This window comes from Lacinutrix sp. MEBiC02595, assembly GCF_053601555.1.
Window position 1 is genome coordinate 692,057 of sequence record NZ_JBSHNU010000243.1, and the last position, 57,671, is coordinate 749,727.

At 33.4% G+C, this 57,671-nt stretch carries 40 protein-coding genes and 1 tRNA gene (2 of these 41 running past the window's edge); 17 read left to right on the forward strand and 24 right to left on the reverse strand.

The window, feature by feature from the left end:
* The 4 genes from serS to ACVCZW_RS16755 form a co-directional block, all read right to left on the reverse strand.
* A protein-coding gene (serS, locus tag ACVCZW_RS16740) for a serine--tRNA ligase (RefSeq protein WP_452232966.1) crosses the window boundary here: on the reverse strand, positions 1-847 show its 5' portion. Its footprint begins 425 nt before the window's first position; 847 of the gene's 1,272 nt are visible here — the first part of the coding sequence; it begins with the start codon at positions 845-847; the stop codon falls past the left edge of the window.
* A 77-nt stretch (positions 848-924) separates the two neighbouring features.
* The gene (locus ACVCZW_RS16745; RefSeq protein WP_452231169.1) at positions 925-2,250 is read right to left on the reverse strand and encodes an HTTM domain-containing protein; all 1,326 of its coding nucleotides are present in this window, start codon (positions 2,248-2,250) and stop codon (positions 925-927) included.
* Positions 2,240-3,178, reverse strand: a complete 939-nt coding sequence (locus ACVCZW_RS16750; RefSeq protein ID WP_452232967.1) for a bifunctional riboflavin kinase/FAD synthetase — start codon at positions 3,176-3,178, stop codon at positions 2,240-2,242. Before ACVCZW_RS16750 ends, ACVCZW_RS16745 begins: the two co-directional genes overlap by 11 nt.
* An 82-nt stretch (positions 3,179-3,260) precedes the next feature.
* Positions 3,261-6,152, reverse strand: a complete 2,892-nt coding sequence (locus tag ACVCZW_RS16755) for a choice-of-anchor J domain-containing protein (RefSeq protein WP_452232968.1) — start codon at positions 6,150-6,152, stop codon at positions 3,261-3,263.
* Positions 6,153-6,472: 320 nt separating this feature from the next.
* Here ACVCZW_RS16755 and ACVCZW_RS16760 point away from each other — a divergent pair, with 320 nt between their 5' ends.
* Positions 6,473-9,187: a T9SS type A sorting domain-containing protein gene (locus ACVCZW_RS16760; protein WP_452232969.1), complete on the forward strand. Its 2,715-nt coding sequence runs from the start codon at positions 6,473-6,475 to the stop codon at positions 9,185-9,187.
* Between the two features lie 48 nt (positions 9,188-9,235).
* Here the strand turns inward: ACVCZW_RS16760 and pth are convergent, their stop codons facing one another.
* From pth to ACVCZW_RS16775, 3 genes are all read right to left on the reverse strand, one after another.
* Positions 9,236-9,871, reverse strand: a complete 636-nt coding sequence (pth, locus tag ACVCZW_RS16765; protein WP_452232970.1) for an aminoacyl-tRNA hydrolase — start codon at positions 9,869-9,871, stop codon at positions 9,236-9,238.
* 81 nt (positions 9,872-9,952) lie between these two features.
* Positions 9,953-10,570, reverse strand: a complete 618-nt coding sequence (locus ACVCZW_RS16770) for a 50S ribosomal protein L25/general stress protein Ctc (RefSeq protein ID WP_452230842.1) — start codon at positions 10,568-10,570, stop codon at positions 9,953-9,955.
* 26 nt (positions 10,571-10,596) lie between these two features.
* The gene (locus ACVCZW_RS16775) at positions 10,597-11,538 is read right to left on the reverse strand and encodes a ribose-phosphate pyrophosphokinase (protein WP_452230843.1); all 942 of its coding nucleotides are present in this window, start codon (positions 11,536-11,538) and stop codon (positions 10,597-10,599) included.
* A gap of 144 nt (positions 11,539-11,682) precedes the next feature.
* Here ACVCZW_RS16775 and ACVCZW_RS16780 point away from each other — a divergent pair.
* The 4 genes from ACVCZW_RS16780 (at position 11,683) to ACVCZW_RS16795 (ending at position 14,572) form a co-directional block, all read left to right on the forward strand.
* Positions 11,683-11,762 (forward strand) — tRNA-Leu (locus tag ACVCZW_RS16780).
* Positions 11,763-11,835: 73 nt separating this feature from the next.
* Positions 11,836-12,423: a HupE/UreJ family protein gene (locus ACVCZW_RS16785; RefSeq protein ID WP_452230844.1), complete on the forward strand. Its 588-nt coding sequence runs from the start codon at positions 11,836-11,838 to the stop codon at positions 12,421-12,423.
* Between the two features lie 128 nt (positions 12,424-12,551).
* Positions 12,552-12,983 carry a deoxycytidylate deaminase gene (locus ACVCZW_RS16790; protein ID WP_452230845.1) on the forward strand — a complete coding sequence of 144 codons (432 nt, stop codon included), beginning with the start codon at positions 12,552-12,554 and terminating at the stop codon, positions 12,981-12,983.
* Positions 12,983-14,572 (forward strand): S41 family peptidase, encoded by a 1,590-nt coding sequence (locus ACVCZW_RS16795; RefSeq protein WP_452232971.1) that lies wholly within the window; start codon positions 12,983-12,985, stop codon positions 14,570-14,572. Before ACVCZW_RS16790 ends, ACVCZW_RS16795 begins: the two co-directional genes overlap by 1 nt.
* Here ACVCZW_RS16795 and ACVCZW_RS16800 read toward each other — a convergent pair whose 3' ends face one another.
* The 3 genes from ACVCZW_RS16800 to ACVCZW_RS16810 all read right to left on the reverse strand — a co-directional run bounded on the left by ACVCZW_RS16800 (position 14,573) and on the right by ACVCZW_RS16810 (position 16,046).
* Positions 14,573-15,175 (reverse strand): FAD-dependent oxidoreductase, encoded by a 603-nt coding sequence (locus ACVCZW_RS16800; protein WP_452232972.1) that lies wholly within the window; start codon positions 15,173-15,175, stop codon positions 14,573-14,575.
* Positions 15,175-15,378 (reverse strand): hypothetical protein, encoded by a 204-nt coding sequence (locus tag ACVCZW_RS16805; protein ID WP_452230848.1) that lies wholly within the window; start codon positions 15,376-15,378, stop codon positions 15,175-15,177. Before ACVCZW_RS16805 ends, ACVCZW_RS16800 begins: the two co-directional genes overlap by 1 nt.
* Positions 15,379-15,464: 86 nt before the next feature.
* Positions 15,465-16,046, reverse strand: a complete 582-nt coding sequence (locus ACVCZW_RS16810) for a MarC family protein (protein ID WP_452232973.1) — start codon at positions 16,044-16,046, stop codon at positions 15,465-15,467.
* Between the two features lie 287 nt (positions 16,047-16,333).
* On the opposite strand from ACVCZW_RS16810, the gene ACVCZW_RS16815 reads away from it, so the two are divergent.
* Positions 16,334-16,903: a DUF3109 family protein gene (locus ACVCZW_RS16815; protein ID WP_452230850.1), complete on the forward strand. Its 570-nt coding sequence runs from the start codon at positions 16,334-16,336 to the stop codon at positions 16,901-16,903.
* A gap of 12 nt (positions 16,904-16,915) precedes the next feature.
* On the opposite strand, the gene ACVCZW_RS16820 is transcribed toward ACVCZW_RS16815, so the two are convergent.
* The gene (locus ACVCZW_RS16820) at positions 16,916-18,883 is read right to left on the reverse strand and encodes a tetratricopeptide repeat protein (protein WP_452232974.1); all 1,968 of its coding nucleotides are present in this window, start codon (positions 18,881-18,883) and stop codon (positions 16,916-16,918) included.
* Between the two features lie 3 nt (positions 18,884-18,886).
* Positions 18,887-19,627 (reverse strand): LytR/AlgR family response regulator transcription factor, encoded by a 741-nt coding sequence (locus tag ACVCZW_RS16825; RefSeq protein WP_452232975.1) that lies wholly within the window; start codon positions 19,625-19,627, stop codon positions 18,887-18,889.
* A 710-nt stretch (positions 19,628-20,337) separates the two neighbouring features.
* Between ACVCZW_RS16825 and ACVCZW_RS16830 the strand changes: the two genes are divergently transcribed.
* Complete coding sequence (locus ACVCZW_RS16830; RefSeq protein ID WP_452230853.1) at positions 20,338-21,612, forward strand: ribonucleotide-diphosphate reductase subunit beta; 1,275 nt, start codon at positions 20,338-20,340, stop codon at positions 21,610-21,612.
* A gap of 1 nt (position 21,613) precedes the next feature.
* On the forward strand, positions 21,614-23,407 hold the full coding sequence (locus ACVCZW_RS16835; protein WP_452230854.1) for a ribonucleoside-diphosphate reductase subunit alpha: 1,794 nt from the start codon (positions 21,614-21,616) through the stop codon (positions 23,405-23,407).
* A gap of 294 nt (positions 23,408-23,701) precedes the next feature.
* Here ACVCZW_RS16835 and ACVCZW_RS16840 read toward each other — a convergent pair whose 3' ends face one another.
* Positions 23,702-26,011 (reverse strand): anion permease, encoded by a 2,310-nt coding sequence (locus tag ACVCZW_RS16840; protein ID WP_452230855.1) that lies wholly within the window; start codon positions 26,009-26,011, stop codon positions 23,702-23,704.
* Positions 26,012-26,080: 69 nt separating this feature from the next.
* Positions 26,081-27,265 carry a porin gene (locus tag ACVCZW_RS16845; protein WP_452232976.1) on the reverse strand — a complete coding sequence of 395 codons (1,185 nt, stop codon included), beginning with the start codon at positions 27,263-27,265 and terminating at the stop codon, positions 26,081-26,083.
* A gap of 376 nt (positions 27,266-27,641) precedes the next feature.
* Between ACVCZW_RS16845 and ACVCZW_RS16850 the strand changes: the two genes are divergently transcribed.
* Complete coding sequence (locus ACVCZW_RS16850) at positions 27,642-28,001, forward strand: toxin-antitoxin system YwqK family antitoxin (RefSeq protein ID WP_452230857.1); 360 nt, start codon at positions 27,642-27,644, stop codon at positions 27,999-28,001.
* Between the two features lie 71 nt (positions 28,002-28,072).
* Here ACVCZW_RS16850 and ACVCZW_RS16855 read toward each other — a convergent pair whose 3' ends face one another.
* Positions 28,073-29,254: a multidrug transporter gene (locus tag ACVCZW_RS16855; RefSeq protein ID WP_452230858.1), complete on the reverse strand. Its 1,182-nt coding sequence runs from the start codon at positions 29,252-29,254 to the stop codon at positions 28,073-28,075.
* A 44-nt stretch (positions 29,255-29,298) separates the two neighbouring features.
* A complete protein-coding gene (locus ACVCZW_RS16860) occupies positions 29,299-32,112 on the reverse strand; it encodes a TonB-dependent receptor domain-containing protein (protein ID WP_452230859.1) in 2,814 nt (937 codons plus the stop codon).
* 178 nt (positions 32,113-32,290) lie between these two features.
* On the opposite strand from ACVCZW_RS16860, the gene ACVCZW_RS16865 reads away from it, so the two are divergent.
* From ACVCZW_RS16865 to ACVCZW_RS16875, 3 genes are all read left to right on the forward strand, one after another.
* Positions 32,291-33,637 carry a deoxyguanosinetriphosphate triphosphohydrolase gene (locus tag ACVCZW_RS16865; protein WP_452230860.1) on the forward strand — a complete coding sequence of 449 codons (1,347 nt, stop codon included), beginning with the start codon at positions 32,291-32,293 and terminating at the stop codon, positions 33,635-33,637.
* A gap of 59 nt (positions 33,638-33,696) precedes the next feature.
* On the forward strand, positions 33,697-36,927 hold the full coding sequence (locus ACVCZW_RS16870) for a PA domain-containing protein (RefSeq protein WP_452232977.1): 3,231 nt from the start codon (positions 33,697-33,699) through the stop codon (positions 36,925-36,927).
* A 227-nt stretch (positions 36,928-37,154) separates the two neighbouring features.
* Complete coding sequence (locus ACVCZW_RS16875; protein WP_452230862.1) at positions 37,155-37,283, forward strand: hypothetical protein; 129 nt, start codon at positions 37,155-37,157, stop codon at positions 37,281-37,283.
* On the opposite strand, the gene dxs is transcribed toward ACVCZW_RS16875, so the two are convergent.
* A complete protein-coding gene (dxs, locus tag ACVCZW_RS16880; RefSeq protein ID WP_452230863.1) occupies positions 37,280-39,046 on the reverse strand; it encodes a 1-deoxy-D-xylulose-5-phosphate synthase in 1,767 nt (588 codons plus the stop codon). The genes ACVCZW_RS16875 and dxs overlap by 4 nt on opposite strands.
* A 93-nt stretch (positions 39,047-39,139) precedes the next feature.
* On the opposite strand from dxs, the gene ACVCZW_RS16885 reads away from it, so the two are divergent.
* Entirely contained in the window at positions 39,140-39,589 is a 450-nt protein-coding gene (locus ACVCZW_RS16885) for a nucleoside deaminase (protein ID WP_452231170.1), read from the forward strand.
* A gap of 220 nt (positions 39,590-39,809) precedes the next feature.
* On the opposite strand, the gene ACVCZW_RS16890 is transcribed toward ACVCZW_RS16885, so the two are convergent.
* From ACVCZW_RS16890 to aspS, 3 genes are read right to left on the reverse strand one after another with little or no spacing between them, the layout of a single operon-like run.
* Positions 39,810-40,049, reverse strand: coding sequence for a hypothetical protein (locus tag ACVCZW_RS16890; protein ID WP_452230864.1), 240 nt, complete (start codon positions 40,047-40,049; stop codon positions 39,810-39,812).
* Positions 40,050-40,101: 52 nt separating this feature from the next.
* The gene (locus tag ACVCZW_RS16895) at positions 40,102-41,892 is read right to left on the reverse strand and encodes a chloride channel protein (RefSeq protein WP_452230865.1); all 1,791 of its coding nucleotides are present in this window, start codon (positions 41,890-41,892) and stop codon (positions 40,102-40,104) included.
* 45 nt (positions 41,893-41,937) lie between these two features.
* Positions 41,938-43,692 carry an aspartate--tRNA ligase gene (gene aspS / locus ACVCZW_RS16900; RefSeq protein WP_452232978.1) on the reverse strand — a complete coding sequence of 585 codons (1,755 nt, stop codon included), beginning with the start codon at positions 43,690-43,692 and terminating at the stop codon, positions 41,938-41,940.
* Between the two features lie 190 nt (positions 43,693-43,882).
* Here aspS and ACVCZW_RS16905 point away from each other — a divergent pair, with 190 nt between their 5' ends.
* From ACVCZW_RS16905 to ACVCZW_RS16915, 3 genes are all read left to right on the forward strand, one after another.
* Positions 43,883-46,507, forward strand: coding sequence for a TonB-dependent receptor (locus ACVCZW_RS16905; RefSeq protein ID WP_452232979.1), 2,625 nt, complete (start codon positions 43,883-43,885; stop codon positions 46,505-46,507).
* Between the two features lie 265 nt (positions 46,508-46,772).
* On the forward strand, positions 46,773-49,679 hold the full coding sequence (locus tag ACVCZW_RS16910; RefSeq protein ID WP_452232980.1) for a TonB-dependent receptor: 2,907 nt from the start codon (positions 46,773-46,775) through the stop codon (positions 49,677-49,679).
* A 6-nt stretch (positions 49,680-49,685) separates the two neighbouring features.
* Positions 49,686-50,522, forward strand: a complete 837-nt coding sequence (locus ACVCZW_RS16915; RefSeq protein ID WP_452232981.1) for a hypothetical protein — start codon at positions 49,686-49,688, stop codon at positions 50,520-50,522.
* 79 nt (positions 50,523-50,601) lie between these two features.
* Here ACVCZW_RS16915 and ACVCZW_RS16920 read toward each other — a convergent pair whose 3' ends face one another.
* Genes ACVCZW_RS16920 through ACVCZW_RS16935 form a run of 4 tightly spaced genes read right to left on the reverse strand, consistent with a single transcriptional unit; the run spans position 50,602 to position 57,252 of the window.
* Entirely contained in the window at positions 50,602-54,090 is a 3,489-nt protein-coding gene (locus tag ACVCZW_RS16920; RefSeq protein ID WP_452232982.1) for an efflux RND transporter permease subunit, read from the reverse strand.
* Between the two features lie 10 nt (positions 54,091-54,100).
* The gene (locus ACVCZW_RS16925) at positions 54,101-55,273 is read right to left on the reverse strand and encodes an efflux RND transporter periplasmic adaptor subunit (protein WP_452232983.1); all 1,173 of its coding nucleotides are present in this window, start codon (positions 55,271-55,273) and stop codon (positions 54,101-54,103) included.
* Between the two features lie 22 nt (positions 55,274-55,295).
* Positions 55,296-56,639, reverse strand: a complete 1,344-nt coding sequence (locus tag ACVCZW_RS16930) for a TolC family protein (RefSeq protein WP_452232984.1) — start codon at positions 56,637-56,639, stop codon at positions 55,296-55,298.
* A gap of 7 nt (positions 56,640-56,646) precedes the next feature.
* Positions 56,647-57,252, reverse strand: coding sequence for a TetR/AcrR family transcriptional regulator (locus ACVCZW_RS16935; protein WP_452230873.1), 606 nt, complete (start codon positions 57,250-57,252; stop codon positions 56,647-56,649).
* A gap of 123 nt (positions 57,253-57,375) precedes the next feature.
* On the opposite strand from ACVCZW_RS16935, the gene ACVCZW_RS16940 reads away from it, so the two are divergent.
* Positions 57,376-57,671, forward strand: the start of a protein-coding gene (locus ACVCZW_RS16940; RefSeq protein ID WP_452230874.1) for a polyprenyl synthetase family protein. The gene runs 679 nt beyond the window's last position; only the first 296 of its 975 coding nucleotides appear in the window; the start codon lies at positions 57,376-57,378; its stop codon lies beyond the right edge, outside the window.

Here is a 57,671-nt window from a genome sequence, read left to right on the forward strand (position 1 = left end):
ATTGATGTAATCTATTTAATCCTCTCACGTGTGCACCATAACTGCCTGCTTCTCTACGAAAACAAGGTGTGTAACCTGTGATACCAATAGGTAATTCGTTTTCGTTTAAAATAACATCTCTAAAGATGTTTGTTCCAGGAACTTCGGCTGTAGGAATTAAGTATAAATCGTCGCGAGAATCATGATACATTTGTCCTTCTTTATCCGGTAATTGCCCAGTACCATAACAAGATGCTTCGTTTACTAAAAGCGGTAATTGATATTCTGTATAGCCAGCTTCAATATTTTTATCTAAAAAATAAGCGATTAAAGCACGTTGTAATCTTGCCCCTTTGCCTTTGTACACAGGAAATCCAGCACCAGCAATTTTATTACCAAGCTCAAAATCTATAATGTCGTATTTTTTTGCAAGTTCCCAATGTGGCATTGCGCCATCATATAAAGTAGGGATTTCTCCTTCTTTAAAAATTTCTTCGTTGTCGTCTTCTGAGTTTCCTTTTGGAACAGATTCGTGAGGTACATTAGGAATTTTATACAACAGGTTGGTTAAAGCCTCCACTTTAGCGTTTAGTTTTTCACTTAGCTCTTTGGAAGCTTCTTTTAAATCTACAGTTTTAGCCTTTAAAATAGTTGCTTTTGCTGCTTGACCAGATTTATACAGTTCACCAATTTCTTTAGAAATAGCATTGGATTCTGCAAGAGTACCATCTAATTCTGTTTGAATCTGTTTACGTTCTTCATCAAAAGTAATTACTTCTTCAATTATTTGTGTAGCATCAAAATTTCTTTTTGCTAAACGTGTAATTACTAAATCTTTGTTTTCTCTAATAAATGGTACTTGTAACATGCTTTATTTTTTTGTTCTGAAATATATTCCAATAGGAAAGCGTAAAAATAAGAAATACTTTAGATTGCGCGTTATGTTTATTTGGTATTATCTAGTTTTGAAGGTAAAATCCATTCACTATGTTTAAAAGCACTCCAGGAAACAGATGCAAGATCCACTTCTGAATCTATATATGGACTATAAGGCCTTCTATTTACACTTACTTTACAGTTAACCAAAACGGCAATATCTTGACCTTTTTCTGCATATTCTTTTTTCAACCTTTGCGCAAACTGCCACATAACGTCTGGATGCGTACTTATTAATCGCTTTTGTTTTTTGCTTAAATATTGGTCGAGTTCAATAAATATTGTTTTGTTTGCATTTTTGTCTTTTACTTGAAAGTTAATATGAGCAGATTTAGATCTAAGCATCATACGCCATGACATTTTGTGTCCTTCTTCTGTCCAAAGTACATTGTCCTGTATAAAGTGATGTCGTAATGGTAATGCCATTTGGATGATAAAGTAAATACTGAATAAAGCTACTAATGGTTTTTTGAATTTTGGTTCTATTATTTCTGCATCGGTATAAAATTCTTTTTTCTTGAAAAAGATGTTTTTAATGGTTTGCGGATTAAAAAAGAACAGACTAAAACCTAAAGCTAAGTATGGAAAAATACCAACTTGAAATACAATAGAGTTAAACAGGTGAAAAAATATAGAGCCAAAAAAGGCATATTTTCGAGTTGGTTTGTAAAGTAAAAACGGAACGACTAAACCATCATATAAAATACCGCCATAGGCAAGAAAATAGTGTAGCCATTTTTGTTGTAAAAACTCACCTATAAGCATATAGTTCTTTTTACTAGACATAAAGATTTCCATAACCGATCCGTTTAACCAATCTGGATATATTTTTGCAATGGAACCATAGGTGTACACAATAAACATTTGTAATATAAAAACCCAACTACACCATTGTGGCATAGAGTTACTTTTTATTTTAGGGTTTAGTTTAGCATCGACAGAATGGTATTTATTCGCTGGTAGAAATGCCATAATAGCACTTAATAAAATCAATAAATAGTAGTGATTATTATAGGATGCTTTTTGCATTAAGTAGGTGGTTGTCCACATTAATGTAAACATAATAGTACTAAGTCTGTATTTGTAGCCAATCATGATTAGGAATCCAAAAATCCCCATGACTAGATAATAGATATACATGCCGTTTCCTGGAAGTGGTTGCAGCCACTCAAAACCAATAAATGTAAAGGTGAATTGTGGTTCTATAAATGCTCTAGAAACCCAGCCAGTAAAAATGGCACCTACAGATTCGAGAAAGCATAGTAAACCAAAAAGGATTCTAAAAACGATTAGCGGACTGTTGTCTATATGTTTAAATAAAAATTTATTCAATATTACTTTGAGTTATATATTGCAGTGCAATTATTTTGTCTTGTTCTATTTGTTTTTTCAATGCTTCAAGCGATTCAAATTTTTGTTCGTCTCTAATTCTGGTTAAAATTTCTACGGTTATATTTTCGTCGTAAATATTTTCATTAAATTTAAAGAAGTGAACTTCTATGGTTTGTTTGGTATTATCGCTAATGGTTGGATTGGTGCCAATATTCATCATACCAAAAAGTTTTTGATTTTTGTAAGTAGAACGAACCACATAAACGCCTTGTTTTGGTATTAGTTTATAAGCTTCATCGATAGCTATATTTGCCGTTGGAAAGTTAATAGTTTTCCCTAAGCCTTTGCCTTTGGTTACTTTTCCGTTGAACATAAAATTAGTACCTAAAAAGGAATTTGCGGTTTCTATATCTCCTTCTTCTAAAGCGGTTCTAATTTTTGTAGAACTTACGGAGACGTCATTTATATCTTGCGCAGAAATTTCTTCGACTTCAAAATTATATGCTTTTCCAAACCTTTTTAAATCCTCAATATTAGCAGATCTATTTCTGCCAAAGTGATGATCATATCCAATGATGATTTTTTTAATATTCAGTTGTTTTACTAGAATGTCTGCCACAAATTCTTCCGCAGATAATCTAGAAAATTCCTTAGTAAACTTTTTTATACATAAGTAGTCAATACCTAATTGGTTTAAAATTTGGGATCTTTCTTCAATGGTGTTTATCAGTTTGATATTAGCGTCTTTTTGCAATACCATTCTAGGGTGCGGAAAAAAGGTTAATACTACCGATTTTAAATGTTCCTGTTTTGCAGTATTAACTAAGCGTTCAATTATTTTTCGATGGCCAATATGCACGCCATCAAAAGTACCAATAGTAACAATGGTCTTATGAGAATTTAGGTTTTGAAAAGATTCAATTATTTTCAACTGTATTTATGTTTTGTACAAAAATAAAAAAAGAGGATTGATATAGTATCAATCCTCTTTCTTTAATTAGAGTATTACTGTATTATTTTTTTACAAAAGGTAAAGAAACCGTGTTTCCTTCTTTAGATATTTTAATAAAGTACATACCGTTACTTAAAGCTGAAGTATTTATAGATAAATCAGCGTTGTTAGAAATCGTACGATTCATAATAACTTGACCTAGCATATTGTAAACTACATATGCGTCTGGTAAGTTCTTATCGCTTGTCTTAATGTTTAATACATTACTTGAAGGATTAGGGAATATAGAAACTCCTGAATCTATCATTACTGAATTAGTAGATAACGCCGTTTGAATTCCAAATACATAAGTGCCTGTTAAACCAGTTGTAAAGCTAGCCGATAATTCAAGATCTGCACCAAATGCAGCAACACTAACTGGCGCTACTTCATTGGTTCCTTCTTTTTTAACAAATAGGTTGTTTCTAGAATTACCTGTTTCATTTTCCCAACCTGCTAATTCTGCTTCTGTAAAGTAAAACTTTAAGGTAGAAGAATCCGATGTGTTAGCTATAGCTGTTGTAATATCGTACGTTTTAGCACTAACAAAACTAGTAGGATCTGCATTTGTACCATACATAGTTGTAGCTGCACCAACAGTTGCCACATCTCTGGAAACGGAAACATCTGTACATCCATAATTAAATCCTCCAGTATTATCAATAGATAATATTAGGTTTTGAGAAGTAGTATCAAAAGCAAAAGCTTCACCAGAACCAGTTAGGTTTAATTGGTCTGCAGTTGCCGTGTTTATTGTTTCTTGGATGATAGTTGTAACATCTGCAGTAACAGAGATATCATCTAACATAAATGCAAAAGCATCTGCGGATTCTACATATATTGTTATGTAGATGTCTTCTCCTTGATAAGCAGATAGGTCATACGTGTACTCTGTCCAATCTATAGGAGCTTGTTCATAAGGAGATGTTGAAAGATAAGTAAAGCTAGTAGGATTTGTATCTGTTGTAGAAACACCTACTTTAAAACGTTCTAAACCGTATTGATCTGTTAACGATTTAACCCATAGTTTTAACTCTCCATTTGCTCCTAAATTTAACATTTGAGGAGTGAAAATGTAATCATCATTAAGAGCAGTACCATTAGGGGTATTAGTAGCATTAAAACAATAGTATCCTTTAGATCCAGTGTGCGGATCCCAAATAGTTCCTGCTAAAGAAGGAGTTGTTTGGCTAGGATTAAATACCATGAATGTTCCAGTGTATCCGGTGTTTGTCCAAGTGGTTGTTTCTGATCCGTAAGTTGAATTTCCATCCCCATCTAACATCGTCCAATCTCCAATTGGTGCAGTATCGAAATCTGTATACGTTTCAAAGCTATCTTCAAATAATACGACATTACCAGAAGCTGATGCAGCCATATCATCATTAATAATTGTAATAGATTTCGTTGAAGTCGTAGCTATTGCATCCCCAGTTGTAGAAAGATTTATAGAAAGTTCTAAAGTCTCATCTGTTTCTACAAAACTATCTTGATGTATTCTTAAAGTAACAGCATTACTTGCAGTAGTAGAACCTGAAGCAAAAGTTACGGAGTTGTTAAGTAATACAAAATCTTCATTCTCTGTAGCAGTTCCAGATGCTACAACAGATACGGTTGCACTAGCAGAACCTCCGTCTGTAAGGTTAAAACCAATTACATAGTCAGTGTAACCACAATCACTTCCTTCGTCTAAATCTCCTGAAGGGGATGATTCAAAATAAATAGTTGGTGATGTAGAACATGCAGTAGATGCATTTAATTCCATTCTACGAGGAGAATTAGTCATTACCGTTTGTATTCTGTCTTTTTGATCTTGCGTGAATGTATCCATACAGTAATCAAAAGAATAGTCCATATAGTTTTGGTATTGATCGGCAGAACCACAACTAGTAATTTCGACACAGTTGTAATTTGGAGCACCTGCATTTGGTGTGTCATCACAATAATCATCAACACCACAACTATTATCAATTAGAGGGTCAGGATCACTATCCCCCCAAATATGACGTAGTCCTAACCAGTGTCCAACCTCGTGTGTCATTGTTCTTCCTAGTTCGTATTGATCGTTTAAAATAAAAGTTCCGTCGTCTAGGTCTATAGTACCCATAGCATTATATGCAGCAACAACACCATCGGTATTATCTGCACCACCAGCAGGAGCTCCAGCTAATCCTGAACTACTAGGAAATTGTGCATAACCTAAAAGACCCTCGTATCCACCTTGGTTTATTGGTAGACCTCCAGGACGAATTACCCACATGTTTAAGTATCTTGTAGGATCCCATTGGGTTGTAGTTTTCATTTGTTGTACATCTGCATTTGTTTCCCAATCTGGTCCACCAGCTCCGTCTGTTACATCATTAGAATAAGGTGTAATAACATGTCTTACAATACCAGTTGTAGCGACACCATTTTCATCTGTGAGTGCTAAACAAAAGTTAATTTCAGTATCTACTGCTGCTCCTGTAGTGTCAGCACCACCGTTAGTACCAGATAGTTTTCTGTAATCTTCATTCATTACTGTGATTTGAGAAATTGCTTGCGCATCTGTAATGTTTTCTCCAGTTCCTATTGCATCTCCATTATGAATAATATGTATAACTACTGGTATATTAAAAATAGATCTGTTCGCTGCTCCTCTGTTCGCTTTTACAGCTAAAACTTTTGGGGCTAACCATGATTCAAATTCCTCAGAAGATAAGCGTTCTGGATATTTTTGTTGTAATAATGCTTCGTTTTCTACAGTTAAACATCTTGCAAAACCTGTTTGGTTTATAGACTCTAAGGTTGCTGAAGTAGGTTCAAACACCTGTGAAGACGCATTGGATCCTATGCTTTTTGATTGTTCTTGAGCACGCACAGAAATCTGAGATGCTAGCAGAAAAATTAAAAGACTAAAAGTAATTTTTTTCATTTTTATTAGTTTAAAATAATTCGATTATAGCCATAAAAGTACGGAATATATGTTTATGTGAAGTGTTTGAAATGAATAAACAGCAAACTTTAACACTTGCTTTTGTAGGTGTTTACTCCTTATTTAAGGTTTGTAATAAAAGCTTATAATACATTATTTATTGGTAAAATAATATGTATTCTTCTATAAGAATACTGTAAAAAGGTGTGTTCTGAGATGAAGTCGTGAAAAGGCAAGTATATATTTAATAAAAAAAACAATAGCATCATTATTTTATTTGTATATTTAATAGGAATTTTAACTATTTAAAAACCAGAATTATGCAAAAAATTACGCAATATAAATTTGCTTTTTTTACATGTATAGCAATTATGTTTTCCTTAAACATATTCGCGCAAAAGCCTGTAGAAAAACGATCTTTTGAAATCCGCTTAGAAAAAGAAGAGGCTATTCAGACTGTAATTAAAAACAACCAGAGAGTTAATATAGAAACAGGATTACCTGTTGCTCTTTATGGTTTAAATTACGAAGTTCCTCAAGGTTCGCCTGAAAGTATGGCCCTGTATTATTTAGAGCATGAATCTAAAACACTAGGGTTTTCTAAAGAGGAAATTAAGAACCTACGTCATCACGCAACAAGAACTACCAATGCAGGATCTGTTGTTCGTTTTAGGCAATACTTAAATGGTTATCCCGTAAATAAAGCAGAGATAACTATTACTATTTCTCCAGAAAACAAAGTGGTTTATGTTATGAATAGTTATCAGTCGATTAAATCTTTTAATGGTACACCAAGTATTTCTGAAACAAAAGCTTATGATTTGGCTTATGCTTATTTAAATGTGTCTAGTGCTGTTTTATATAAAGCCAATAGATGGATGGTGTATAATAATACTAAGATGACTCGTTTAGCAAATGAAGTAACCATTCTTACTAATAATCCAGCAGGAGAATGGCATGTTTTTGTAGATGCACAAACAGAAGAAATATTTAAGGTTGTTGATTTAAATCAATATTATAAAGATGAAGAACATAAACATAATGAAGATTGTTTGCATTCTTCAGCTAAAAAATCGGAAGAACGAAGAAGAGTAAGCGGAACAGGTATGGTGTTTGATCCAGATCCATTGTCTTCAAATATGGTTGCTTATGGAGGTGGTTATGTAGATAATAATGATGCGGATTCTCCAGAACTAGATGCGGCAAGAGTTAGTGTGACTTTAAATGATATTACATTAACAGGTGGTACCTATTCCCTTGTTGGGCCAAGAGCAGAAATAGTAGATTTTGATTCGCCTTTTAATGGCTTGTTTACACAAAATTCTTCCGATTTTAATTTTACAAGAGAACAAGATGGTTTTGAAGCAGTAAATGTATATTACCATATCGATTTTATGATGAATTATATAAATAATACATTAGGATGTGATGTGATGCCTTATCAATATACGGGAGGAGTTCAGTTTGATCCTTCTGGTTGGGGAGGCCAAGATCAATCTTCATATAATGGGGTAACAGGCCAATTAAGATTTGGAGAAGGTTGTGTAGATGATGGTGAAGATTCGGATGTTATACATCATGAATTAGGTCATGGACTTCATGACTGGGTTACTTCTGGAGGAAATAGTGGAGCAGAAGGACTTGGTGAAGGTACTGGAGATTATGTTGCTCAATCGTATAATAGAAGCTTAGGTTATTGGGCTTCAACAGATCCGCAATATGACTATGTATTTAATTGGGATGGACATAATGAATGTTGGACTGGGAGAAGTACGGCGTATACTGCAATTTATCCAGGCGGATTAACGGGTTCTATTCATACAGATGGCCAAATTTGGGCTTCTTGCTTGATGGGAATCTGGGATCAAATTGGTGGTCAGCGAATGGATAAGATTTTCTGGGAAGGTTTAGGAATGACAGCAGGTACAACCGGGCAAAATGATGCAGCAGTTGCTGTTTATCAAGCGGCTATCAGTTTAGGGTATACTGAAACAGAAATTAATACTATTCATACTTCCTTATCCGATTGTGGATATACATTGCCAGCTTTACCTGGTCCGCCAGTTGCGGCTTTTAGTGCTAATAATGAAATAATTTGTTTAGATACAAATAACACAATAACCTTTATGGATGAAACGGTTCCAGGTGCAACGTCTTGGGCTTGGACTTTTGAAGGTGGTATACCAGCAACTTCAACAGATGAAAACCCAACGGTTACTTACGCTGCAAATGGTACTTATGATGTGACTTTAGTTGCAACCAATTCGTATGGTAATGATACAGCAACGATGGCAGATTATATTTCTGTAGTTTCCGGAGCTGCTTGTCCTTCGTGCTCAAGTGTTTCTAACGACATAGCGGTTGCAATTTCAGCTTCTGGAGCAGGACTTGCTTATACGTCTGTGATTAATATAGCAGGTGGTGGAATTATTTCGGATATTAATATTCCTAATATTACTGGGCTGCATACTTATGTTAGTGATTTAACGTTTACTTTAACTAGTCCCGCCGGTACATCTGTAGAATTATTTGCTGGAATTTGTGGTAGCTTAGATAATTTTAACTTTGGATTTGATGATGATGCAACTACAGCAACGATACCTTGCCCTCCAACAGATGGAATGCTATATATTCCTTCCGGAGCGCTTTCTGCTTTTAATGGAGAAGATGCTGCTGGTAATTGGACTTTGGGTTTTGTAGATGCATATAATGCGGATGGTGGTGAGTTGAGTTCTTGGACTCTAGAAATATGTCTAGACCCTACAGCATCTATTGATGAAAATGCTTTTGATGCCTTCTCTATCTTTCCGAACCCAAATAACGGAGCGTTTACATTACAATTAAACTCCGCTTCTAATAACGATATTAAGGTTCAGGTTTATGATATTAGAGGACGTTCTGTTTTTAATAAGGAATATGTGAATACTGCAGATTTTAATCAAGTGATTAATTTGAATAACGTACAATCTGGAATGTACTTAGTGAAAGTTAGTGATGGAGAGAAAGAAACTATTAAAAAGATTCTTATTGAATAATACTAAAATAGTAGGTACTAAAAAAGGAAGCCAATTGGCTTCCTTTTTTTATTTTCCGTTAAACGTATTCATGGTATTATTTATACCTGCAGTACCAAAAGATTTAATAATTTCTTTTCCTTTTTCTAATCTTTCAGGAAGTTTCTTTTCTTCTTCTTCCGTCCATTCACCCAATACATAATCTACTTGTCTGCCAGTACTAAAAGCATCACTAATACCAAATCTAAATCTATTGTATTTGGTAGTGTTTAATTTGTCTTGTGTATCTTTTAATCCGTTATGACCTCCATCACTTCCTTTGGTTTTAATTCGAATACTTCCAAATGGTAAGTTTAAATCGTCGGTAATAACTAGTAAATTTTCTAAAGGAATTTTCTCTTTCGTTAACCAATACAGAATAGCTTTTCCGCTTAAATTCATATAGGTACTTGGTTTTAGCAAAATAAATGTTCTTCCTTTAAATCTATAGCTAGAAATGTCTCCTAGTTTTTGAGTTTCAAATTGTAGCTCTTCTTTTTCGGCTAAATAATCTAGCATTTTAAAACCAATATTATGTCTAGTGTTCGCGTATTTCTCTCCAATATTACCTAGTCCAACAATTAGAAATTTTTTCATATAATCTATTTCTTCGGCTTTATGTGTAGTCTTCTTTTTTTTGAAAAGAGATGTTAAGAATGTACACATAGAAAATTTTTGTTTTTTGTAAAAATAAAAAAAGCATCCTGAATAAACAGAATGCTTTTATAATTGTATAAATAAATGAATTTATTCTTGAGCTTCATCCGTCGCAGGAGCGTCTCCTTCTGCACCTTCTTCATCTTCATCATCAACAACTGCAGTTCTAGATGTCTTAATTTGACAAACTACGGTGTTGTCTGAGTGTAATAAAGTGTATTTCTCTTGATTTAAATCTGCTACAGATACTTTATCACCAATTTTTAAATTAGTAATATCTATTTCAATTAAATCAGGTAAGTTAGCTGGTAACGCTTTTACACGTAATTTACGGTTGTTTTTTCTTAAAACACCACCATTTTTAACCCCTTTAGAGTTTCCTACTAATTCTACAGGAATATTTAATGCAATTTCTTTATCATCAAATAACTGATAGAAATCTACGTGTAAAATTCTGTCTGTTACTGGGTGAAATTGAATGTCTTGTAATACTGCATTAAGTGTTGTTCCGTCTGTAAGCTCAATTACAACTGTATGCGCATTAGGCGTGTATACTAGTTTAGAGAAAGCTAATTCTGGTGCAGAGAAATGCACTGGTTTGTCTCCTCCGTATAATACGCAAGGAACCTGACCAGCATTACGTAAAGCTTTTGTTGCTTTTTTGCCTACGCTTTCTCTTTGAGATCCGTTGATTGTAATCGATTTCATTGTTTTGTTTTTATATTAATTATTAATTACATTAAAAATTTTGAGCTAATAGATTTGTTGTGGTGTACGTTTTGCATCACTTCCGCAAATAAATCAGCAGCGCTTAATACTTTAATTTTAGCACTTTCTTTTTGAAGAGGAATAGAGTCTGTTACTATTAATTCTTCTAGTTTAGATGCTTCTATTCTTTCGTAAGCATTTCCAGATAAAATAGGATGTGTACAAATTGCTCTAACACTTAAAGCGCCTCTTTCCATCATTAAATCTGCGGCTTTCGTTAATGTTCCGGCAGTATCTACCATATCATCCACTAATACTACATTCTTACCTGTAACATCACCAATAAGTTCCATGTGTGAAATTACATTGGCTTTAGCGCGTTGTTTATAACATATTACAACATCGCTACCCAAAGCTTTAGAATATGCATATGCTCTTTTAGAACCTCCCATATCTGGAGAGGCAATAGTAAGGTTATCTAAATTTAATTCTTTTAAATATGGTAAAAATATTGTGGAAGCAAACAAATGATCTACAGGTTTTTCAAAGAAACCTTGTATTTGATCTGCATGCAAATCCATCGTGATTATTCTAGTCGCTCCAGCAGTTTCTAACATTTTAGCCACTAATTTTGCAGCAATAGGAACTCTAGGTTTGTCTTTTCTGTCTTGTCTTGCCCAACCAAAATATGGTATAACTGCGGTTATATGTCTTGCAGATGCTCGTTTAGCAGCATCTAACATTAACAACATTTCCATTAAGTTTTCTGGGCCAGGGTTTGTGGAACCAATAATAAAAACGCGGGTTCCACGTATAGATTCTTCATAAGATGGTTGAAACTCTCCATCGCTATAAGTAGATGTAATTACATTACCTAAATGTGTACCATAGGCGTCAGCAATTTTTTTTGCTAATACTTTACTTTGCATACAAGAAAAAATCTTTGCTTCAGTAATGGTGTTTGACATGATTAATCTATTATTAATTAGGCTTTTAAGTCGCCTGATTTTTATTGAGGTGCAAATTTAGAGTTTTTTTTCATTTTATACAGCATTTACACGTAATTTTTAAAGGTTATTTAGAAAAATAAATTAGTTTTGCAAAACTAAATTGCTCAAGTGGCGGAATTGGTAGACGCGTCGGATTCAAAATCCGATTCTCCGGAGTGCGGGTTCGATTCCCGCCTTGAGTACAAACCTTAACAGAAATGTTGAGGTTTTTTATTTAATATTATATATTTTCACGCAACCCAAATACTTAAACTTATGTTAGAAGAATTCTGGTTTAACGTACAATATGGTATAAACCATGTGTTAGACATTAATGCTTATGATCACGTACTTTTCTTAATAGTGCTTGCTGTTCCCTATATTTTTAAAGATTGGAAAAGGGTTTTAATGTTGGTGTCTATCTTTACTTTAGGACATACATTATCTTTAATATTAGCCGCCTATAATGTGGTTTCTGTAAATGGTAAATTGGTAGAGTTTTTAATTCCTATTACCATTTTGGTTATCGCTGTTTTTAACGTTTTTACTGCTGGTAAAACAGCCAAAAGCGATAAAGTTGGCGTTCTATTTTTCTCAACACTCTTTTTTGGTTTAGTGCACGGTCTTGGATTTGCAAGAGAGTTTAAGATCATGGTTGGTAGAACGGAAAACAAACTAATAACACTTTTAGAGTTTGCACTAGGTATAGAGCTAGCGCAAATTATTATCGTTTTTGTTGTGCTATTTCTAGGTTTTTTAATGCAAACTATTTTTAGATTTTCTAAACGAGATTGGGTTATGGTAATCTCTGCCGTAGTCATTGGTTTAGTAATTCCAATGATTATCCACAGTAATTTCTTTTAAGGGCTCTTAAAGTTTGGTAAAACTTTAACTTACAAGTGTTGTAATTAAAATACGAAGCAAGTATCTTCGTTATACCTCTTGGTATGAAATGTTTATAGGGTAAAACCATTCTAACTTCAAAATAGTATATGTCAGAAAAGAAGAAGCTTAAATATGATAAAGCGTATTTAAGGATTGCAACAGAATGGGGAAAGCTATCGGCTTGCGAACGTAAACAAGTTGGTGCTTTAATAGTAAAAGATAGAATGATTATTTCGGATGGTTTTAACGGTACACCAACTGGTTTTGAAAACTATTGTGAAGATGAGGAAGGATACACCAAATGGTATGTATTACATGCAGAAGCTAATGCTATTTTAAAAGTAGCATCTTCTACACAATCCTGCAAAGGAGCAACGTTATATATCACGTTATCTCCATGTAAAGAGTGTAGTAAACTAATACACCAATCCGGAATTGTAAGAGTAGTATATAATCAAGCATACAAAGACGATTCTGGTCTGCGTTTCCTAGAAAAAGCAGGCATAAAATTAGAATTAATTGAAGATTTAAAAGCATAATGAATAACACAAAAAAATATCTACCATTAATTCTTGGAGTTGCCATTGCAGCTGGTATTTTTATAGGCGGAAAATTAAATTTCACAGATTCTTCAGATAGGTTATTTACGGCAAATAGTAAAAAAGATAAACTAAACAGACTTATAGATTATATCGATTATGAATATGTAGATGAGGTTAACACAGATAGCATTGTAGATGTAACCGTAAACGGAATTCTGGAAAACCTAGATCCGCATTCTGTGTATATTCCTAAAGCGGACATGCAACGCGTAAGCGAAAACATGAAAGGAGATTTTGTTGGTATCGGAATTAGTTTTTATACCTACAAAGATACTATTGCGGTTATACGAACCGTTCATGGAGGTCCTAGTGAAAAAAGAGGAATACAAGGAGGAGACAGAATACTTATTGCTAATAAGGATACTTTATTTGGGAAAAATTATTCTAATGATACTATTGTAAGTAAGCTTAAAGGGCTTATGGATAGTGACGTAAAGCTGAAGGTTTACAGAAAAGGAGAACCTGAACTCTTAGATTTTGAAGTGACTAGAGATCATGTGCCAATTACTAGTGTAGATGCAGCGTATATGTTAACCAATACGTTAGGCTATGTGAAAATAAATCGTTTTGCAGAATCTACTTTTAAAGAATTTAAATCCGAATTAAAAAAACTTCAAGAGCTTGGTGCAACACAGATTGCTTTAGATTTAAGAGGTAATCCAGGCGGGTTTTTAAATATAGCGGAACAGATTGTAGATGAGTTTTTAGAAGACGATAAACTTATTCTGTTTACCAAAAATAAACGCGGAACCATAGAAAAAAGCTTTGCAACCAAAAAAGGAGATTTTGAACAAGCAGATGTTTTTGTGCTTATGGATGAAAATTCTGCATCTGCAAGTGAGATAGTTGCTGGAGCTCTACAAGATAATGATAAAGGAACCATAGTTGGTAGACGTTCTTATGGTAAAGGTTTGGTGCAACGCGAAATGCAACTTGGTGATGGTAGCGCAGTGCGATTAACCGTTTCAAGATATTACACACCAACTGGAAGGTCGATACAGCGTTCTTATAAAAACGGAAACAAAGATTATTACGATGAGTATTTTTCACGTATAGATAGCGGTGAATTGCTGGATCCAGAAAAAATAGAAGTAGCAGATTCTCTTAAGTTTACAACGCCAAAAGGAAAAGTAGTGTATGGTGGTGGTGGCATTATTCCAGATGTATTTGTGCCTTTAGATTTAAGTATGCAAAATGACACCTTTAACTATTTGCAACAAACAGGGTTTTTAAATTATTTTGTTTTTGAGCAATTAGATAAGCAAAGAGAAGCGTATGATAATTTAACGCAAGAAGATTTTGTAAAGGATTTTATAATCACAGAGGATGTGGTACAAGATTTTCAAGAGTATTTAAGAGAGCGTTTAAAAAGAAATATTACTTTTTTAACCTTTAAGGAAGAAATTAAGTTGCTAATTAAAGCGGCCTTAGGCGAGCAATTGTTTGGGGAAGGTACGTACCAAGAAGTTATAAATCAACAAGATATTATGATTGAAGAAGTTATTAAGTTGAGTGAAGAAAACTAACTAAACCTTATCATGTATCTTAGTATGTGCGCCATTATTCCAAAGGGTTAAAATATCGGTAGCAACATGTGCGCCACTACCAGAAGCAATTGCAAATTGACTTCGCCAACCAGCTAAAGATCCTGCAACATATAAACCTTCCTCTATTTTATGGTCTGTGTTTTTTAACCAAATTCTATCTTTATCTTTTGCAGATCTAGGATGTGCTTCAATATAATTATCTAGTCCTTTTATGGTCATTAAATTGGTGTACCCAACGGCAATTACTACGCATTTGGTAAGATATGTTTCTTTGTTTGTAATAACCGTAAAGCCAGTTTTGGTTTTAATTATTTCACAAACCTTTTCGTTTTCTATTTGTGTAATATGAGGGTATTGTGAGCTAAGCTGCTCTTTACCTTCTTCTAAAATAGTTGCTCCTGTAGTTCCTGGCTGTAAGCCTAATACATTATTAAATAATGCATTTTGTAAGTGTGATGTCTTTTGATGCATTATAATACCAACGCGTTTGTTTTTAGCAAAGGCTTTGTTTTGGGCAGAACCTAAAACCAATGCACAAGACATTCCTGCTGCTCCACCACCAATAATAAGAGCATCAAACATTAGTTTCTGTTTTTTAGTTGTTTGTTTACTTTTTTAGAAAGCCTTAAAACTTGTAATAAAGCAATGGCGCATAGAGAAGTGAAAATGGTAATTAGTGCAACTACACTTTGTCCTTCAAAAAGAGCATTGAAATCTATTTGCGTCAGGTTGAAAATAATTAAACCTGAAGCTATAATGGTAAATATAATGGTGAATATTTTCATGTGTTTTTAGTTATTGTTTTTTGGTTATAGGTAATATGTATACAATGCCTTTTATTGGATTAAATCTGCAAGCAGAGTTGTTTCCGTTATATAAAAAGGGCTTTAATATTGTGTGCAAATAATTTTACTGCAATAGCTAAAAGAATAACACCAAATACTTTTCTAATGATGTTAATTCCGTTTTGACCAATAAGCTTTTCAATTCTTGCAGAGGTTTTTAAAACAATAAAGATAATTAAAACGTTTACTAAAACAGCAACTATAATATTTTCAATTCTAAACTCTGCGCGCAAAGAAAGCAGGGTTGTTAAACTTCCTGGTCCTGCAATTAATGGGAAAGCTAACGGGAAAACTGAAGCAGTTATAGGGCTTACTCCATCATCTTTATATAATGTGATACCTAAAATCATTTCTAAAGCAATAAAAAATAAGATAAAAGAACCTGCAACTGCAAAGCTATTTACATCGATACCAATTAAAGACAATAAACTCTGACCTAAAAACAAAAAGACAATCATAATTATTCCCGAAATTATGGATGCTTTTCCGCTTTGTATATGACCTACTTTTTTGCGTAAATCAATGATAACAGGAATGTTTCCTATAATATCAATTACTGCAAATAATACCATAAAGGCTGTAAATATTTCTTTAAAATTAAGTTGCATGATTTTAGCTTTTAAATTTCGGTGCAAATGTCGTTATAAAAAAAGGATTCTTAACATTAAATAATCGTAAATTTTATGTGCTTTAATTGTTAGCTTTTTTGACGCAATATCTAGTATATTTGCGGTACTATATCTTTCTTTAAATTACTGTAAATGGTAAGCAATAGTTTTTTGTTTATAGGATATAGGAAAATTAAAGATAGTCATAGTTTCGTTTTTGTTTATATTTAAAGGTAAATAAAAAAGTATAATTAGAATTCGTAATTTAATTAAAGAGAAGTAGTTAGATGTTTCAATTAGGAAGAACAATAGTTTCAGAAGATATTATTCAAAAAGATTTTGTGTGTAACTTATCTGCATGTAAAGGTGCTTGTTGTATAGATGGAGATGCTGGAGCGCCTTTAGATAAAGAGGAAGTTAAAATACTAGAGGATATTTACCCGAAAGTAAAACCATATTTACGTAAAGAAGGTATTGCCGAGATTGAAAGACAAGGTACTTCTATTGTTACTGCTTTTGGGGATTTAGAAACGCCATTAATTAACGGTGCAGATTGTGCTTATGTTATTTTTGATGATAAAAACACTGCACTTTGTGCTATTGAAGAAGCATATAATCAAGGCGATATCGACTGGAAAAAACCAGTATCTTGTCATTTATATCCTATTCGAGTTAAAGAGTATTCGGAGTTTTCTGCTGTAAATTATGATAAATGGGAGATTTGTGATGCCGCCTGTACGCTTGGTGCAGAGCTTCAGGTTCCTGTTTATAAATTTGTAAAACAAGCTTTAATTAGAAAGTTTGGTGAAGATTGGTATAGCGAATTAGAAAAGGTTGCTGATAAAATGAAAAAATAAGTATAGAATTAGTTAAGCTGTTTTTAGTTTTATTTCTTCCGTAGGAATTTCTATAATTACCTTTGTTCCGATTGCTAGATGATTAGGGTCGTATAAATCTAGTATTTCCAGTTTATAATCGTTTGTGAATTGTTTAGAAAAATTTTCTAATCGTTCTTTGGTAATAGAAATACCAACAGATTTTCGTTTTAATGTTTTTTGTCTATTAATTTTTTCTGAAGCTACTCTGCCAATACCATTATCTGTAATGTAAATAGAAACTGCATTGTGTTTTGGTTTTTCAATATGTACATGAATCTCCTTGTTTTTTGTTTTAGAAGATAAGCCGTGCCATAAAGCATTTTCTAAAAAGGGCTGTAAAATAAGAGATGGCACCTTGATTGTTTCCGTATTTACATTTTTGTCAATGTCTATTTTGTATTTAATTTCATTATCAAAACGTATATTTTCAATATTCATATAAAGTGTCATGGTCTCTATTTCTTCGGCTAAAGAGATTTCTTTTTCTGTAGATGCGACTAGAATTTTTCGAATAAGTTTAGAGAACTTGTTTAAGTAGTACACCGCGTTTTCCTTTTCATTATTAATAATGTAAAGTTTAATAGAATTTAGTGTGTTAAATATAAAATGCGGATTCATTTGATTACGCAGCATATCCTGCTCTAGCATAATAATTTGCTTTTCGCTTTTTAAACTTTTTTGTCGGTTTAACACATACAGAATACCCAGGGTTAATAATGCTCCAAAGACACTTAGTAAAAGAATTCTTTTGTTTTGCGCTAAGCGTAGTTTTACAATTTCATTCTCACTAGCGAGCTCTTTTATCTGATTGCTTTTCTTTTCACTTTCATATTTAATAACCAAATCATTTACATATTGCAGGTTTCTTTCGTTGGTTACGGTTTGGTCTAAAGCGACATGTGCTTTGTAGTATTCGTTAGATTTTTTGTAGTCTCCTTTTAATTCGTATAATTCGGAAAGATATTTATACGCATCAATTTTCGAGGTCACTAAATTGTAATCGTTAGATTTCTGTAATCCTTTTTTTAAACTGTTTTCTGCTGCGTCAAATCTATTTTGCTTTAACTGCAACCATCCTAAATTAATATAAACAGGAGCAATATGATACTGGTCGTTTAATTCTAATGCTTTTTTTAATGCTGCGGTAAGTGTCGTTTGTGCTTCTTTTAGCTTTTCTTGTTTGATATAGATGACACCTATACTATTGTTGCATATTACGCGGCCAATATCGGAGTTTATTTGGTTATTGAAATCTAAAGATGTTTTGTAGTCTTCCAGGGCGTCTTCTAATAAACCTTTGCTTTCCTTGACATACCCAATGTTTTGGTAGTTAATGGCTAAGCCTAATTTGTTGTCTAAATATTTTTCAATTTCTAAAGACTGATGGAATTGTATTAAAGCTAAATCATATTGCTTTAATACTAAATAAATGTTTCCCATGCTATTTCTAGAAACAGCAATACTTCGTTTTAAAGTAATAGATGGATTCTTTTCTGTTTCGGCAAGATCTAAAGCTTGTTTATGAAATTCCAATGCATAACGAATTAAATCTAACCTTCTGTTTACAACACCAAGCATATTTAAACTAATTACTTGTAGCTCTAAATTATTAGCTTTTATTGCTAATTCTTGTGCTTGCTTATGAAACGCTATTGCTTTATCGTATTTAGAGGTGTTTCTGTAATAGATACCAAGCATGTTTAATGCGTAGCTCTCTCCTTCAAGATAGTTTGCGTCTTTACTTTTTCTAGATAAATAACGCATTTTTATTGTGTCATTGCTAACCGCATCAAAAAGGGAATAAAGCGCTTGGTAGCTATTAGGTTTCTTATCGGTAATGCTTTCTACTTGAACGCTAAAATTAGTAACTTCTGGTTGTTGCGCTTGCAGGCTATTTACTAATAATAAAAGGATTAGTAGCTTAAAATATTTTAAGGGTTTAGGTTGTAGTGTTCGCATATCTTAAAGTCTGTCTAAAAAATCTAGTTTACGTTGCCTAGCAACCGGGATTTTATGGTTGGATTGCATAACCACATAGCCTTCCGTTTTAATAAACTCTTTTACTTTGTTTAGGTTTATAATGTAGGAATTATGAATTCTAAAAAACATTTTATCCGGTAATAGTGCGTCTACTTCTTTTAATTTTTTTGTGACTACCAGCTTTTGATTGTCTTTTAAGATAAGGGTGCTGTAATTGCCGTCAGATTCAATAAAAATAATATCATCCACATGTAAGAAAATGAGCTTTCCATCCGTATTTATAGTGATTTTTTGTTTACTGTTTTCTTCATTAAATTTATAAAATAACTCTTCTAACTTATCGTAATTGATATTTTTAGTGCTTAAATTTTTAAGTTTTTTAATCGTGCTACTTAAGTCATCAGAATCTATAGGCTTTAATAAATAATCTATAGCTTCATGTTTTATGGCTTTAATGGCGTACTCGTCATAAGCAGTGGTGATTATTACAGCAAAATCTTTATTGGTTAGCTTTTCTAAAAACTGAAAACCATCCATAGTTGGCATTTGTATATCTAAAAAAAGACAATCTGGTGTATTTGCCGTTTTGTTTAAAAAAGATATAGCGAGTTCTGGACTAGTGAATGTTTCTATAATTTCTATGTCTTTACTGAAGTGACCAAGCTCCCAACTAAGACTTTGGATCGCTTTAGGTTCATCATCTACTATAACTGCTTTTATCATAATATCAAATATAATAATATAAAATGAGGCTATAACTTTATTATGTGTAGCTGGTTGCTTTTTTTGTATAACAAGCTTAATTTTATGTTTACTTAGGTTTTGTGGTTGTTTTTCCTACCAACTATACAAAATTTCTTACCAACTATACATTTGTGTATCTGAATTTTGTATAAAATTAGCATATTAGCATTGCTATTAATTGTAAAAAATTATCAATATTAATTTACTATTAATCGATTTACATAATTTTGAAACACTAAAATTATGGGATTATATTGATTGATTTTTTTAGTTATTTCAGTTAGTTATTTTAGGGAGAAAAACGAGTGTGAAAAACGCTCGTTTTTTTTGTTTTATAAAATTCTTAAAACCCTTGTTTTACTGCTGTTAACAAAACTTTAATAAACCTAAAGTACTGATTATTAAAAGGTTAGATTAATACAGTGAAATCCTTTGAAATAGGTGGTAAATGCTAGGTTGTTAAAAACTTGTTGACAACGTTTGCAGAATACCCTTTCTTTTTTAAGTACAATTGTCAATCTTTGTTCAGGGCAAAAAAGCGAAATAGATTTTCTATGTTTTTTTGAAGAATGCTTCCTTTTCTACACCTACAAAAGGAAATATATAACACGTTTTTACAGATTTATTATTAAGTTTTTGAATGATACATGTCATTCCAAATAACAAACTAGCTATTTAATTAAAAGATTATGGAGATTACTCAAATTATTAAAAGGGATTATGAAACAAGCCCTTTTGTTTTAAATAAAATTACGAATGCCATCGAAAAAGCAATGCTTTCGGTGAGTAATGGTAGTAAAGAAGATGCAAATGCCATTTCTGTAAACGTTTTAAAAACTTTATTAGATAGAAAAGAACAAGACTATAGATATGTGCCAACGGTAGAACAAGTGCAAGATCTTGTAGAAGAAAAATTAATGGAAAGCGCATTTCATGATGTTGCTAAAGCCTATATTTTGTACCGCGATGAGCAAACAAGAAATAGAAAAACAAATATTTTTGAAAAACGTATAAACCTGAAGCCATACGAATATCCAGAACTTAACGATTATGTAGATGCGATTAGACATTCGTACTGGATTCACTCGGAATTTAATTTTACTAGTGATATACAAGACTTTAAAACCAGACTTACAGTTGTAGAGCAAAACGCTATTAAAAATACCATGCTAGCCATTTCTCAAATCGAAGTTGCAGTGAAGAACTTTTGGGGAGAAATCTATAATAAATTACCAAAACCAGAGATTGGTTCGGTAGGAGCAACTTTTGCTGAAAGTGAAGTACGTCACCAGGATGCATATTCGCATTTATTAGAGATTTTAGGACTTAACAACGAGTTTAAAAACATTAAGAATAAGCCAGTAATTATGCGTCGTGTGCATTATTTAGAGATGGCTTTAAAAAACTCTAAAAGTGAAGACAATAAAGAATATGCAGAATCTATTTTGTTATTCTCTCTGTTTATAGAACACGTGTCTTTATTTTCTCAGTTTTTAATAATTATGGCATTCAATAAGCATAAAAACATGCTTAAAGGAGTTTCTAATGTTGTGGAAGCAACCTCTAAAGAGGAACAGATTCACGGGGATTTCGGAATCGATATTATTAAAATTATTAAAAGTGAAAATCCAACTTGGTTTGATGCAGCACATGCAAAACAAGTACAAGAATTATGTAAAGAAGCTTTTGATTCTGAAAGTAAAATTATAGACTGGATTTTTGAAGCAGGAGAATTAGAATTCTTGCCAAAAAATGTGATTAATGAGTTTATTAAAAATCGTTTTAATAACTCTTTAGAAAGTATTGGAATTGAAAAAGTATTTGAAATTGATCAAAAATTAGTGGAAAAAACCGAATGGTTTGACGACGAAATTATAGGAACAAAACATGGAGATTTCTTCGTGAAAAGATCTATAAACTATAGTAAAAGAACAAAAAGTATAACTAGCGACGACCTATTTTAAGATGAGCAACCAAACAAAACAGAACACCGAAGCAAACGTAAGCCAAGAGGCAAAAGCTTCCAATTATGACGAATTAATTAACGCTAGAAAAGAAGCCAGAAAAGAAGCCACAAAACAACCAGAGATTAAATGGTTAACAGAAAATAGTCGTAAGTTTTTATCTTCAGGGTACTTAACAGGAGATACAACACCAGAAGAAAGAATTAGAGAAATTGCTGAAAGAGCAGAAGACATTCTAAAAATGGATGGCTTTGCAGACAAGTTCTATGGGTATATGGCAGAAGGGTATTACTCATTAGCTTCTCCAGTTTGGTCTAACTTTGGTAAAAAAAGAGGTTTACCAATTAGTTGCTTTGGTTCGCATATAGATGATGATATGGGAGATATCCTATATACACAGTCGGAAGTAGGAATGATGTCGAAATTAGGAGGTGGTACTTCAGGTTATTTTGGTAAACTACGTCATCGTGGTGCTCCTGTAAAAAATAACGGAGAATCTTCGGGAGCGGTACATATCATGCAACTTTTTGAAAAAATGGTAGATGTGGTAAGTCAAGGTTCGGTAAGAAGAGGTCGCTTTTCTCCTTATTTGCCAATAGATCACAGTGATATTCATGAGTTTTTAGAGATTGGTACCGAAGGGAATCCAATTCAAGAATTAACGCATGGTGTAACGGTTGGCGATGAATGGATGCAAGAAATGATTGATGGAGATGCAGATAAAAGAGCAATCTGGGCTAAAGTATTACAACGTAGAGGTGAAATAGGATATCCATATATTTTCTTTAGAGACAATGCAAACAATAATGCTGCAGATGTTTATAAAGATAAAAACCATGAGATTTATGCAAGTAACTTGTGTACAGAAATCATGTTACCAACTAATGATAGATGGTCTTTTGTATGTGTACTTTCTTCTATAAACTTATTGCATTATGATAAGTGGAAAGATACCGATGCTGTAGAAACGATGGTATACTTTTTAGATGCTGTTTTAGAAGAGTTTATCTCGAAACTAGAAGGATATAGAGATTCCGATAATAGAGACGATAGACAAACCTTCATGTTCATGGAGAAAGCGTATAATTTTGCAAAAGAAAACAGAGCTTTAGGTCTAGGTGCTTTAGGATGGCATTCTTTATTACAATCTAAAATGTTGTCTTTTGATAGTGCGGAAGCATTTAGTTTAAATAGTGAAATATTTAAAACGATTAACGATAAATCTAAAAGTGCTTCGGAAGAATTAGCAAGAGTTTTTGGTGAGCCAGAAGTATTAAAAGGTTACGGAAGACGTAATACTACCTTAAATGCTGTTGCACCAACAACATCTTCTGCGTTTATTTTAGGACAAGTATCTCAAGGTATCGAGCCAATTTGGTCTAACATATATGTGAAAGATATTGCAAAAATTAAAACCACGATTAAAAATCCATTTTTATTGGATCTTTTAGAAGAAAAAGGATTGAATACCAGTGAGATTTGGAAAAGTATTCGTGATTACGATGGTTCTGTACAACATTTAGAAGAACTTACAGATCATGAAAAAGAGGTGTTTAAAACCTATTCCGAAATTGACCAAATGACCATTATTTATCAAGCGGCAAACAGACAGAATCATATAGATCAAGGACAATCTTTAAATATCATGGTGCATCCAGATATGCCGGTAAAAGAGATAAATAAACTATATGTTACTGCTTGGAAATTAGGTGTTAAATCGTTGTACTACCAACACAGTATCAATGCAGCACAACAGTTTAAGCAAAAGAAAGAATGTGCTAGTTGCGAAGGGTAATTAGTATTGTTTATATAAGTGTTAATTAAAAGCCATCTCTAAATGAGGTGGCTTTTTTGTTTGATTAAAGAATGCATAAGTATTTTTGGTTGGTATTGTAGATCTCCAAAAATAGATAGATATAAGTTTAGGATTGTGTTCTACAATTCTAATTGCTAAGGAGATTGTTGGGACGCACCTTTTTCTTGTTGTAAAAAGAATGTTCTTAATATGGGAACTGCATAGTGCCAATAAAAAAACCATCTCAATCGAGATGGTTTTTTTTGTAATATATAAGAATTGTTTGTCAGAAATCTATTCTTCTTCTACGTCTTCTTCAGCAATTACAGCAGGTTTTATACTACTATCATGTGCGCCGTGGTATTCTTCTAATAAATTCATCGTAGCGTTCAGTAGATCTTTTGTTTCTAATAACAATCCGAAGTACAATGTTGTGTTTTTCGGACTAGATTCTTCCGTACGTGTTCTAGCAACTTGCGCTTGAATCTTTTGTTTTACTAAATCATAAACTTCTGTCTTCTCGTTTAGAATAGCACCAATTCTTTCAAAAGAACCAGAATCGAAAGCATCTTTAATATCATTAAATAAAACCTCTACTTTATCATCTACTTGTTTCAATTCTTTAATTTGATTGAATTTAAGTTTCTTATGATTGTTATTAATGTGTTTATGACTTACTCTAGAAATGTATTCTAAAGACTGTGTCATATCTTGTAAATAACCTAAAATGTTTATGTAAAAGTTACTTGCTCCAATACTAGATTCGTCTAAGTTTTTAATAAAATAGAAGATGTTATCTCTAAGTTCATCTACTTCATCGGAAAGCTTAATAACCTGTTTTTTATTCTTTTTAAGTAATGCTAAATCTTGTTTTGCAAGCCCTTTAACCGCATTGGTATATATTCTATTTCCACGTTTTACAACACTTGCAATATTACTTGCACTTTCGTGTATTACACCTTGCACAGAACTACTTTCTGCTTTTGTTAAAGTGTCTTCTGCTTTTTCTTCTTTACTCTTTTTATTGTGTGCGATATAGTTTCTTAATAATAAACCAAAAGCAGCTACCAATAATAAAGGAAACATGACTTGTAGGTTTAAGTTTAGTAGGTAGGCAACTAAAGCAGCAGCAACAAAAGCACTAAAGGCAGTAAAGAACCAACCTCCAATGACATTGATAACACCAGCTACTCGATATACCGCGCTTTCTGCTCCCCAAGCTCTATCTGCTAAAGAGGTTCCCATAGCAACCATAAAAGTTACGTATGTTGTAGAAAGAGGTAATTTGTAGGATGTTGCTAAAGATATTAATACCGCAGCAACCATTAAGTTTACAGCAGCACGAACCATATCGAAAGCAGGTAATTCATGTACTTTGTCTTTAGATATTTTGATTACTGGAACTTCAAATTGTTTATCAATTTTTGCTTGCCATGTTTCTGGTAATATATACGAAGACATTTGAGACACTCCTATCGCTACTCTTACAAATCCACGAGATAAAAAGTTAGGTTGAAAACGTTCTTTAGTTGCACTTTGGCTAGATAAATCTAAAGATGTTTTAACTACATTTCTTGCTTTAGTAGAAAACCAGATGGTTAATACCATAATAATTCCTGCTATAAAAAGAAGCAAGTTGTTTGTTGGTACTTTTTCTGCTAACACATCCATAGGAAAAGCATCTGCAGCTAAACCAGAAGCAGTCCACTCTGTAAATGCATTATATGCAGCTATTGGTACACCAATAAAGTTTACTAAATCATTTCCTGCAAAAGCAAGCGCTAATGCAAAAGTACCTACAATAATAATGAGTTTATAAATGTTTGTTTTAAATAAGGTAATGGCAGCAAGAGCTAATAAAGACCAGATTATAGAACTTACAACTATAATATAAAATACTTGATGCTCTAAAAAGTCTTTCATCGTGTCCCCACCTAAAAGATCAAATGGTTGGTTTGCATAAGAAGTTCCTTTTAAACCTTTCATGAAAATGAAATAGGTGATTGCAGTCAGTGCTAATCCACCAAATAATGCGCCAACCCAATTTGCTTTCTTTTCAAAATTATAAGATAATAGTAGTCTAGAAAACCACTGTACTAATGCTCCAATGGAAAATGCGACGACGACCGAGAGGATAATTCCGAATATAATTTGAGACGCTTTAGAGGTGTTTATATAGTTTACTACATCGTCAAAATTACCACCATCATGACCAATTTTTATTAAAGCCATGGCAACCGCAGCTCCTAATAACTCAAATACAATAGATACCGTAGTGGAGGTTGGCATACCAATAGTATTAAAGAAATCTAAAAGTAGAATATCGGTAATCATTACTGCCATGAAAATAATCATGATTTCATTAAACATAAACTCTCCAGGATTAAAGATTCCTTTACGAGCAACTTCCATCATTCCACTAGAAAACACTGCGCCAACAGCAACTCCTAAACTAGCAACAATCATGACGGTTTTAAACGAAATCGCTTTAGAACCGATTGCTGAGTTTAAAAAGTTTACAGCATCATTACTTACTCCAACCACTAAATCGGCAACCGCCAAAATAGCAAGAGCAATAATCATATATAAATATATATTTTCCATAATTTAATTTAAAAATGTTTGCAAATATCTTTAGTCTTCTTGATTAAGATGTTACCTAATTGTTATGTTTTAAAAATGAATATCAAATTGCAATCGGTACATAAATTCATTATTTCCATCGGTGACTTCTAAATGGCTAATGTCTGTTTGTACTTTTAATTTATGGCCTACAATATATTTGGAAACACCAACGGTATATTGACTCTGATTAGCATTTTCTGTTAGTTTATCCCAATCTATATTGGTATACCTTCCGGAAACTTCCCAATCTTTCTTAAGTAGATATCCAGCTTGTAGGTTGATAGCATTTCCAATTTGTACGGCATCGATATCGCCATCTTCATTGGTGAATAATACATCGTCTGCATTTCTATCTGCATATTCTGCCATAAACGAAAAGCCTTTGTATTTAAACATGGCATCTATATATAAAGTAGAAATGTTGGTTTCATGAAACACACCTTCTTCATTTACCATGTAAGCACCTTGATTACTTCTGGTTTTTACGGCGTTGTTGTTAAAATCGTAAGCAACAGCTACGGCTAATTTTGGGTTTGGTTCGCGTTTTAAATCACTTCCTACATAATCTCCTTTACTTGTAAAGTTTCCAAATGGTAAAAATTCTAAACGACCAGTATATTGATGACCTCCAATATTTCCGGAGGTAATATTTCTTCCTTCTCCTTGTGAAATAGCAAGTGCTTCTTTTATAATAAAGGTGTCTGTAAGGTTAAAGTGATGTCTTAATTGAATACCTAGATCCCGATCAATATTAAATCTGCTATTTAATAATGAACGATCTACTTGTTGCAGATTAGCGGAAGAGATAATACGTTCTCTATTACCTGGTAGTTTTGTTTGTCCAAACCAAAGCACAAAGTTTTGGTGAAAATTCCATTTTATAACGGCATCCAAAATATATCTGGGTGCATTGCTGGTGTATTCGGAAGCTCCAGAAATATCTCTATTCGATAGACCTAGTTCTAGTTTGTATTTTAATTTAGGAGTTAAAGCGAAGCCGTCAAACTTTAATCTAGCACGACGTACTAAAAAAGTAGATTCATTGGCTTCTCCATCTTCCCAATTGGAGATGGCTAGAAATTGCATTCTAGCTCCAATCCTCATGGTGAACGTACTATCTTTTCCTACAAGATTAAATAAACCATTCCCAAATTTAGGAGAAGGCGTTTCTTGCGCTTGCATTGCTGTAATGGAAAAAATAAATAATACAATACCTGTAAAATTTAGTTTCATTATTAGTTTTTGTCACTGCAAAGAACTTAAATAAAAGTTAAATTAATGTTTCTAAATCGTTAAATGTGAAGAACAAAAAGGCTGCTTTGGCCTAAAGCAGCCCATAGAATTCATGATAATTTAGTCGACAAAAACTAATAGATTATATGAAATACTTGTAATGCATTTTAAAATACAAGCAAATATCTACTTTAAACGTCATGTTAGTATTACCTCAATATTAAGTAATTATTAATAAAACATGTTAAAATTAAAATAGCAAAATACTAATTATCAATGAGTTACAAGTTTAATGTTAATTTAATGTTACGTAAAGGTTGCTTAATTGTCAATTAATGTCTATATTTGAGGTATTAACAATTTAAAACCCATAATAATGAAGAAGCAATTTATTTTGTTTTTAGCTTTAATGATTTCAGTGGTTTCTTTTGCACAGCAAGAGAGAACATTAAAACTTAATGAGGAAACCAGCTTAATTGAAGTAACGTACTATCATGACAATGGCGTAGTGAGTCAAACAGGATTCTATACAACAGATGGTAAACTTCAAGGCGAATGGTTAAGTTTTGATACGAAAGGCGACAAAACAGTTTCGGCGAATTATGATAATGGGAAAAAAGTCGGCAAGTGGTTTTATTGGAATGATAAAACTTTAAAAGAAGTAGATTATACAAACAATGCAATTGCAAATGTGAGTGAATGGACAAATAAAACGTCTATTGCATCACGACAATAATAGCATTTAAGAAAACATAAAAAAGCATCCTAAATATAGGATGCTTTTTTTGTTTAGACTAATTCTGAAATTTACTCTACTGTCCAAGATGCTCCCCAAGAAGCATAATCTGTTCCTGTTCCGTTACCTTCACCAGAAATAAATTCTGCATCTGTAAAGATTACAGCGGTATCGTTTTGTACGTTTTGTATAACGTCTATAAAAGTGATATCTGTAACACTTAAATCACCACTAGAAACACCAGCTCCTGTTGGGCTATTTGCACCATCTCCATCTAAATCAAAACCTTCTTCAAAACCTTGAATTAAAACGTTATTAAATATTCCTTGTGTTCCTGCTCTTAAACGAATTGCTTCGTTTCCAGTTGCAGAACCTAATCCTATTATCGTTAAGTTAGTTACTGTAGGTTTAGAAAAATAACCAGCAGCATTACTAAAGTCTGTGTTAAAACCATCTGCTTCAATACCTTTATCGTGATCTGCTCCATGTTTCACATATGCATTTGTAATAGTACCTGTATATCCTTCTGTCCAGTCAATAGAATCATCTTGTGCATTAACAACAGAAACATAACTAGCGTTTACGGTTCCTCCAAAAAATTCGATACCATCATCTTTCCCTTCAAAAGCTTGAATGTATTCTACAGAAGTACCACTACCAACACCGTAGAAAGAGAATCCGTTATTTTCAGATTGGCCATCTGCAGCACCACCAGAATATTCTACACGAACATAACGTAAGCTTCCAGAATTATCTGTAGCATCTGTTCCACCAAATGGTAAACTAGCAATCTCTGAAGTAGAAGTAGAAGTTCCAGTTACCGAGTTGATAGGCGCTTTTCCTAAAAGAATTAATCCTCCCCAATCTCCAGCACTTGGAGAAGAAGCATCCGATGTTAATACTATTGGGCTATCTGCAGTTCCATTAGCAATAATTTGAGCTCCTTGAGAAATAGCAATGTATACGTTTGCTCCAGCAGCTAAAGCTTCTAATGTCATTCCTGCAGGAATAGTTAATGTAGTTCCTTCTGCCATGATTAAAGAACCGTTTACTTTATAACAGTTGTTTGCGTCTAAAGTTAAATCTTCTACATACGTTCCAGAGAGGAAGATGCAATCATCATTTGGTGTTTCACCACCAGAATTGTTGTTTACGGTACTATTGTCATTGATTACGATATCTGAAGTATCATCTGTAGTACAAGAGAAAAGCACTGTTATAATTGCTAATCCTAAAATAAAATAATTTTTCATTGTTTCAAGTTTAATTAAATTGGTATTTATTTTTATAGTTGTGTTTAAAATTTATATTTAAGTTGTAACCCAAGATCCATTCCTCTTTGGTAGTCTGTTACGCCTTTACCATTTGCAGAGTTTACAGAAATATTACCTAATGTTGTTTCTCTGTAATAATCGATGTTTGCATTTAAAAGATTTTTGGCACTTAGGTTAATTTCCAGCTTGTCATTTATTTTGTTTTTCCAGATGAAGTCTAAAGTTGGAACGCCTTTTTCAATAACATTTCCTAATTGTCCAGAGCCTAAAGCATCTATTCTATTTGAGAAATAAGAGAATACTAAGTTTGCTGTTGGTTTGTAGTTTCCAAAAGTTGGAGAATAATTAATATCTGCATTCAGTATTAATGGGGAAGCTCCTTGTAGTTCTTCTTTGCTTTCTTGAAAGCTAACATCGTAGAACGCACCATCAATAGAGCTATATAAATCTTGTGTGGTGTGCATGTACGTTGCATTAAATCCAGCAGAAAGTTTGGTTTCTTCGTCTTGATCTGTAATCAGGTTTTTTCTTATTTCTACTTCTAAACCATATACATTTGCTTTGTCTCCAGTTCTAAAATAACGTTGTGTACCAGTTGCATCTGCACCAACAACTAAGTTTACAGGGTCTTTAATTTCTTTGGTGAAAGCAGCTACAGATAATATTTCGTTTTTGCTGAAAAACCATTCGTATTTTAAATCGATATTTAAGATTTTTGAATATCCTTTGTCTAATAAATCTGGATTACCACCAATTCTAGTAGAAATATCTTCGTAAACAAAAGGAGCAACTTCTTTAAATTCAGGAATAGAAACGGTCTGACTAGCAGAAAAACGAAGGTTTGCATCTTCTGTTAATGCATATTTTACATTTAGCGTAGGAAGTACAAAGGTTTCTTTAGAGGTTATTTCGCTATCTCCTAAGTTCCCTAAGTTAATAACATTAAACGCTATTTTTTGTTCAAAAGACTCTAAACGTACACCAGGAACAAATAGCCATTTTTCGCCAGATTTAATTTCAGCATCTACATAACCAGCATAAACATTAAGGTTTCCGGTGTATGTGTTTTCATATAATCCTGGTCTGTTTACATTAGATACCGTTGGAATTGGGTTAATTACCTGTATTTCGTAAATACCATTATCGCCATCGTTGATGTTTAAGTTGTCTAGCGTGAATACACCATCCAAATTATTGACATCGGTAATACCATAACCAGAGTCTAAAATGTCATATCCGTAACGAATGTTGTTGAACGTTCTTTCTTTGCTTCTTCCGTTATAACCAATATTAATTTTTACATTGTCATTGGCATTGTATGCAAGGTTGATTCTTCCGTTGTATTCATTATCTTCAATATTTTGAAAATAACGTTGGTTATCAAAAACCACATTACTATAAAAAGCAGGGTTTGTATTAATATCATTATCTAATGCTAAATGATAGTTTTCTACACTTACACGTTTTCTGTCCGGTTGTTTAGAGAATACGTAGTTGTAACCAAATCCCCAATCTACATCGAATTTCCCAGAAGTATGTTCTCCTAATAGTTGGTTCACATACATTTGTGTTTGGTCAAACTGTACATTCATTTGGTAAAAACCTTCGTCTGTATTTAAAATAGCGTCCCGACTTCTACCTTTTCCGTCAATACCAAAATAGCCAACTTTGTCAGAAGAGTTGTTTATAAATAGAGAATTGTATTTAATGCTATTGTCGCTATCTATTTTGTAATTAATAGATGCCATTGCGGTGGTAGTAGTACCATATTCGTATTCTTCGGCATTATCTATAAAAGCTTTCTTTTCTGTTAAAGTGTAATCTACAGCAGATCCTTTTCTGTATTCGTAAGCGTTTTCAAAAGAAGCCGTGGCAAAAACACTTAATCTAGAGTCGTTTTTAAAAGTGAAAGACTTTCCTGCGGAAGCACCATAACCAATATTCATTGGTGTACCAGCATTTTCAGGATCCACACCATGCGATAAAACTACAGCGAAAGGATTATGGTCATATCTTCCATAGTATCCAAAATAACCAGTTCCTTCACTTCTTACAAAATCTTTATCGATTGCATTGGTATTAAATCCGGTAGTAACATAAGCATCAAAGAAACCGTTTCCTTTATAGTCTTTCGAACTAATATCGACATTACCAGCAGAAAAGTCTCCGTAGTATTTAGAGGAATACGCTTTACTAATAGATACGTTTTCTATAACGTCTGAAGAAAAAAGATTCAAATCGATATTCTTTTTATTCACATCGTTAGACGGAAGGGATAAACCATTCATTGTGGTGTTTAAATATCGATCTCCTAAACCACGAACGTAAACATTACTAGATCCTTCTTGTTTAGAAACTCCAGAAATTTTTGCTACAGCGCCAGCAGCATTGCTAACTCCTTTTCTAGAAAGTTCTTCGGCTCCAATACTTTGTTTAATTTCTACGGCCTTTTTTTGTTCTAGTAATAAGGCGGTCTCGCTTTCCCTTTTTGTAGTAGTTGTTATTACAACTTCATCTAAAGAAGCAGCGCTTGCTCCCATAGTTACATCTACGTTAGTAACTTTACCTGCAATAATTTCTACTGCTATCTCCTGTGTTTCGTAACCAACAAAACTGTAAACAATGGTGTAGCTTCCAGTTGCTAAATCATTTAAAGCATAAAGACCATCCATGTCAGACGTTGTTCCTGTAGATGTACCTTTAATGATTACGTTTGCAAAAGGAAGAGGCTCATTGCTATATTCCTTATCTATTAATTTTCCTACTAAAGAGCCTGTAGATTGTGCAAAGGTTGCTAAAGAAGTAAATAGTGCTAATGCTAATAAAAATTTTCTCATTACTTGTTTTAATTTCTTGAGGCAAAGAAACTCCAACTATGTAAAGTTCGTGTTAACCACAGGTTAAACAAGCGTAATAAAACAGTTAGCTTAATGTTATGCGATTTGCATATTATTTTTATTTGGAAATAATTTCTTAACACTAAAAATGTATCTTGCAAAAGAATAAATATATAAGATGAACTGGGAACAATTACTCTCTTTAAAGCGCTTTGGCGACACTAATAAAAGGTTAAGAAAAGAACAAGATGAAACACGTTTGGGCTTTGAAGTGGATTACGATCGGGTAATATTTTCTTCAGAGTTTAGAAGTCTTCAGGATAAAACACAGGTAATACCACTGTCGCAAACCGATTTTGTGCACACACGCTTAACACATAGTTTAGAGGTTAGTGTAGTAGCGAGGTCTTTAGGTAGGCAAGTAGGGAAGAGGTTGCTAGAAAAATATCCGCATTTACAGAATATTCATGGCTACCAAGCAAATGACTTTGGTGCTATAGTGGCATCTGCAGCACTTGCGCATGATATAGGGAATCCGCCATTTGGACATTCTGGAGAGAAAGCTATTGGAGAGTTTTTTAAAACAGGAGAAGGTAAACAATATAAGGAACAGCTTTCGGCAAAAGAATATCAAGATTTATGTGATTTTGAAGGAAATGCAAACGGTTTTAAAATAGTTACCGAAAATAGAGAAGGTCGTCAAGGAGGTTTGCGTTTAAGTTATGCAACGCTTGGTGCTTTTATGAAATACCCCAAAGAGTCACTACCTAAAAAACCAACGAAGCATATTGCAGATAAAAAGTATGGCTTTTTTCAAAGTGAAAAAGAAGCGTTTTTAGATGTAGCAAATGAGCTTGGCTTAATTAGTAGAAGTAAAACAGATGTTAGTTTTTCACGTCATCCATTAGCTTTTTTAGTGGAAGCAGCAGATGATATTTGTTATACTATTATTGATTTTGAAGATGGAATAAATTTAGGCTTAATTCAAGAAGAGTACGCTTTAGAGTATTTAATTAATTTGGTTAGAGAAACCATAAATACCAAAAAATATCACCAACTAAGTAATACGCAAGATAGAGTTAGTTATTTAAGAGCCTTGGCAATTAATACGCTTATTAATGAAGCTGTAGCTATTTTTATTGCTAATGAAGAAGCGATATTAAAAGATGAATTTAAGATCGCTTTGTTAGATAAAAGTAAATACGAAGCACAAATAAATGATATTATTAAAATAAGTGTCGATAATGTATACCAATCTAAAGAAGTCATAGATAAAGAGATTTCAGGTTACCAAGTTTTAAATACATTATTAAGTGTTTATACTAAGGCGATTAATAATAATTATAATGAAACGCCAACGAATTACGATAAACTGGTGCTTAAAAGGCTGCCTAAGACAATTAATATAATGGAAGACAATTTATACTTGAGATTGTTGAGTGTTTGTAACTATGTTTCCCTGCTTTCCGATAGCAAAGCCATTATGGGATATAAGAAAATCAAGGGTTTAACCTTTAACATATAAGATTTTTTTATATCTCTCTAGTTTTGTTATATTTGCTACTCTACTATAAAAAATAAACTATGAAAAAGATTACCTATTTATTAAGTGTTTTTTTTGTTTTCGTTTTGGTTGGATGTAATTCGAATCAAGAATCAAAAAAAGACACGGCGAAATTAAAAGAATTACATGCTGAAAATTTAGCAAAAAGCCCTTTTACAGAACAGCTTAAGTTAAGTAAGAAGGAAAGAAAAGAACACAGATTAACTCCTAATAAGTACAATGAGGAAATGTGGGAGTTAACTATGAATCCAGAGTTGGGAAGACCAACTCCAGAAAAAGTTGCGCAATTACAAAAAGAACTTATAGAACAAAGAAGAAATGATTTTTCTGCACAAAGAGTTCCTGGTGATGCAATGGATAACGGTTGGATTTCTCGTGGACCTAATAATGTAGGTGGTAGAACAAGAGGTCTTATGTTTGATCCAAATGATGCATCTAACAATACTGTGTTTGCTGGAGGTGTAAGTGGAGGTTTATGGAAAAACTCTAATATATCTAGTGCAAGTACTGTATGGGAAAGATTAGATATTCCAGAAAATTTAACAGTTTCTGTGATTAAAGCAGATCCAATTAATCCTCAGATTATATATGTCGGTACAGGAGAATCTTATGTAGGTCATACGGATGGTGCGGTAAACGGAGATGGTGTTTGGCAATCTACAGATGGAGGAACTACTTGGGCTCAAATATTTGGTGGTAGCACTGGAGATAGCTATTTTGTTTCTGCTTCTAGTATTACGGTAAACGCACCAGGAAGTATTGCTGGAGATTATCAATCTTTTCCAACTACTAATTTTGGGCCAGTAATTGATGCTGTAATAACGGCAGATGCTATTTTATCAAATAGTACAGTTCCTTTTACAAATCCTGACAATACAGTTTCAACAGAAACTACAGAAGGTTGTGGACCATCTACTTTAGATATGACAGGTAAGATTGCTTTAATTCGTCGAGGTAACTGTTCTTTTGTTCAAAAAGTAAAAGCAGCACAAGATGCTGGAGCAATAGCTGCTATTATGATGAATAATGTTTCTGGAGAACCTATCCCAATGGGAGGTACAGATGCTACAATTACAATCCCTTCCGTAATGATTTCTAAAGAAAATGGAGATCTATTAGAGGGTGCCGTAATTGCAGGTACATTAAGTGTTTCTTTAACTCCTGCTTCAGGAACTTTTACAGCAACGGTAGTTCCTGGAATACAGCATATTAATGATATTATTGTTGTTGATAATGCTGGTACTTCAGATATTTATGTAGCAGCAGGTGAAGCGGTATACAGTTCATCTAATGCAGGAACAACTGTGGGTGGAGAAACGTATGGGTTATATAAATCTTCAGATGCTGGTGCAAACTGGGCAGAAATAGATTTACCTTTAACTGCAGATGGAAATAAATATGAGCCTAATGATTTAGACTATGATGCTGCAGGAACGATATTTATGTCTTCAACTGCAAGTTCTTTATATGGAGATGGCGGAGGAAGCGTATTTTCTTCTACAAATAATGGTGCTACTTTTAGTCTAGTATATACCCTTGCAGACGGTCTAAGAACGCAAATAGCTGCCTCTAAACAAAATGCAGGTAAGATATATGTTTTAACAGAGCTAGCTGCTGGAGGAGTATCTATTAAATATTCACCAAATGGTTTTAGTCTTTCATTTTTAACGCAAACTAAAAAAGTGCCTAGTGATGCAGATCCAGACATTGCAGCAACGGATTTTACAAGAGGACAAGCGTTTTATGATTTAATGTTAACTATCGATCCTAACAATGATAATATTTTATATGCAGGAGGAATAGATTTATTTAAAAGTACTAATGCAGTAAGTGGTGCTACAGCAACAGCAGCATGGACTCAAATTTCGCATTGGTATGGTGGTTTTGGTAAACAAGAAGTGCACGCAGATCAACATGCAGCAGTTTTTGCACCTGGTGATTCTAATAAAGTTTTATTTGGAAATGATGGTGGTGTGTATTACTCTGCAGATGGTGGTACAACTATTCAGGATAGAAATAATGGTTTTGTAACATCGCAATTTTATACGGTAGGAGTTGGGCCAACGGAGGCTTTCCCATCAGGAGATTATTTTGCAGGTGGTTTACAAGATAATGGTACACAACTTTTTCAAAACGCGGATCCAACTGGAACAGATAGTGCAACAGAGGCTTATGGAGGTGATGGAGGATACACGTTTTTTGATCAAGAAGGAACAGATAGATACTTCATTAGAAACTATGTTTATAATAGTGGTGTGAATCTTTATAATTTTGACGGCCCAAATGTTACTATTAATAATGAAACGGCTAGTAATGGTTCATTTATTAATCCACAAGCATTAGATTCTAATTTAGATATTTTATATTCTAATTATTCTGATACAGATATGATTATTAAAAGGTATTCTGGTATTAAATCTCAAGGAACTTTAACTAGTTTTGATTTAACGGATGCAGATAAGTTGACTACAAGACCTACAGCGTTTACTGTTTCGCCTTATACTTCAACATCATCTAAGTTGTTAGTGGGTACTCTTTTAGGGGATGTTCTTTTAATTGAAAATGCAAATACAGCTACACCTACTTGGACAAATTTAGACCAAAGAAGAATAGTTGGTAGTATTTCGGATGTAGAATTCGGACAGTCGGAAGATGAAATGTTTGTTACTGTACATAATTATGGTGTGAACAATGTTTGGTATTCAGGAGATGCTGGTACTACTTGGGAGGAAAAAGATGGTAACTTACCAGATTTACCAGTTAAAGCAATTTTACAGAATCCTTTAAATTTAGAAGAAGTACTTATTGGTACAGAATTGGGTGTTTGGTATACTAGCAATTTTTCTAGTACATCACCTACATGGACTCAGGCTTTTAACGGTATGAGTGATGTGAAAGTATTAGATCTTGATTTAAGAGATGATAATATGGTCTTTGCTGCAACACATGGTCGTGGTATTTTCTCTGGACAATTTACTCCAGATGCTTTAAGTATTGACGAAAATACAGCGAATGCATTTAGTATTTATCCTAACCCTTCAAACGGTACTATAAATATTAAAGTATCTCAAGATTATGGTAAAGCTTTAGCTACTATATTTGATATGAATGGTAGAAAAGTATTCTCATCTGAGTTATCTTTAAACCAACAGTCTACAATTGAAGCTAATAATCTAGCTACAGGAATGTATGTATTGAAAATTCAAGGTGCTAATTTCACTCATTCAGAAAAATTAGTTATTAAGAAATAATAATAGACACATTATTAAATAAAAAAATGCCACTTTTTAAGTGGCATTTTTTGTATAATAAACTTTTATTAAGGTAGTCATAACCTTACTTTTTCTATTCAAACAATGTGTAAACAGGTATTTTGCGGGTAAAAATTGTATTTAATCGATATTTTTATTAAGTTTACTATTCTATTACAGAGATATTTAATAAAATTGTTTCTTGGAACAATACTAAAAATTATATCATGAGAAAAAACCTACTAGGAGCAATAGTCATATTTTTTGTGACTTTTGCATGTTTATTGGTTATTAATGAAGTTTCCAGTGCGAATGCTTCAGATGTAGAAAATGATCAATACTACGTTACAGATTAACGTGTCGCTTTTATTTTGTCGGCTATACTTTCCGCGTTTAATGCTGCTAAACTTTGTAGTTCTATTGTGTTTCCTTGTTCCATAAATATATCTGGAATTCCTAATACCGTTATATTATTTTTGTAGTTGTTTTTTGCTGCAAATTCTAAAACGGCACTTCCAAAACCTCCTTTTACGGCGCCATCTTCTATGGTTATAATATTTTTATAGGTATTACATATGGTATGTAATTGAGCTTCGTCTATAGGTTTAATAAAACGCATATCGTAATGTGCAACATCCATTTCCTTATCCACTAAGTTAATGGCTTCTTTTGCATTAGTTGCCATGGTGCCTACGCTTAAAAGCGCTATATCTTTTCCTTCTTTTAAACAAATGCTTTTACCGATCTCGATTTCAGAAAAGGGTTGTTTCCAATCTAGTATTTGGCCTCTTCCTCTGGGATAACGAATCGCAATAGGTAAATCTAAACCTTGTTGCGCGGTGTATAGGATGTTGCGTAACTCTATTTCGTTTCTTGGTGCAAAAATAATAAGGTTTGGTATACATCTTAAATATGCCAAGTCAAAAACACCATGATGTGTTGCACCATCTTCACCAACCAAACCTGCGCGATCTAAACAGAATACTACAGGTAGTTTTTGCAAAGCGACATCATGTATTACTTGATCATAAGCGCGTTGTAAAAAAGTAGAATAGATATTGCAAAAGGGAATATAACCTTGCGTTGCCATTCCTGCAGCTAGTGTTACTGCATGTTGTTCTGCTATACCAACATCTAAAGCGCGATCAGGAAACTCTTGCATCATAAATTTTAACGAACTTCCTGTGGGCATTGCAGGAGTGATGCCCATTATTTTTTCGTTTTTTCTAGCGAGTTCTACTATCGTATGTCCAAAAACATCTTGAAATTTTGGAGGTTGTATTTGGTCGATTTTTTCATATAAATCTCCGGTTACTGCATTAAATTTTCCGGGGGCGTGGTATTTTACTTGGTCTTCTTCTGCTTGTTTTAAGCCTTTTCCTTTTGTGGTAATTACGTGTAAGAATTTTGGACCTTTTACTTTTTTAAGTCGTTCTAGTTCTAGAGTTAATGCGGGTAAATCATGACCGTCTATTGGTCCGGAATAATTAAAATTTAACGCTTCAAATATATTATCTTGCTTTTGTGTTCCTTTTTTAACATTGGTTAAATATAACTTTAATGCACCAACGCTTGGGTCGATGCCAATAGCGTTATCGTTTAAAATAACTAACAAGTTCGCATTAGTAACTCCGGCGTGATTTAAGCCTTCAAAAGCCATTCCGCTAGCAATAGAAGCGTCGCCAATAACAGCGATGTGCTGTTTGTCTATATCTCCTTTTAATTGCGAAACTAAAGCCATTCCTAAAGCTGCAGAAATAGATGTGGAAGAATGACCAACACCAAAAGTATCATATTCGCTTTCTTCGCGTTTTGGAAAACCAGAAATGCCACCAAGTTGTCTGTTGGTATCAAAAACATTTTTTCTACCCGTTAGTAATTTGTGTACGTAAGCTTGATGGCCAACATCCCAAACCAATAAGTCTTCGGGAGTGTTAAATACATAATGCAAAGCAATAGTAAGTTCTACAACACCAAGGCTTGCACCTAAATGCCCTTCTTTGGTAGCAACCATATGAATTATAAAGTCCCGTAATTCTTTAGCGAGTACAGGTAATTGCTCTTGCTTTAAAAGGCGCAAATCTTTTGGGTAATTTATATGGTCTAGCATCTTATTCATGGAATACAAATGTAATATTTGAAAATGATACTAATACTAATATCATTTGAAATTGTACTTTTACGGTAATTATTAATTCTTGAAATTATGGCTATGATTACACCTTTTGATGCTACGTATTTTATGAAGAAAGCCCTGCAAGAAGCGGAAGCTGCTTTAGAAAAAGGAGAAGTTCCCGTTGGCGCCGTTATTGTTGTAGAAGATCGAATTATTGCAAGAGCGCATAATTTAACCGAATTGCTAAACGATGTCACTGCGCATGCAGAAATGCAAGCGATTACTGCTGCTGCTAATTTTTTAGGAGGAAAATATCTTAAAAATTGTACGTTGTATGTTACGTTAGAGCCTTGCCAAATGTGTGCGGGCGCTTTGTATTGGAGTCAGATTTCAAAAATTGTGTATGGTGCAACAGATGATCACAGAGGTTGTGGTGTAATGGGAACAAAATTGCATCCGAAAACAATAATAGAAGGTGGTGTTTTAGCAGAAGAAGCTTCCGCCATTATGAAACGTTTTTTTATTGAAAAGCGCAATTTAAATTAATGAATGCTACTGCTTTTTCTTTATGACGAAACTTTTTTGGCACGTGCATTAGCGATAGAAACGGCATCCTTTTCAAGAAGCTTTGAATAATAAATTATAAATTTTTAGGCTTCTCTGAAGTATAAAGAGATCTCAAATCCAGTTAGAGACTGCTTCGCCGAAAAGATATAGTGGATAGCGCGACGCTTTGTAGTTTTTACGGAAAAGGGAAATGCCCAAATTATAGCTTTCGCTTATCTCCTTCGCGTTTACGCATTTTATCTAAATTCTCTTTGGTAAGCATATAATCTTTGATGTCTTTGTTTTTCCAAGTGTGATAGGTGAATAACGGAAAGAAAAGCAAGAAAAGACCCAAAACACCGAATCCAATTAGTTTTTGAGAATAGTCTACTTCTAAAAAATAACCAGCAATAATGCTAGAAATACAGGCGAAAAATAAAAGGTATAAAAAGTATTTCATGTGTCTATTTTGTAGTTTTTTATAGGAAAAGCTTTACGTATGCACTTGGGTGTTATTTAGTAAAGTTAATTAATTGACGTCTATATGCAGTGAGTAGTTTTGATTTTGAAATAAAACCAATATAGACTTTGTTTTTTACAACAGGGAGATTCCAAGCACTACTGTCCTGGAACTTTTTCATAATATCTGTCATTTTATCGTTATCCATATCAATAATTTCTGGTGGTTTCTGCATGACTTCATTTGCAAATACTTCTTTGTAAAGAGATTGGTCAAACATTATTGGTCTTATATCATCTAGTAGGATGATTCCTTTTAACATGCCGTCTTCTTCGCCGACAACAGGGAAAATGTTTCGGTTGGATTTTACAACTGCTTTATGCACAATATCGCCTAAAGTCATGGTTGTAGTTATGGTAATAAAATTGGTTTCAATGACTTTATTAATATCCATTAAAGTTAAAACAGCATGGTCTTTATCGTGTGTAATTAATTCGCCTTTTCTACCTAATTCCATGGTGTATACGGAATGCGGATTGAAATATGTAGTAATACCATACGAAATTGCTGCTGTAATCATTAAAGGTATAAACAAATCATAACCACCAGTTAATTCGGCAATTAAGAAAATAGCAGTTAATGGTGCGTGCAAAACCCCTGCTAATAAACCTGCCATACCAACAAGTGTAAAATTACTTTCCGATACCGGAGTGCTTACTAGTCCGCAGTTATTAATTATTTTAGCAATACAGTTTCCCATAATACTACCCATAAAAAGGGTTGGAGCAAAAATGCCTCCAACACCTCCAGCGCCAAAAGTTAAAGCACTAGCGAATATTTTGAAAAACACTAAACCAGCTAATAAGGCTACAATAATCCAAATATTCGATAAGTCTAGATCGAATAAATTATTTTGAAGTGCTTTTTCGGGATGCCCTGCAATAAGGTTATTTATAATATTAAAACCTTCCCCATAAAGAGGAGGAATTAAATAGACCAAAATACCAATTAGTGTTCCTCCAAAAAGTACTCTTTTTATGGGCGAGTCAATCTTATCAAACACTTTTTGAACCCTTTCGTAAATACTAGTAAAATAAATAGAGGTTATGGCCGCTGTTATACCTAAAATAGCGTAAAATGGCGCTTGAGAAAGTATAAATGGATCTTCAATTTTGAAAGGTAATAAAACATCATTTCCTAAGAAAAAATAAGAAGTTAAGATTGCAGAAAGCGATGCAAGTAAAAGCGGTAACATGGATGCTAATGTTAAATCTAAACTAAAGACTTCTATAGCAAAAATAATAGCAGCTATGGGTGCTTTAAAAATAGAAGACATGGCTCCAGCCGCAGCACAACCAATTAGGAGGTTTCTAGTGGTTTGGTTCATGTGAAACATTCTAGAAATGTTTGAACCTATGGCAGCACCTGTAGCTACCGTTGGACCTTCTAAACCAACAGAACCACCAAAACCAATGGTAATTGGGGCTGTTAAAATGGAACCAAACATTTGAAATCGCTTAATGATTCCTTTGCGTTTGGAAATAGAATAAAGGGTAGATGGAATACCATGGCTAACCTTATTTCGTATCACATACTTTATTATGAAATGAACTAATGTGAATCCAAGAATTGGAAATAAAAAATAGAATGCCTGATGGTAATGTTTTATTAAATTACCTTCTAGAAAATGCTGAATTAAATGGGTTAAGTTTTTTAATACTACAGCCCCAATTCCGGATGTAAAACCAACAATAATACTTAATAAATAAACAAATTGTTTGTGAGAGATGTGTTTAGCTCTCCAAATCAAAAAGCGTTTAAATAATGGCTGTTGTTTTGGCATAATTTAAAACTACTAAAAAATCCTGCAAAAAGCAGGATTTTTAATTTATGATTTTAAGTTTAGTTTTAAACTTAATTCTGTTAGTTGATCATCATCAATTGGAGCAGGAGCGTCTATCATGACATCGCGACCAGAATTGTTTTTCGGGAACGCTATAAAATCTCTAATAGTTTCTTGACCGCCTAAAATGGCAACCAATCTATCTAATCCAAAAGCAAGTCCGCCATGAGGAGGCGCGCCATATTCAAAGGCATCCATTAAAAAGCCAAATTGTGCTTTTGCTTCTTCTTCCGAAAAGCCTAAATGCTTCAACATGATGGCTTGTGTTTTCTTGTCGTGAATTCTAATCGATCCACCTCCAATTTCGTTTCCGTTTAAAACCAAATCGTATGCATTGGCTTTTACTTCTCCGGGATTGGTATCTAATAGTTCTATTTGTCCAGGTTTTGGAGATGTAAATGGATGATGCATTGCATGGTAATGGCCCGTTTCTTCATCTAGTTCTAATAATGGGAAATCTAGTACCCAAAGTGGAGCAAATACTTTTGGGTCCCGTAAACCTAAGCGTGTTGCTAATTCCATACGTAAGGCGCTTAATTGTGCTCTTACTTTGTTTGTGTCTCCAGATAATACACAAACAAGGTCTCCAGGTTTTGCTCCTGTAATTTCGGCCCATTTTGCTAAATCTTCTTGGTTGTAAAATTTATCTACAGAAGATTTGAATGTTCCATCGTCGTTACATCTAGAATAAATCATTCCTAAAGCACCAACTTGTGGGCGCTTTACCCAATCAATAATTTTATCTATTTCTTTTCTTGTATAAGTGTTTCCGCCAGGAACAGCAATACCGACTACTAATTCAGCGCTATTAAAAACACCAAATTCTTTATGTTGGGCTACTGCGTTAAGCTCGCCAAATTCCATTCCGAAACGAATGTCTGGTTTATCGTTTCCGTATAAACGCATTGCATCATCGTAAAGAATTCTTGGGAATTTCTCTATTTCAACGCCGTTTACTTCTTTTAATAAATGACGTGTTAATCCTTCAAAAACATTTAAAATGTCTTCTTGGTCAATAAAAGCCATTTCGCAATCTATCTGTGTGAATTCTGGTTGTCTATCTGCACGTAAGTCTTCGTCTCTAAAACATTTTACAATTTGGAAGTACTTATCCATGCCACCAATCATAAGCAGTTGCTTAAAGGTTTGAGGCGATTGTGGAAGTGCGTAAAACTGCCCTGCATTCATTCTGCTTGGCACCACAAAATCACGAGCACCTTCTGGAGTAGATTTTATTAAGTACGGAGTTTCTACTTCTATAAATCCTTCGTTAGATAAAAAGTTACGTACTGCTTGCGTTACTTTCGCTCTAAAAATTAGATTGTTTTTTACGGGATTACGTCGGATATCTAAATAGCGATATTTCATACGTAGTTCTTCACCTCCATCGGTTTCATCTTCAATAGTAAACGGAGGAACTAAAGCTTCATTTAAAATATTTAACTCAGAAACTAAAATCTCAATGTCTCCAGTAGGCATTTTTGGATTTTTAGATGCGCGCTCTATTACGGTTCCTTTCACTTGAATAACAAACTCACGACCTAATTTTTGTGCTTGCTCTAACATTGCTTTAGAGGTGCGCTCTTCATCAAACACCAATTGCGTTATTCCGTATCTATCTCGTAAATCTACCCAAGCAATAAACCCTTTGTCTCTCGATTTTTGAACCCAACCTGCAAGAGTTACTTCTGTATTTATATGTGATGCATTTAACTCACCACAATTATGACTTCTGTACATAAAATTTTATTTGAAGTGCAAATTTAACATTTATATTGTGACTTTAATTGGTATTGTAAGAACTAATTTTAATAGTGTGCAGCTAGGATTATATTGGTTTTTTGTTATTATATATTCATAAAAAGGGATAAAAATTTAAATATTTAACAATTTTGTTGTTTTTTTGTTTAAACAATATAAATCTAAACTTATGGTAAAAAACTTCTTTATGGTGTTGTTTCTATTATTAGGGACTTCACATTTTATGAGTGCACAACAAGTAACAGGGAGCGTTTCGGATGATTCTGGGCCAATACCTGGAGCCTCTGTTGTTGTAAAGGGAACCGCAAATGGTACAACTACAGATTTTGATGGTAATTATACCATTGATGCCAATAATGGGGATATTTTAATATATTCTTATGTTGGTTATGAAGAACAAGAAGCTACGGTTAGTGGTCGTGTTATGAATATAACGCTGCAATCTGGAGTTTCGTTAGATGAAGTTATTCTTGTAGGAAATAGGGCAAAACCAAGATCTATTCTAGATTCGCCTGTGCCAATAGATAATATTGGTGTTGCAGAGTTAAAGAATACAGGGCAACCTACAGTAGATAAGATGTTAACGTATAAAGTACCTTCTTTTAATTCTACAACGCAATCCATTTCTGATGGTACTGCACATTTTGATCCAGCAGATTTACGTGGATTAGGTCCAAGTAGAACCTTAGTTTTGATTAATGGTAAACGTAAAAATCAAAGTGCTTTAGTGTATATTAATGATACGCCTGGTAAAGGAGAAGTTGGTGTAGATTTAAAAAGTGTGCCAGCTGCAGCTATTGAGCGTATCGAGGTTTTAAGAGATGGAGCATCTGCACAATATGGTTCGGATGCCATTGCTGGAGTAATAAACATGGTCTTAAAAAAAGATGTTGAGTTTACTACAGTTAGTGCAAAAGCAGGAGTAACTACAGAAGGAGATGGTTTTAATTTTGGAGTGGACTTAAATACTTCTATTGGTTTAGGAGTAGAAGGAAGTTATTTAAACTTCACGCTTGGTTACTACGAGCAAGAAAAAACGAATCGTGCTGGTACGCCAGGAAAAGATGATTTATTCGGTGTTGGAGCAGATGATCCCATGTTTGGAGCTTGGTTAGCTGAGAATCCAGATTTAGGAATGAATGTGGGACAACCAGAATCTAAAATTATGGATATTTTTATTAATGCTGGAGTTCCTATAGGAAACAAAGGAGCCGAGTTTTATACTTTTGGAGGGTTGACATACAGAACAGGGAAAAGTTTTGCATTGTACCGTACACCTTATTGGGTTACAGATCCACATAATTTATTACATGAGGCAGGAACAGAATATCAAGGTTTTCAGCCTACATTTGAAACAGATATTAGAGATAATAATTTTACTGCAGGATTTAAATGGGATTTACTTGGATTTAAAGTAGATTTAAGTGGAACTTATGGAAGAAACGCTGTGAATTATGAGGTTGGTAATACGTTAAATGTAGATTTAGGAGCTAATAGCCCTACGTCTTTTGATGTTGGTGCATATACTTTTAGTAATACACTTGCTAATTTAGACTTAAGTAGAGAAATTGGAAAGTTTGTAGTTTCTTTTGGTGCTGAAGTAAAAGGAGAACGTTTTACTGCTAAGGCAGGAGATGCAGCATCTTATTATAATCCTTCAGGAGGTGGAGGAGCACAATCTTTTCCAGGATTACAACCTAGTAATGCGGTAAATGCAACTAGAGATAATTATGGTGTTTATGGAGCTTTAGATTGGGAGCCAACTGAAAAACTTTTAATAGGTGGTGCAGTTCGTTATGAGGACTTTAGTGATTTTGGAGATAATACGTCATGGAAAGTGAATGGTCGTTATTCTTTAGGAGAAAAAGGAGCTATAAGAGCATCTTATGGTACAGGATTTAGAGCGCCTTCATTACATCAAATTTATTTGAGTAATGTACAAACGCTAGTTTCTGGTGGTTCTATTTCTAATCAAGGTACTTTTAATAATGTAGACCCTATAATTAGAAATGGTTTAGGTGTGCCGCAATTAACAGCAGAAACTTCTAAAAATATTTCTGCAGGAATTACTTTTAAGCCTTTAAATAATTTATCTCTTTCATTAGATTTTTACAATGTGAAAGTAGATAATAGAGTATTATTTACAAATGAAATTGGTTTTGATTCAGATGGTTCAACCATCAATCCTGTAGAACAGATATTGATAGATAATTCGATTACAAGTTTAAAATTCTTTGTTAACGCAGTAAATACAAATACTACAGGAGTCGATTTAGTAGCTAATTATAGAAATATGGAAATAGGTAATGGTAAATTATCAGCAACATTAGCAGCTAATTTTAATAATACGGATATTGATGGTAAGATTGATACTCCAGCTTTACTGGAAGCTAATGGATATGATATCTTTAATAGAAAAGAGCAAGCTAGAATCCTTTCTTCTAGACCTAAAACTAAAGTGTTATTAGGTTTTGATTATGAATTGAATAAATGGAATTTTGCATTAAATAACACCTATTTTGGTAAAGTAACTTGGCAACATGCTACAGATACTGATAAAGATCAAACATTTGCAGGGAAAGTAATTACTGATTTAATTTTTGGTTATGCATTTAGCGATCGTCTTTCTGCCTCTTTATCTGTTACCAACTTATTAGATGTATATCCAGATGAAATAGAAACAGGAGGAGATGTTGTTACAGATCTTGGTGGTAGATTTAAATATCCTTGGGAAGTAAATCAATTTGGTACTAATGGAACAACTATTAGTGGTGGATTGAATTTTAAATTCTAATCTTTTTATATAGATCACTGTCTTAAAATAATAAGGACAGATTTGAATAAAAATAAAACCAGAGAAGTTCGCTTCTCTGGTTTTTTGATATGTATACGTTTGGTAATTTTTATATTAAATGAAGTTTTTATTTATTCGTTTAAATGCGTGTTTTTTTAACAAAAAATAAAGACATTTTATAAATAATAGTATTTTAAATTGAAAATTATTTAAATAATTAGCATTTTTTGTTGTTACTTAGTAAGAACTAATAAAAACAAAAATTATGATTAAAAACTACCTAATGGCAATGATGCTTTTTTTTGGAGCTTCTCAAATCATTGCACAACAGCAAATTACCGGAAATGTTTCGGATGATACTGGGCCAATCCCAGGAGCTTCGGTTATTGTTAAAGGAACCACAACAGGAACCACAACAGATTTTGATGGAAATTACTCCATAGAAGCTAACAATGGTGCTACATTATTGTTTTCTTATGTAGGTTATGATGAGAAAGAAGTTATTGTAACAGGAAATGTGATGAATGTTACTTTAGTCTCTGGAGTTGCTTTAGATGAAGTTGTATTGGTTGGATCAAGAAGAGCAGGAAGAACTGTTTTAGATTCTCCTGTGCCAATTGATGTTATAGATGTTCAGGAAATAGCATCGCTTGGAGCGCAAACAACAGTTAATGAAATTTTAAATTATGTTGCGCCTTCATTTACATCTAATGCACAAACAGTTTCCGATGGAACAGATCATGTGGATCCTGCTTCGTTAAGAGGTTTAGGTCCAGATCAAGTATTAGTATTAATTAATGGAAAAAGACGTCATAAATCTTCTTTAGTGAATGTAAATGGTACTGTTGGTACTGGTACAGTAGGTACCGATATGAATTCTATTCCTTCTTCAGCAATTTCTAAAATAGAAGTATTGCGTGATGGTGCCGCGGCACAATATGGATCCGATGCTATTGCTGGTGTAATTAATATTGTATTGAAAAAAGCTACCAATGAATTAACTTTAAATGTGAATACTGGAGCAAATTTTAGTCAACACGCCGAGCAATACGACGAAGGTGGTGTAGATGGTGAAAAATTTCAAATAGATGCGAACTACGGTGTAGATTTGGGTAAAAATGGTGGTTATATCAATTTTACAGGTTCTTTAGAAAATAGAGGAGCTACCAATAGAAGTGGTTCTATGGGACAACCAATTTATACAATGTTTGATATTGCTGCTAGAAATTTAGGTTATGATGAAGCCTATAATATGAATCCTAGTGCGTTAGCAAATTATGTTGCAGGCTTAGATCCTTCTTTACAAGCGGTTTATGATCAAGGTATTGCGAATGGCGATTCTTATTTGGATATAATCGCATCCGATGGTGCTACTTTTAGTGGTGATACATCTAATCCTGCTCCAATATCTGAATATGAATTAGCGCAAAGAGGTCTTACTCGGGATGATTTTAGAATGAAAGTTGGGCAATCTAAATTGCGTGGTGGAAAGTTTATGATGAATATGGAGTTACCATTAGATGATAATGGGTCTACATTTTATTCTTTTGGTGGTATTAGTTTTAGAGATGGTTTAGGAGCTGGGTTTTATAGAAGACCTGCGTATACCGATGGTAGAGGGAATCAAGAAGCTTTACCAAACGGTTTTTTACCACATATTGCATCTAAAATTATAGATAAGTCTTTTGCTGCAGGAATTAAAGGTAAAATTGGGGATTGGGATATAGATTTTTCTAATACCTATGGAACAAATAGTTTCGATTTTACGATTGAAAACACCGTGAATGCAACTTTAGGTACAGCATCTCCTAGAGAGTTTGAAGCAGGAGGTTTTTCTTTTGCACAAAACACTACTAATTTAGATCTTTCTAAATTTTATGAAGATACTTTTTCCGGATTTAACGTTGCTTTTGGTGCGGAATATAGAGTAGAGAATTATCAAGAAATAGCAGGTGAAGAGGCTTCTTGGGCTAGCTATGATCAAAATGGTCAAATTGTAACAGGAGCTACACCAGATGCAGATTTAGTAACTAGTTATTTTGGAAATGTTGTTCCAGGTGGAGCGCAAGTTTTTCCAGGATATAGACCAGAAAATGAAGTAAATCAAAACAGAAATAGTTATGCTGGTTATTTAGATTTAGAAGCAGATATTAGTGAGGCATTTTTAATAAGTACCGCTTTTAGATATGAAAATTATAATGACTTTGGAGATACCTTTAACTGGAAACTAGCCTCTAAATATAAGTTTTCCGATAATTTTGCAGTAAGAGCTGCATATAGTACCGGTTTTAGAGCACCAGATTTACATCAGATTTATTTTAATGCTACAGCAACACAGTTTGTTGGAGGAATACCAATTGAACAAGGTACTTTTTCTAATAATAGTAGGTTAGCACAGTTGTTAGAAATACCTAGCTTAAAGGAGGAAACTTCTAAAAATTTCAGTTTAGGTTTTACAGCGAAATTACCAGACTTAGGTTTAAAATTCACAATCGATGGTTATATCGTAAACGTAGAAGATAGAGTCGGTTTAACAAAAAGTTACAGCCCAATAGATGATAATAACGATAGTGTTATAGATGAAAATGACGAATCACAACAAGCATTTGATAATGCAGCAGCGACTGCAGCTAAGTTTTTTACCAATGGATTTGATTTAGATAATAAAGGGGTAGATATTGTAATTGCTCATAATATGTCTTTAGGGGAAGGGAATTTAACAAATAATCTTTCTGCTACTTTTAGAAAAGTGGAAGTAAAAAATGTAAGAGAGATTCTTGGTGAAGAAATTTTAGACGAAACCTTAAAAGGGTATATTGAAGATGCGATGCCAAGCACTAAAGTAAACTTAACCAATACGTACAAGCGTGAAAAATGGAGTTTGATGCTTCGTAATGTATACTTTGGTTCCGTAAATGATCCAGACTTTAGAGGCACTGCAACACCTGTAGAATATGGTGCTAAAATTGTAACCGATTTAACAGCTTCTTATAGCTTAATGGATAATTTAAGAGTTACAGCAGGAGCTAATAATCTATTTGATATATACCCAGACGAAGTGCCTTTTGAAGGTTCTCAGTATGGAGATCAATTTATTTTCTCTAGAAGAACTTCGCAATTCGGATTTAATGGTCGTTATGTGTTTGCTAGATTAACTTTCACTTTAAAATAAAAAAATATGAAAAATATAAAATCAATTTATAAGCTATTTTTATTACTTGCTGTCGTATTGGTAGTCAGTTGTGATGATAGTGATGATATGAATGATGTTGTAACTAGTACAACAACAGCACAAGGAAACTCTGTTTTTATTGAAACAGATGACGCAAGTGCAGGGATCTTTACCTTAACAGGATTAAATAATACGGATGAAATAAATATAGCAATTAACAACGCGGTTACTGCTAACTTAACTCCTGGATTTACAGTCTATAATTATGTAGATAATTCTACGGCTGTATTAGGTACAGACTACACTATTAGTGTTGCTGATATTGCAGCAGGAAGCATGAGTAGTACTGCGCAAATTACTTTTTTAACCGATGGAATCTATGAAGTTGTTTTAGATGGTTCCTCAGATGCTTCTGTAGATGCAGCTGGAAATAGTAGGTTTTTCTCAACAGACTCTGGAAGTTATAGAGCTATATTAACTTGGACCGATGCGACGGTGAATTTAGATATGGATTTAGATTTAATGACAGCAGCTTGGGGATGGGGTTTTGTAACATTCGATTCCAGTAGTTCTAGTACTGCTATAGATTTATCGGAAACAGTAGAGTTATTAGGTGTCGTAGGACAAGGTAATTTAGCTTTATGGTTTTGGGGAAATAACAATACCGCTGTAGATTACAAAATTCAGCTTTTTGATATAGAAACAACACAGCAAATTGGAGATGATTATTTAGGTACTTTTCCAGCAGCAACAAATGCTTGGAGATTATGGTTTTCTTTAGGGGCAGATGGAGATGGGAACTCTTCTATTGTTGAAGTGTTTGAAGAAGATCCAGGACTTTAATAGATTCAGGTAACTTATTATAATAAAAAAAATCCGAAGCATGTGCTTCGGATTTTTTGTTTCTTCTATCGTCTGTTTTTTATTCTTCAGTAATAGCTACTGTTGTATTGCTTCTATTTCGTAACCACATTTTAAATCTTGTCACTAAGTAGAATAATATAGGTACCACAATTAGTGTTAAGAAAGTAGCAATGAATAGCCCGTAAATAACGGTCCAAGCTAATGGACCCCAGAATACTACATTATCTCCTCCCATATAAATATGCGGATTAAACTCACTAAATAAAGTAAAGAAGTTAATGTTTAAACCAATTGCTAACGGAATTAAACCAAGTATAGTAGTAATAGCCGTTAATAATACAGGGCGTAAACGCGCTTTTCCTGCACGAACAATACTTTCAAATAGGTCATCTTCTTCTAGGTAATCTTCTTTGCCTAGATTTAAATCATTCTTTTTTCTGTCAATTAGTAGTTGTGCATAATCGAGTAGTACCACACCGTTATTTACTACAATTCCTGCTAGTGATATAATACCAACCATAGTCATCATAATAACAAAGGCACTTCCTGTAATAACAATACCTCCAAATACGCCAATAAAACTCAAGAAAATAGCCAACATAATAATCGTTGGTTTTGAAATAGAATTAAATTGAAAAATTAAAATAAAGAAAATTAATCCTAATCCAGTAAAGAATGCTCCCACTAAGAAAGTCATTTGTTTGTTCTGTTCTTCAATCTGACCCGTATAATCTACCTTAACATTTTCTGGTAAACCTTCATAGTTTTTCATTTCATTTTGCACTTGTGCAACAATGACTCCGGCATCTGTAAAGCCAGGAGAAAGCGCAGAATAAACAGTAACAACACGTTTGGTGTCTTTATGCTTAATCGCGTTGAACCCAGAATTGTTTTCATATTTTGTTACCGCAGAAACTGGAACACTTTTTAACTGTCCCGTATTATCTCTAAAGGTTATATTCTGATTGAATAATGCACTTGTGTTATATCTAAGGTCTTCATTAAAACGGACATAAATATCAAAGTCATCACCGTCTTCTTTATAGATTCCGGCCTTAGAACCAAAGATAGAATTACGTAATTGTTGTCCTACTTGTAACGCGCTAACACCTAGTTCTCCTGCTTTTTCACGATCTACAGTAACACGCATGGTTGGCTTGTCTTTGTTCACGTTAATTTTAAGTTCATCAATACCAGGAATATTTTTAGTATTAATAAATTCACGCATGTTTTCTGCAACAGCAATCAACTCATTATAATCATCTCCTTCAATTTCAATGTTAATTGGTGATCCAGCTGGTGGTCCATTAACGTCTTTTTCTACCGAAATTAAAACACCAGGATAAATCCCTACCAATGAAGATTGTACTTTTTGTCTTAACAGTTCGCTATCTTCACCTCTACGATATTTGTACTCGCGCATAGAAGCAGTAATCTTTGCTTTATGTGGCGTTTCTGCAGCAGATCCCATATCTGTTTGGGCATTTCCTGCACCAGCACCAACTTGCGATACAGCGCTTTCTACCATAAAATTATAGCCATCGTCTATATATTGTGCATTATTTAAAACCGTTACAACGTGCTTTTCAATTTCTTTAGTAATCGCATTTGTTTTTTCAATCGCTGTACCTTCGGGATATTCTATATAAACAATAATTTGATTCGGTTTATTATCTGGAAAGAATTCTACTTTAGTTCGTTGTGAACTCAAAGAAGCTCCAAAAGCTACAAAGGCAAGTATAAGTAACCCAAAAGTACCAATAGTTAATACATATGGTTTCCATCCAGAAAGTGCCCAACGTAATTGCTTCTCATACCAACGTTCTAACCTAACCAGTGTTTTTGTTTGAAAGTTATTCGCCCATTTACGAATAAACCATCGGTAAAACCAAAGCATGATAGCAGTAAAGATCATTAATGTTCCGAGTCCTCGGTAAGCACCACCAAAAAGTAAAATGAGTGCACCAAGGATTGCAATAATACTTGTGGTTTTAATGATTTGCTTTAATGGCATGTCTTTATCTTCAATACTCATGAATTGAGAAACTAAAACAGAGTTAAAGAAAATAGCAACAAATAAGGAAGAACCTAAAACTACAGATAGCGTAATTGGCAAGATCATCATAAAATCTCCCATGATTCCTGGCCATAAACCTAAAGGAATAAATGCCGCAACCGTGGTTGCTGTAGATATAATAATGGGAAAGGCAATTTCGCTAATCCCTTTTTTAGCAGCTTCAATTCTGCCCATGCCTTCTTCATCCATCAATCTGTACACGTTTTCAACAACAACAATTCCGTTGTCTACCAGCATACCAAGTCCCATGATTAATCCAAAAAGAACCATTGTATTTAAACTGTGTCCTAACAGGTTTAATATCATTAGCGACATAAACATAGACATAGGAATAGCAAATCCAACAAAAATGGCATTTTTAAAACCTAAAAAGAACATTAAAACGGTAACTACTAAGATGATCCCGAAAATAATATTATTTACCAAATCATCTACTTGACCAATGGTTTTAGGCGATTGGTCATTAGTGATCGTTACTTCTAAATCTTGTGGAAATATATTGTCTTTAGCATCTTGAACAATCACTTGTATTTGTTCTGCGGCTGCAACCATGTTTTTACCTGCACGTTTTTTTACGTCAAGCATTACAACAGGTTTTTCAAACTCTCTAGCAAATGTGTTTTTGTCTTCTTCTTTAAAAGTAACCGTTGCAATATCTTTAAGGTAGATGGCATTGCCATTTTCGGCCTTTACTACAAAGTTGTCTAGTTCGGAAGGTTTTTCTATTTCGCCTATTATTCTAATCGTACGACGTTGCCCGCTTGTAATTAAATTACCTGCAGACATAGTAACATTACCGCTTTTTATAGCGCCAATAACATCATTAAAAGTCACATCTGCAGCCATCATTTTATAAATATCGACAGCAACTTCTACTTCTTTTTCTTGCGCACCACGAATATCTGCTTTCTTAATTTCTTGAATATCTTCAATTTCATCTTGAAGGTATTCTGCAAAATCTTTTAATTTTTCAACAGGATAATCTCCAGAAATATTAATATTAAGAATTGGCATTTCTTCCGAAAGACTTAAATCAAAAACATCCGGTTCTACTTTAGCGTCATTAAATGTTGGCCAATCTTCACCAGAAGTTTCGGTGTCAATTTCATCTTTAACTTTTTGTTTTGCTTGTTCAACAGTAATGTCTTCGTCAAACTCTACAACTACCATCGAGTAGTCTTCTTGTGATGTTGAGGTGATTTCAACTACATTACTAACCGATTTTAATTTGTCCTCTAATGGATCTGTTATTAATTTCTCAATATCTTCAGCGGTATTACCAGGAAAAACAGAGCTTACATATATTTTAGTCTCATTAACTTCTGGGAAATTTTCTCTTGGCATACTAAAAAAAGCAGATACACCTATATAAAAGATTACAGCAATAAGCACATACATGGTGGTCTTATTGTTAATAGCCCATGAGGATAAACCAAACTCCTTTTCTATGTTTTTTTTCTTTTTTGTCATTGTATTTGGCTTAGTAATTTATCACTTTAACAGTTTGCCCATCTTTTACACTACGTGCACCTTCTTTTATAAGTTCTGTGTCATTTTCAATACCTTCTAAAACTTCAATAACATCTCCTTGTGTTCTTCCAGTTTTAATTATAATTTTCTTAGCAACGCCTTCTTTGTTTTCGTTTTTATTATTTACAACGTAAACATATTGTTCCCCTTCTGCATTTTCAGAAATGATACTTTGCGGAATTAATAACGCTTCTGTGTTGGTGTAGTCGTTAATTTTAAGCTTTGCAGTTAAATTAGGTTTTATTGTTTTGTCTTTATTAGGAATAGCAACTTCTATTTTAAACGTACGATTTGCTGGATTAATAAAATCTCCTGCTTGACGTATCTCCGTGTCTACTGTTTTTCCTAAAATTGGAAACTCTGCAGTTACACTTTTACCTTTTACAACGTTTGCAATATACGCTTCAGGAACATCTGTTTCAATATACATTTCATCCAGATTGATAATACGAATTAATTGTGATTGACCAGCTGCAACGACACTACCTTCCTCTGTAATAACATCGTCTATAGTCCCAGAAAAAGGTGCTTTTACGTTGGTTTTACCTAACTGTTGTTGTAATTGGTTTACAGCTTGTGTTTGTGCATCGTAATTAGATTTTGCTTGTAAATATTGAATTTCACTTCCTATTTTTTGATTCCAAAGTCTTTCTTGACGCTCAAAAGTAGTTTTTGCTAAATCTGCTTGAATTTGTAATTGTGCTACTTGTTGGCTTAATCCACCATCATCAATTTTAGCCAACAACTGTCCTTTTTTTACTTTTTGACCTTCTGTAACATATACTTTAGTTAGAATACCATTATATTCAGGAGTAATAACAATAAGGTTTTTGGTGGTTACATTTCCTTGAATTTCTAATACATGTTTAAATACTTCATGCTTTGCAGTAAAAGTGGTTATTAATGGTATTTTTTTTATCGTGTCTATTCTTGTAATAGCTTCGTCTAAAACTTTAATCTTGTCATGAAGAATCTTTTGATCATCCACTAATTCTGTTCTTTTAGTTCGTATTTTTTCTAAATTTTCAGTAGCTAAAATGTTTTCTACAGAATTATTCTTTTTCTCACCTCCGCAAGAGACAATTAATAGAGTAAGGATAAATAGTGAATATATATTTTTCATTATAAAGTGTTTTCTGGTTGTTTTAGTTTTTTGGTATTTCGTTTAAAACAGTTTCAAGTTCTGCTTTCGTATTTATTACATTTAGCATCGCTTGTAATAGCTCCTGTTGTGCTGTGTATAGCTGTGTTTGTGCTTGGCGTAAATCAAAGCTAGAAGAAATACCTTCAAAAAATTTGATTTGATTTTTTTGTTCTATACGTTCTGCTAAGTTTAGATTAGAAGTCTTGTTTTCATAATCTTCCATGGCAAATTGGTAATCACTTTTTGCTGAAGCAATTTGTAATTTTAACTTTTGTTGCGTTTCTGTTAAATCGTCTTTTGCTTTTTCAAGATTAACTTGAGCTCTTTGTGTAGAGGCGCTTCGCATGCCGGAACTAAATATTGGTATGTTTAAGCTTACACCAAATAAAGAAGATCCAAACCATTTTTGGTCGCTATTTGCAAAGTGGAATTTTTCATTATATGCTGCATAACCTCCATTTACAAAAGCATCCAATGTTGGTAATGCCTTGCTTTTTTCGAGTTTAAGTAATAATTCTTTTGCTACTTTATCATTTTCTGCAATTTTAAAGTCGATTGTGTTTTCTACATTTTCTTCCGCTTCTAATAAACTTAAAACAGAATGATAGTTCGCTAAGCCACTTAGGTTTTCTATTAATTTAGAGTCTGTATCAACATCTAGTCCAAGTGTGATGTTAAACATTTGGTAGGCTAGTTTTTTAAGTCTTTCGGTGTTTTTTAACTGACTTTCTACTCCCGAAAGTGTGATTTGTAATTGCTCTACGCTTTCCTCTTCCTCTAAACCGTTTTCATATATTTTAGTGATTTCAAAAATGTTTTTTTCTAAAACACGAATGTTTCTATTTAAAACGGAAAGGCTTTCTTCCGCCAATAAAACGTTTCCGTAAGCGTTAATAACCGCTTTACGCACTTCTAAATCTGTTTTTTCTTTTGCGTTTTTAGAAATTTCTAAATACACTTTGGCAGATTGTAAACCTACTAAATAAGAACCATCAAATAATTTTTGGGTTAAAGTTGCTGTCGCCGTTGTGCTTTGTTTTGTGCCAAAAGCAACAGGAATAAATGTTCCTGGAGTTCCGCCAGCCAATTCCGCAGGAAGTAAAGTAACTTGTTGTTTAATCCAATTTTGATAATCTACACTCGCGCTTAATTGTGGTAAACCTGTAGCAGTAGTTTCCCATTTTTGTAATTCTGCTGCCTTAATATCTCGAACTGCATTTTTAGCAGTCCTATTATTTTCTAAAGCATAATCTATGGCTTCTTGTAAACTAAAACTAGTAGCTGCTTCTTGCGAAAAAGCGACTGCGGTTATTAAAAAGAATAGAAGTGTGATACTTTTTTTCATTCGGTCTTTAGGATTGATTGGTTTTTATAAACTTGTTTAGTGTGCGTAAGCCTTCCTCGTTACAAATCGCTCTTAAGTGATATTCCAAATAGCTTTCTGTTAGATAATCCATAGTAAATTTATCGGAAGGAAAAATAGATTCATCTTTAATTCCAGTCATACCATTAAAATACATTCTGGAAATAAAATCTACATCTATATTTTGTCTAAACAATCTGGTATCAATACCTCTTTTCAAACTTTCTTGAACAGACTTATGCATTTTTTCAAATTGTTTAAGTTGTAAGTTCTTGAAAATTTGAGGATAGTATTTTTTTAATTGATATTGAGGGGATGTTTTTTCGTTTTTCAAATAATTCATCACAAACATTTTAATATCATATAATTCTTCAATAGGATTGTGTGATGCGTCACAAATACAATCTATTCCTCCACAAATATTTTCAAACATATTTGATGTGGTAGCTTCAATTAATTTGGTTTTATTATCAAAATGCTGGTATATGGTTTTTTTAGATATAGCCAATTCGTTGGCTATGTCATCCATAGTGACACTCTTAAAACCTAGGGTTAAGAATAATTCTCCTGATTTATGTATAATTTTTTCTCTCATAATTTGGTGCAAATGTACGCTAGGAAACTTTAAAAACAAAAAAAGTTTCCATAGTTTTAATTGTTTTTTAACATTTACGAAAAGAATGCCTTTATTTTTTTATAATTCACTTATTTTTGCGGCATGCAAAACATTCCATTTTATCAAGAAACATTTGTTTCCTATTTAGAGAAATTTGTTTCCAAGCGAGAACCAGAATCACTATATGATCCTATTCATTATATATTAAACTTAGGTGGTAAAAGATTACGTCCTGTTTTAACTCTAATGACAGCAGAGATTTTTAATGGGGATTATAAAAAAGCGTTAGATGCCGCTTTAAGTATTGAGGTCTTTCATAATTTTTCATTGGTACATGATGATATTATGGATGATGCTCCTTTACGAAGAGGGAAAGAAACCGTTCATGAAAAATGGAG

Coding starts and splice junctions, on each gene's coding strand:
- ACVCZW_RS16755 (WP_452232968.1), bottom strand. CDS start 6,152: ATGAAAAAAATTACTTTTAGTCTTTTAATTTTTCTGCTAGCATCTCAG.
- ACVCZW_RS16760 (WP_452232969.1), top strand. CDS start 6,473: ATGCAAAAAATTACGCAATATAAATTTGCTTTTTTTACATGTATAGCA.
- pth (WP_452232970.1), bottom strand. CDS start 9,871: ATGTGTACATTCTTAACATCTCTTTTCAAAAAAAAGAAGACTACACAT.
- ACVCZW_RS16770 (WP_452230842.1), bottom strand. CDS start 10,570: ATGAAATCGATTACAATCAACGGATCTCAAAGAGAAAGCGTAGGCAAA.
- ACVCZW_RS16775 (WP_452230843.1), bottom strand. CDS start 11,538: ATGTCAAACACCATTACTGAAGCAAAGATTTTTTCTTGTATGCAAAGT.
- ACVCZW_RS16785 (WP_452230844.1), top strand. CDS start 11,836: ATGTTAGAAGAATTCTGGTTTAACGTACAATATGGTATAAACCATGTG.
- ACVCZW_RS16790 (WP_452230845.1), top strand. CDS start 12,552: ATGTCAGAAAAGAAGAAGCTTAAATATGATAAAGCGTATTTAAGGATT.
- ACVCZW_RS16795 (WP_452232971.1), top strand. CDS start 12,983: ATGAATAACACAAAAAAATATCTACCATTAATTCTTGGAGTTGCCATT.
- ACVCZW_RS16800 (WP_452232972.1), bottom strand. CDS start 15,175: ATGTTTGATGCTCTTATTATTGGTGGTGGAGCAGCAGGAATGTCTTGT.
- ACVCZW_RS16805 (WP_452230848.1), bottom strand. CDS start 15,378: ATGAAAATATTCACCATTATATTTACCATTATAGCTTCAGGTTTAATT.
- ACVCZW_RS16810 (WP_452232973.1), bottom strand. CDS start 16,046: ATGCAACTTAATTTTAAAGAAATATTTACAGCCTTTATGGTATTATTT.
- ACVCZW_RS16815 (WP_452230850.1), top strand. CDS start 16,334: ATGTTTCAATTAGGAAGAACAATAGTTTCAGAAGATATTATTCAAAAA.
- ACVCZW_RS16820 (WP_452232974.1), bottom strand. CDS start 18,883: ATGCGAACACTACAACCTAAACCCTTAAAATATTTTAAGCTACTAATC.
- ACVCZW_RS16825 (WP_452232975.1), bottom strand. CDS start 19,627: ATGATAAAAGCAGTTATAGTAGATGATGAACCTAAAGCGATCCAAAGT.
- ACVCZW_RS16830 (WP_452230853.1), top strand. CDS start 20,338: ATGGAGATTACTCAAATTATTAAAAGGGATTATGAAACAAGCCCTTTT.
- ACVCZW_RS16835 (WP_452230854.1), top strand. CDS start 21,614: ATGAGCAACCAAACAAAACAGAACACCGAAGCAAACGTAAGCCAAGAG.
- ACVCZW_RS16840 (WP_452230855.1), bottom strand. CDS start 26,011: ATGGAAAATATATATTTATATATGATTATTGCTCTTGCTATTTTGGCG.
- ACVCZW_RS16845 (WP_452232976.1), bottom strand. CDS start 27,265: ATGAAACTAAATTTTACAGGTATTGTATTATTTATTTTTTCCATTACA.
- ACVCZW_RS16850 (WP_452230857.1), top strand. CDS start 27,642: ATGAAGAAGCAATTTATTTTGTTTTTAGCTTTAATGATTTCAGTGGTT.
- ACVCZW_RS16855 (WP_452230858.1), bottom strand. CDS start 29,254: ATGAAAAATTATTTTATTTTAGGATTAGCAATTATAACAGTGCTTTTC.
- ACVCZW_RS16860 (WP_452230859.1), bottom strand. CDS start 32,112: ATGAGAAAATTTTTATTAGCATTAGCACTATTTACTTCTTTAGCAACC.
- ACVCZW_RS16865 (WP_452230860.1), top strand. CDS start 32,291: ATGAACTGGGAACAATTACTCTCTTTAAAGCGCTTTGGCGACACTAAT.
- ACVCZW_RS16870 (WP_452232977.1), top strand. CDS start 33,697: ATGAAAAAGATTACCTATTTATTAAGTGTTTTTTTTGTTTTCGTTTTG.
- ACVCZW_RS16875 (WP_452230862.1), top strand. CDS start 37,155: ATGAGAAAAAACCTACTAGGAGCAATAGTCATATTTTTTGTGACTTTT.
- dxs (WP_452230863.1), bottom strand. CDS start 39,046: ATGAATAAGATGCTAGACCATATAAATTACCCAAAAGATTTGCGCCTT.
- ACVCZW_RS16885 (WP_452231170.1), top strand. CDS start 39,140: ATGATTACACCTTTTGATGCTACGTATTTTATGAAGAAAGCCCTGCAA.
- ACVCZW_RS16890 (WP_452230864.1), bottom strand. CDS start 40,049: ATGAAATACTTTTTATACCTTTTATTTTTCGCCTGTATTTCTAGCATT.
- ACVCZW_RS16895 (WP_452230865.1), bottom strand. CDS start 41,892: ATGCCAAAACAACAGCCATTATTTAAACGCTTTTTGATTTGGAGAGCT.
- aspS (WP_452232978.1), bottom strand. CDS start 43,692: ATGTACAGAAGTCATAATTGTGGTGAGTTAAATGCATCACATATAAAT.
- ACVCZW_RS16905 (WP_452232979.1), top strand. CDS start 43,883: ATGGTAAAAAACTTCTTTATGGTGTTGTTTCTATTATTAGGGACTTCA.
- ACVCZW_RS16910 (WP_452232980.1), top strand. CDS start 46,773: ATGATTAAAAACTACCTAATGGCAATGATGCTTTTTTTTGGAGCTTCT.
- ACVCZW_RS16915 (WP_452232981.1), top strand. CDS start 49,686: ATGAAAAATATAAAATCAATTTATAAGCTATTTTTATTACTTGCTGTC.
- ACVCZW_RS16920 (WP_452232982.1), bottom strand. CDS start 54,090: ATGACAAAAAAGAAAAAAAACATAGAAAAGGAGTTTGGTTTATCCTCA.
- ACVCZW_RS16925 (WP_452232983.1), bottom strand. CDS start 55,273: ATGAAAAATATATATTCACTATTTATCCTTACTCTATTAATTGTCTCT.
- ACVCZW_RS16930 (WP_452232984.1), bottom strand. CDS start 56,639: ATGAAAAAAAGTATCACACTTCTATTCTTTTTAATAACCGCAGTCGCT.
- ACVCZW_RS16935 (WP_452230873.1), bottom strand. CDS start 57,252: ATGAGAGAAAAAATTATACATAAATCAGGAGAATTATTCTTAACCCTA.